General features: G+C 67.2%; 56 protein-coding genes (1 of these 56 cut by a window edge). 30 read left to right on the top strand and 26 right to left on the bottom strand.

Annotation, left to right across the window (positions count from 1 at the left end; all coding sequences use genetic code 11):
* A protein-coding gene (locus WU80_RS00275) for a carboxyl transferase domain-containing protein (RefSeq protein WP_055404145.1) crosses the window boundary here: on the bottom strand, positions 1-585 show its beginning. It extends 888 nt beyond the left edge of the window; only the first 585 of its 1,473 coding nucleotides appear in the window; it begins with the start codon at positions 583-585; its stop codon lies off the left edge, out of view.
* A gap of 27 nt (positions 586-612) precedes the next feature.
* Here WU80_RS00275 and WU80_RS00270 point away from each other — a divergent pair, with 27 nt between their 5' ends.
* Genes WU80_RS00270 through WU80_RS00240 form a run of 7 tightly spaced genes read left to right on the top strand, consistent with a single transcriptional unit; the run spans position 613 to position 7,639 of the window.
* Entirely contained in the window at positions 613-1,344 is a 732-nt protein-coding gene (locus tag WU80_RS00270; protein WP_055404146.1) for an enoyl-CoA hydratase, read from the top strand.
* A 5-nt stretch (positions 1,345-1,349) separates the two neighbouring features.
* Positions 1,350-2,459 (top strand): MBL fold metallo-hydrolase, encoded by a 1,110-nt coding sequence (locus WU80_RS00265; protein WP_156349629.1) that lies wholly within the window; start codon positions 1,350-1,352, stop codon positions 2,457-2,459.
* A 39-nt stretch (positions 2,460-2,498) separates the two neighbouring features.
* Positions 2,499-4,076, top strand: a complete 1,578-nt coding sequence (locus WU80_RS00260) for a serine hydrolase (RefSeq protein ID WP_055404147.1) — start codon at positions 2,499-2,501, stop codon at positions 4,074-4,076.
* Positions 4,073-6,445 (top strand): HAD-IC family P-type ATPase, encoded by a 2,373-nt coding sequence (locus tag WU80_RS00255; RefSeq protein ID WP_055404148.1) that lies wholly within the window; start codon positions 4,073-4,075, stop codon positions 6,443-6,445. Before WU80_RS00260 ends, WU80_RS00255 begins: the two co-directional genes overlap by 4 nt.
* A 60-nt stretch (positions 6,446-6,505) precedes the next feature.
* Positions 6,506-6,691, top strand: coding sequence for an antitoxin (locus tag WU80_RS00250; RefSeq protein ID WP_055404149.1), 186 nt, complete (start codon positions 6,506-6,508; stop codon positions 6,689-6,691).
* 4 nt (positions 6,692-6,695) lie between these two features.
* Positions 6,696-7,169, top strand: coding sequence for an SRPBCC family protein (locus tag WU80_RS00245; protein WP_055404150.1), 474 nt, complete (start codon positions 6,696-6,698; stop codon positions 7,167-7,169).
* Between the two features lie 41 nt (positions 7,170-7,210).
* The gene (locus WU80_RS00240; protein ID WP_055404151.1) at positions 7,211-7,639 is read left to right on the top strand and encodes a hypothetical protein; all 429 of its coding nucleotides are present in this window, start codon (positions 7,211-7,213) and stop codon (positions 7,637-7,639) included.
* Here WU80_RS00240 and WU80_RS00235 read toward each other — a convergent pair.
* The 4 genes from WU80_RS00235 to WU80_RS00220 form a co-directional block, all read right to left on the bottom strand.
* Positions 7,636-8,115, bottom strand: a complete 480-nt coding sequence (locus WU80_RS00235) for a VOC family protein (protein WP_055404152.1) — start codon at positions 8,113-8,115, stop codon at positions 7,636-7,638. The two genes, WU80_RS00240 and WU80_RS00235, sit on opposite strands and share 4 nt — an antisense overlap.
* Complete coding sequence (locus WU80_RS00230) at positions 8,115-9,629, bottom strand: carotenoid oxygenase family protein (RefSeq protein WP_055404153.1); 1,515 nt, start codon at positions 9,627-9,629, stop codon at positions 8,115-8,117. Before WU80_RS00230 ends, WU80_RS00235 begins: the two co-directional genes overlap by 1 nt.
* Before the next feature lies 1 nt (position 9,630).
* Positions 9,631-10,857: an acetyl-CoA acetyltransferase gene (locus WU80_RS00225; RefSeq protein WP_055404154.1), complete on the bottom strand. Its 1,227-nt coding sequence runs from the start codon at positions 10,855-10,857 to the stop codon at positions 9,631-9,633.
* Between the two features lie 220 nt (positions 10,858-11,077).
* Complete coding sequence (locus tag WU80_RS00220; RefSeq protein ID WP_055404155.1) at positions 11,078-12,463, bottom strand: MFS transporter; 1,386 nt, start codon at positions 12,461-12,463, stop codon at positions 11,078-11,080.
* A 414-nt stretch (positions 12,464-12,877) separates the two neighbouring features.
* Here WU80_RS00220 and WU80_RS00215 point away from each other — a divergent pair, with 414 nt between their 5' ends.
* The 3 genes from WU80_RS00215 to WU80_RS00210 all read left to right on the top strand — a co-directional run bounded on the left by WU80_RS00215 (position 12,878) and on the right by WU80_RS00210 (position 14,856).
* Positions 12,878-14,356, top strand: coding sequence for a DUF4185 domain-containing protein (locus WU80_RS00215; RefSeq protein ID WP_055404156.1), 1,479 nt, complete (start codon positions 12,878-12,880; stop codon positions 14,354-14,356).
* An 84-nt stretch (positions 14,357-14,440) separates the two neighbouring features.
* On the top strand, positions 14,441-14,581 hold the full coding sequence (locus WU80_RS25730; protein ID WP_156349630.1) for a hypothetical protein: 141 nt from the start codon (positions 14,441-14,443) through the stop codon (positions 14,579-14,581).
* Between the two features lie 41 nt (positions 14,582-14,622).
* Positions 14,623-14,856 (top strand): hypothetical protein, encoded by a 234-nt coding sequence (locus tag WU80_RS00210; protein WP_055404157.1) that lies wholly within the window; start codon positions 14,623-14,625, stop codon positions 14,854-14,856.
* 53 nt (positions 14,857-14,909) lie between these two features.
* Here the strand turns inward: WU80_RS00210 and WU80_RS00205 are convergent, their stop codons facing one another.
* The 3 genes from WU80_RS00205 to WU80_RS00195 all read right to left on the bottom strand — a co-directional run bounded on the left by WU80_RS00205 (position 14,910) and on the right by WU80_RS00195 (position 18,202).
* Positions 14,910-16,295: an aromatic ring-hydroxylating dioxygenase subunit alpha gene (locus WU80_RS00205; RefSeq protein ID WP_055404158.1), complete on the bottom strand. Its 1,386-nt coding sequence runs from the start codon at positions 16,293-16,295 to the stop codon at positions 14,910-14,912.
* Positions 16,296-16,315: 20 nt separating this feature from the next.
* Positions 16,316-17,221 (bottom strand): SDR family NAD(P)-dependent oxidoreductase, encoded by a 906-nt coding sequence (locus WU80_RS00200; RefSeq protein ID WP_055404159.1) that lies wholly within the window; start codon positions 17,219-17,221, stop codon positions 16,316-16,318.
* Positions 17,222-17,305: 84 nt separating this feature from the next.
* Entirely contained in the window at positions 17,306-18,202 is an 897-nt protein-coding gene (locus tag WU80_RS00195; RefSeq protein WP_055405710.1) for an enoyl-CoA hydratase/isomerase family protein, read from the bottom strand.
* Positions 18,203-18,277: 75 nt separating this feature from the next.
* Between WU80_RS00195 and WU80_RS00190 the strand changes: the two genes are divergently transcribed.
* The 7 genes from WU80_RS00190 to WU80_RS00160 all read left to right on the top strand — a co-directional run bounded on the left by WU80_RS00190 (position 18,278) and on the right by WU80_RS00160 (position 25,797).
* Positions 18,278-18,709, top strand: a complete 432-nt coding sequence (locus tag WU80_RS00190) for an SRPBCC family protein (RefSeq protein WP_055405578.1) — start codon at positions 18,278-18,280, stop codon at positions 18,707-18,709.
* A gap of 42 nt (positions 18,710-18,751) precedes the next feature.
* Entirely contained in the window at positions 18,752-20,062 is a 1,311-nt protein-coding gene (locus WU80_RS00185) for an amidohydrolase family protein (protein ID WP_055405579.1), read from the top strand.
* Complete coding sequence (locus tag WU80_RS00180; RefSeq protein ID WP_055405580.1) at positions 20,059-21,255, top strand: acyl-CoA dehydrogenase family protein; 1,197 nt, start codon at positions 20,059-20,061, stop codon at positions 21,253-21,255. The genes WU80_RS00185 and WU80_RS00180 overlap by 4 nt, the downstream gene beginning before the upstream one ends.
* A gap of 133 nt (positions 21,256-21,388) precedes the next feature.
* A complete protein-coding gene (locus tag WU80_RS00175; RefSeq protein ID WP_231633704.1) occupies positions 21,389-22,330 on the top strand; it encodes an acyl-CoA dehydrogenase family protein in 942 nt (313 codons plus the stop codon).
* Positions 22,279-24,462, top strand: coding sequence for a CoA transferase (locus tag WU80_RS00170; RefSeq protein ID WP_231633703.1), 2,184 nt, complete (start codon positions 22,279-22,281; stop codon positions 24,460-24,462). Before WU80_RS00175 ends, WU80_RS00170 begins: the two co-directional genes overlap by 52 nt.
* Positions 24,452-24,682 (top strand): hypothetical protein, encoded by a 231-nt coding sequence (locus WU80_RS00165; protein ID WP_055404263.1) that lies wholly within the window; start codon positions 24,452-24,454, stop codon positions 24,680-24,682. Before WU80_RS00170 ends, WU80_RS00165 begins: the two co-directional genes overlap by 11 nt.
* Positions 24,679-25,797: a thiolase family protein gene (locus WU80_RS00160; protein WP_055404266.1), complete on the top strand. Its 1,119-nt coding sequence runs from the start codon at positions 24,679-24,681 to the stop codon at positions 25,795-25,797. Before WU80_RS00165 ends, WU80_RS00160 begins: the two co-directional genes overlap by 4 nt.
* 8 nt (positions 25,798-25,805) lie before the next feature.
* Here the strand turns inward: WU80_RS00160 and WU80_RS00155 are convergent, their stop codons facing one another.
* Complete coding sequence (locus tag WU80_RS00155) at positions 25,806-26,357, bottom strand: TetR/AcrR family transcriptional regulator (RefSeq protein WP_055404299.1); 552 nt, start codon at positions 26,355-26,357, stop codon at positions 25,806-25,808.
* A 184-nt stretch (positions 26,358-26,541) separates the two neighbouring features.
* Here WU80_RS00155 and WU80_RS00150 point away from each other — a divergent pair, with 184 nt between their 5' ends.
* Positions 26,542-27,756, top strand: a complete 1,215-nt coding sequence (locus tag WU80_RS00150; RefSeq protein ID WP_055404268.1) for a cytochrome P450 — start codon at positions 26,542-26,544, stop codon at positions 27,754-27,756.
* An 18-nt stretch (positions 27,757-27,774) separates the two neighbouring features.
* On the opposite strand, the gene WU80_RS00145 is transcribed toward WU80_RS00150, so the two are convergent.
* The 4 genes from WU80_RS00145 to WU80_RS00130 form a co-directional block, all read right to left on the bottom strand.
* Positions 27,775-29,064, bottom strand: coding sequence for a phosphotransferase family protein (locus WU80_RS00145; RefSeq protein ID WP_197281285.1), 1,290 nt, complete (start codon positions 29,062-29,064; stop codon positions 27,775-27,777).
* Positions 29,065-29,126: 62 nt separating this feature from the next.
* Entirely contained in the window at positions 29,127-29,984 is an 858-nt protein-coding gene (locus tag WU80_RS00140) for a mycofactocin-coupled SDR family oxidoreductase (RefSeq protein ID WP_055404272.1), read from the bottom strand.
* 53 nt (positions 29,985-30,037) lie between these two features.
* Positions 30,038-31,258 (bottom strand): CaiB/BaiF CoA-transferase family protein, encoded by a 1,221-nt coding sequence (locus WU80_RS00135; RefSeq protein ID WP_055404273.1) that lies wholly within the window; start codon positions 31,256-31,258, stop codon positions 30,038-30,040.
* 11 nt (positions 31,259-31,269) lie between these two features.
* Positions 31,270-32,475 carry a cytochrome P450 gene (locus tag WU80_RS00130; protein WP_055404275.1) on the bottom strand — a complete coding sequence of 402 codons (1,206 nt, stop codon included), beginning with the start codon at positions 32,473-32,475 and terminating at the stop codon, positions 31,270-31,272.
* Positions 32,476-32,583: 108 nt separating this feature from the next.
* Here WU80_RS00130 and WU80_RS00125 point away from each other — a divergent pair, with 108 nt between their 5' ends.
* From WU80_RS00125 to WU80_RS00100, 6 genes are read left to right on the top strand one after another with little or no spacing between them, the layout of a single operon-like run.
* Complete coding sequence (locus tag WU80_RS00125) at positions 32,584-33,819, top strand: CaiB/BaiF CoA-transferase family protein (protein ID WP_055404301.1); 1,236 nt, start codon at positions 32,584-32,586, stop codon at positions 33,817-33,819.
* Complete coding sequence (locus tag WU80_RS00120) at positions 33,795-35,018, top strand: CoA transferase (protein ID WP_369808475.1); 1,224 nt, start codon at positions 33,795-33,797, stop codon at positions 35,016-35,018. The genes WU80_RS00125 and WU80_RS00120 overlap by 25 nt, the downstream gene beginning before the upstream one ends.
* Positions 35,015-35,464 (top strand): VOC family protein, encoded by a 450-nt coding sequence (locus WU80_RS00115; protein ID WP_055404277.1) that lies wholly within the window; start codon positions 35,015-35,017, stop codon positions 35,462-35,464. The genes WU80_RS00120 and WU80_RS00115 overlap by 4 nt, the downstream gene beginning before the upstream one ends.
* Before the next feature lie 52 nt (positions 35,465-35,516).
* Positions 35,517-36,710, top strand: coding sequence for a cytochrome P450 (locus tag WU80_RS00110; protein ID WP_055404279.1), 1,194 nt, complete (start codon positions 35,517-35,519; stop codon positions 36,708-36,710).
* A 2-nt stretch (positions 36,711-36,712) separates the two neighbouring features.
* The gene (locus WU80_RS00105; protein WP_055404281.1) at positions 36,713-37,756 is read left to right on the top strand and encodes an acyl-CoA dehydrogenase family protein; all 1,044 of its coding nucleotides are present in this window, start codon (positions 36,713-36,715) and stop codon (positions 37,754-37,756) included.
* A gap of 2 nt (positions 37,757-37,758) precedes the next feature.
* Positions 37,759-38,898, top strand: coding sequence for an acyl-CoA dehydrogenase family protein (locus WU80_RS00100; protein WP_055404283.1), 1,140 nt, complete (start codon positions 37,759-37,761; stop codon positions 38,896-38,898).
* 10 nt (positions 38,899-38,908) lie between these two features.
* Here WU80_RS00100 and WU80_RS00095 read toward each other — a convergent pair whose 3' ends face one another.
* Positions 38,909-39,127, bottom strand: coding sequence for a hypothetical protein (locus WU80_RS00095; RefSeq protein WP_055404285.1), 219 nt, complete (start codon positions 39,125-39,127; stop codon positions 38,909-38,911).
* A gap of 117 nt (positions 39,128-39,244) precedes the next feature.
* Here WU80_RS00095 and WU80_RS00090 point away from each other — a divergent pair, with 117 nt between their 5' ends.
* Positions 39,245-40,540 (top strand): amidohydrolase family protein, encoded by a 1,296-nt coding sequence (locus tag WU80_RS00090; protein WP_055404287.1) that lies wholly within the window; start codon positions 39,245-39,247, stop codon positions 40,538-40,540.
* 21 nt (positions 40,541-40,561) lie between these two features.
* Here WU80_RS00090 and WU80_RS00085 read toward each other — a convergent pair whose 3' ends face one another.
* The 6 genes from WU80_RS00085 to WU80_RS00060 are packed head-to-tail and all read right to left on the bottom strand — an operon-like array spanning position 40,562 to position 46,347.
* The gene (locus tag WU80_RS00085; RefSeq protein ID WP_082459924.1) at positions 40,562-42,058 is read right to left on the bottom strand and encodes an adenylate/guanylate cyclase domain-containing protein; all 1,497 of its coding nucleotides are present in this window, start codon (positions 42,056-42,058) and stop codon (positions 40,562-40,564) included.
* Entirely contained in the window at positions 42,055-43,002 is a 948-nt protein-coding gene (locus WU80_RS00080; protein WP_231633702.1) for an SMP-30/gluconolactonase/LRE family protein, read from the bottom strand. Before WU80_RS00080 ends, WU80_RS00085 begins: the two co-directional genes overlap by 4 nt.
* Positions 42,999-43,535 (bottom strand): nuclear transport factor 2 family protein, encoded by a 537-nt coding sequence (locus WU80_RS00075; RefSeq protein ID WP_055404289.1) that lies wholly within the window; start codon positions 43,533-43,535, stop codon positions 42,999-43,001. The genes WU80_RS00080 and WU80_RS00075 overlap by 4 nt, the downstream gene beginning before the upstream one ends.
* Positions 43,536-43,540: 5 nt before the next feature.
* Positions 43,541-44,356, bottom strand: a complete 816-nt coding sequence (locus WU80_RS00070; RefSeq protein ID WP_055404291.1) for an SDR family NAD(P)-dependent oxidoreductase — start codon at positions 44,354-44,356, stop codon at positions 43,541-43,543.
* Complete coding sequence (locus WU80_RS00065) at positions 44,357-45,154, bottom strand: enoyl-CoA hydratase/isomerase family protein (protein WP_055404293.1); 798 nt, start codon at positions 45,152-45,154, stop codon at positions 44,357-44,359.
* Positions 45,151-46,347, bottom strand: a complete 1,197-nt coding sequence (locus WU80_RS00060) for a cytochrome P450 (RefSeq protein ID WP_055404295.1) — start codon at positions 46,345-46,347, stop codon at positions 45,151-45,153. Before WU80_RS00060 ends, WU80_RS00065 begins: the two co-directional genes overlap by 4 nt.
* A 100-nt stretch (positions 46,348-46,447) precedes the next feature.
* Here WU80_RS00060 and WU80_RS00055 point away from each other — a divergent pair, with 100 nt between their 5' ends.
* The gene (locus WU80_RS00055; protein WP_055405708.1) at positions 46,448-47,260 is read left to right on the top strand and encodes an enoyl-CoA hydratase/isomerase family protein; all 813 of its coding nucleotides are present in this window, start codon (positions 46,448-46,450) and stop codon (positions 47,258-47,260) included.
* A gap of 2 nt (positions 47,261-47,262) precedes the next feature.
* Entirely contained in the window at positions 47,263-48,465 is a 1,203-nt protein-coding gene (locus WU80_RS00050) for an acyl-CoA dehydrogenase family protein (protein WP_055405438.1), read from the top strand.
* Positions 48,466-48,467: 2 nt separating this feature from the next.
* On the opposite strand, the gene WU80_RS00045 is transcribed toward WU80_RS00050, so the two are convergent.
* From WU80_RS00045 to WU80_RS00025, 5 genes are read right to left on the bottom strand one after another with little or no spacing between them, the layout of a single operon-like run.
* The gene (locus WU80_RS00045; RefSeq protein WP_231633701.1) at positions 48,468-49,280 is read right to left on the bottom strand and encodes an enoyl-CoA hydratase/isomerase family protein; all 813 of its coding nucleotides are present in this window, start codon (positions 49,278-49,280) and stop codon (positions 48,468-48,470) included.
* Positions 49,223-50,023 (bottom strand): enoyl-CoA hydratase/isomerase family protein, encoded by an 801-nt coding sequence (locus tag WU80_RS00040; protein WP_055405436.1) that lies wholly within the window; start codon positions 50,021-50,023, stop codon positions 49,223-49,225. The genes WU80_RS00045 and WU80_RS00040 overlap by 58 nt, the downstream gene beginning before the upstream one ends.
* Before the next feature lie 6 nt (positions 50,024-50,029).
* Entirely contained in the window at positions 50,030-50,881 is an 852-nt protein-coding gene (locus WU80_RS00035; RefSeq protein WP_055405435.1) for an enoyl-CoA hydratase/isomerase family protein, read from the bottom strand.
* Positions 50,878-51,096 carry a lipoyl domain-containing protein gene (locus WU80_RS00030; protein WP_231633700.1) on the bottom strand — a complete coding sequence of 73 codons (219 nt, stop codon included), beginning with the start codon at positions 51,094-51,096 and terminating at the stop codon, positions 50,878-50,880. Before WU80_RS00030 ends, WU80_RS00035 begins: the two co-directional genes overlap by 4 nt.
* Before the next feature lie 11 nt (positions 51,097-51,107).
* The gene (locus WU80_RS00025; RefSeq protein ID WP_055405439.1) at positions 51,108-53,126 is read right to left on the bottom strand and encodes a thiamine pyrophosphate-dependent enzyme; all 2,019 of its coding nucleotides are present in this window, start codon (positions 53,124-53,126) and stop codon (positions 51,108-51,110) included.
* 113 nt (positions 53,127-53,239) lie between these two features.
* On the opposite strand from WU80_RS00025, the gene WU80_RS00020 reads away from it, so the two are divergent.
* From WU80_RS00020 to WU80_RS00010, 3 genes are read left to right on the top strand one after another with little or no spacing between them, the layout of a single operon-like run.
* Positions 53,240-54,514: a serine hydrolase domain-containing protein gene (locus WU80_RS00020; protein ID WP_055405433.1), complete on the top strand. Its 1,275-nt coding sequence runs from the start codon at positions 53,240-53,242 to the stop codon at positions 54,512-54,514.
* A gap of 58 nt (positions 54,515-54,572) precedes the next feature.
* Complete coding sequence (locus WU80_RS00015; RefSeq protein ID WP_055405432.1) at positions 54,573-55,025, top strand: nuclear transport factor 2 family protein; 453 nt, start codon at positions 54,573-54,575, stop codon at positions 55,023-55,025.
* Between the two features lie 20 nt (positions 55,026-55,045).
* Entirely contained in the window at positions 55,046-55,957 is a 912-nt protein-coding gene (locus tag WU80_RS00010; protein WP_055405707.1) for a TIGR03619 family F420-dependent LLM class oxidoreductase, read from the top strand.
* On the opposite strand, the gene WU80_RS00005 is transcribed toward WU80_RS00010, so the two are convergent.
* Positions 55,954-56,413: nuclear transport factor 2 family protein (locus tag WU80_RS00005; protein ID WP_231633699.1), on the bottom strand; the 460-nt coding region annotated here is incomplete at its 5' end. The two genes, WU80_RS00010 and WU80_RS00005, sit on opposite strands and share 4 nt — an antisense overlap.

Here is a 56,413-nt window from a genome sequence, read left to right as displayed (position 1 = left end):
CAGGTTTTCCGCCGTCTGGACGCCCTCGGGGAAGGGTTCGCCGTAGAGCAGCTGGTACACCCGCGGCCCGAGGAACCCGATCAGCGCGCCCGGCTCGGCGACCGTGACGTGCCCCAGCGAACCCCACGACGCGAACACGCCGCCCGTGGTCGGGTTGCGCAGGTAGACCAGGTAGGGCAGGTGGGCGCGCGTGTGCAGGCGGACGGCGGCGGCGATCTTCACCATCTGCAGAAACGCGACCGTGCCCTCCTGCATGCGGGTGCCGCCGGAGCTCGGCGACGCCAGCAGCGGGAGCCCCTCGGCGGTCGCCCGTTGCACCGCGGCGGTGATCCCTTCGGCGGCCGCCACCCCGATCGAGCCGCCGAGAAAGCCGAACTCGCAGACCACGACCGCCACCCGGCGCCCGAAGATCCGGCCCTCGCCGGTCAGCACCGATTCGTCCAGGCCGCTGGCCGCCCGCGCGTCGGCCAGCTCTCGCGCGTACGCCTCGCTGACCGGGATGGCGAGCGGCTCGCTGTCCCAGCGGACGAAAGAGCCCTCATCCAGTACCGCGTCGCGCAGCTGAGCAGCCGTGATACGACTCACGAAACGAGGCTATATAGGGTGGCTGCCATGATCGGTGTTACCCAGGCCGAAGCCGTGCTGACCATTGAGCTGCAGCGGCCCGAACGCCGCAATGCCCTCAACTCCCAGCTGGTGGAGGAGCTGCGGGAGGCCTTCCAGAAGGCGAGCGACGGGACCGTCCGGGCCATCGTGCTGACCGGCCAGGGCACGGCGTTCTGCGCCGGCGCCGACCTGAGTGGCGACGCGTTCGCCGCCGACTATCCCGACCGGCTCATCGAGCTGCACAAGGTGATGGACACCACGCTGATCCCGGTGATCGCCGCCGTCAACGGCCCCGCGATCGGCGCGGGCCTGCAACTGGCCATGCAATGCGATCTGCGGGTCGTCGCGCCGGAAGCGTTCTTCCAATTCCCCACATCGAAATACGGCCTGGCCCTTGACAACTGGAGCATCCGGCGACTGTCATCGCTGGTCGGTCACGGCCGTGCCCGGGCCATGCTGCTGACCGCGGAGAAGCTCACCGCCGACGTTGCGCTGCAGACCGGGATGGCCAACCGCATCGGGACGCTGGCCGACGCCCAGGCCTGGGCCGCCGAGATCGCGGGCCTGGCGCCGTTGGCAATCCAGCACGCCAAGCGGGTCCTGAACGACGACGGCGCCATCGAGGAGGCCGCGCCGGAGCACAAGGAGCTCTTCGACCGGGCCTGGGGCAGCCAGGACGTCATCGAAGCCCAGGTCGCGCGCATCGAGAAGCGGCCGCCGAAGTTCCAGGGGGCCTGACGGTCATGCTGCGGGGGGCGCTGCGACTGGCCGCCGGTACGGCGTCGCTGGCGGCCGGTGGTTGGGTGGTGCGGGCGCTGCACGGCGCGCCGGCGGCCCTCGGCGCTCACCCCGCGTCGATCCGGGCGGTGACCGAGTCGTCACCGAACTACCGCGACGGTGTCTTCGTCAATCTCGAGCCCGCCTCCGAGTCCACGATGGACCGCGAGGAACTGCGGCTGGTGCTGTGGGAGTTGATCGCGAATCGCAGCGTGGGCAGGCCGGCGGCGCCGATCCCGTTGGCCGCGCCGGCGATCTTCGACGGTGATCCCGGCCGGCTCGCCGTCAGCTGGTTCGGTCACTCGACGGCGCTGCTGGAGATCGACGGCTACCGGGTGCTCACCGACCCGGTGTGGAGCGACCGATGCTCGCCCTCGGACATCGTCGGGCCGCAGCGGCTGCATCCGCCGCCGGTGCAGCTGGAGGGGCTGCCCGCCGTCGATGCGGTGGTGATCAGCCATGACCACTACGACCACCTGGACATCGACACGGTGGCCGCGCTGGCCCGCACCCAGCGGGCCCCGTTCTTCGTGCCGCTCGGCGTCGGTGCCCACCTGCGCGCGTGGGGCATCCCGGAGCACCGCATCGTCGAGCTCGACTGGCATCAGAGCCAGCAGGTCGACCAGTTGACCATCACTTGCATGCCGGCGCGGCATTTTTCGGGCCGCTTCCTGGACCGCAACACCACGCTGTGGGCGTCGTGGGCCTTCGCCGGGCCGAACCATCGGGCGTATTTCGGCGGGGACACCGGCTACACCAAGAGCTTCGCGCACATCGGCGAAGAGCACGGACCGTTCGACCTGACCCTGCTGCCCATCGGTGCCTACAACACGGCGTGGCCGGACGTGCACATGAACCCCGAGGAGGCGGTGCGGGCACACCTGGATCTCACCGACGCCGGCCTGCTGGTCCCGATCCACTGGGGCACCTTCCGGCTGGCCCCGCACCCGTGGGCCGAGCCGGTGGAACGCCTGCTCGTCGCCGCGGGAACGGAACAAGTCAATGTGGCCGTCCCCGCCCCCGGGCAACGCGTCGATCCCGCGGCGGTGAAATCGAATCCCTGGTGGCGGCTCTGATTCGGGGGTCCGGCGACCTCCCCAGGCTAAGGTTCGGCCATGACGAAACGCGCGGCCGCGGCCGCCGCCGCGGTGCTGCTCGGCGTGACCGGATGCGGGCCCGCGCAGCCGGCATCCAGCCCACCCGCGCTCTCTGACGCGCCGCCCAACGAGGTGTCCGGCCTGGCGATCCCCGCCGGCCGCATCGACGACGCCGTCGCAAAGGTCGACGGCCTGGTCGGCGACCTGATGAAGGCCACCGGCGTCCCCGGGATGGCCGTGGCGATCGTCCACGGCGGGAAAGTGCTATACGCCAAGGGTTTCGGACTCAGAGACGTCAGCAAGGGGCAGCGCCAGGACAACAAGGTGGACGCCGACACCGTCTTCCAGTTGGCCTCGGTCTCCAAATCGGTCGGCGCTACGGTGGTCGCGCACGAAGTCAGCGACCACGTCGTCGCATGGGACACCCCGGTCACGTCCAGGCTGCCGTGGTTCGCGCTGAGCGATCCGTACGTCACCGGCCACGTGACCGTCGGCGACCTGTACTCGCACCGTTCCGGGCTGCCCGATCACGCCGGTGACAAACTCGAAGACCTCGGCTACGACCGTCGCCAGACCCTCGAGCGGCTGAAGTACCTGCCGCTGGCCCCTTTTCGGGCCAGCTACGCCTACACCAACTACGGCGTGACCGCCGCGGCCGAGGCGGTGGCCGCCGCGGCGGGCAAATCGTGGGAGGACCTGTCGGACGAGGTGCTCTACCGCCCGCTGGGAATGACGTCGACCAGTTCGCGCTTCGCCGACTTCGTCGCGCGGCCCGACCGCGCGGTCAACCACATCAAGGTCGCCGACAAGTGGGAGCCCCGATTCCAGCGCGATCCCGACCCCCAGTCGCCGGCCGGGGGCGTGAGTTCGTCGGTGAACGACATGGCCCGTTGGCTGATGATGTTGCTGGGCAACGGAACCTACAACGGACAGCGGGTCGCGTCGGCGGAGGCCTTGCTGCCGGCCATCAGACCGCAGACGGTGTCGGCGCCCGCGTCGACGCCCAAGGGGCGCTCGGGTTTCTACGGATACGGCTTCAACGCGTCGGTGGACTCCTCGGGTCGCACCGAGTACAGCCATTCCGGCGCTTTCGATTTGGGCGCGGCGACCAACTTCGTGGTGCTGCCCTCCGAAGACCTGGGCATCGTCGCGCTGACGAACGGCGCCCCCTACGGCATCCCGGAAACCCTGACCGCCCAGTTCATGGACCTCGTGCAATACGGCCAGATCCGCGAGGATTGGGCCGCCCTCTACAAGAAGGCGATCGGCTGGCTGAACAATCCGGAGGGCTCGCTGGTGGGCAAGCAGCCACCCGCCAACCCCGGCCCGGCCAAACCGCTGGGCGACTACGTGGGCGTCTACGCCAGCGACTACTGGGGCCCGGCCATCGTCACCGAACGCGATGGCGCCCTGCAACTGGCGATGGGACCGAAGAACCGGACGGTCGCCCTGACGCACTGGGACGGCGACACCTTCACCTTCGGTCTGACCGACGAAAACGCCCCGCCCGGAACGATTTCCAAGGCCGTGTTCGCCGGGAACACCCTGAACCTGGAGTACTACGACTCGGACAAGTTGGGAACGTTCACCCGATGATCGCCGGCCTGACCGATGCCGAGGTGGCGCAGCGGGTCGCCGAGGGCAAGAGCAACGCGGTCCGCGAACGCGCCACCCGTAGCATCGCGGACATCGTGCGGGCCAACGTCTTCACCCGGATCAACGCGATCCTGGGGGTGTTGCTGCTGATCGTGCTGGCGACGGGTTCGCTGATCAACGGGATGTTCGGCCTGCTCATCGTCGCCAACAGCGTCGTCGGCATGGTCCAGGAAATCCGCGCCAAGCAGACGCTGGACGCCCTGGCGATCGTCGGGCAGGCGAAACCGTTGGTGCGCAGGCAATCCGGGACCAGCACCCGCTCGCCCGCCGAGGTGGTGCTCGACGACATCATCGAGCTCGGCCCGGGCGACCAGATCGTCGTCGACGGCCAGGTCGTCGAGGAGACGAACCTGGAGGTCGACGAGTCGCTGCTGACCGGCGAGGCGGACCCGATCGGCAAGGCCACCGGCGACCCCGTGATGTCGGGCAGCTTCGTCGTCGCCGGAACGGGTGCCTACCGCGCCACGAAGGTCGGGCCGGAGGCGTATGCCGCCAAGCTCGCCGAGGAGGCCAGCAAGTTCACCCTCGTCAAATCCGAACTGCGCAACGGCATCAACCGCATCCTGCAGTTCATCACCTACCTGTTGGTGCCCGCCGGTCTGCTGACGATCTACACCCAGTTGTTCACCACGCACACGGGCTGGCGGCAGTCCGTGCTGCGGACGGTGGGCGCCCTGGTGCCGATGGTGCCCGAAGGCCTGGTCCTACTGACGTCGGTCGCGTTCGCCGTCGGGGTGGTCCGGCTGGGCCAGCGCCGGTGCCTGGTCCAGGAGCTGCCCGCCATCGAGGGGCTGGCCCGGGTCGACGTGGTGTGCGCGGACAAGACGGGCACCCTGACCGAAAACGGCATGCGCGTGGCGGGCGTCGAGGAATTCGAAGCGGCACAGCGCAACCGCGTCGCCGACGCCCTCGCGGCGCTGGCCGCCGCCGACCCGCGCCCGAACGCCAGCATGCAGGCGATCGCCGAGACCTACCAGCGGCCACCCGGCTGGACCGCCACGGCGACAGCGCCGTTCAAGTCGTCCACCAAGTGGAGCGGGGTGTCCTACGCCGAGCACGGCAACTGGGTGATCGGGGCGCCCGACGTGCTGCTCGATCCGGCGTCGGCGGCCGCCGGGCAGGCCGAGCGGATCGGCGCGCAGGGGCTGCGGGTCCTGTTGCTCGGCACCGGCGACGTGCCCGTCGACCACCCGGACGCCCCGGGCAGCGTCACCCCCGCCGCGTTGGTGGTCCTCGAACAACGGGTGCGTCCGGACGCGGCGGAAACACTGGATTATTTTGCCGAGCAAGGGGTTTCGGTCAAGGTGATCTCCGGCGACAACGCGGTGTCGGTCGGTGCCGTCGCCGACAAGCTCGGGCTGCGCGGCGAGACGATGGACGCGCGCAACCTACCGTCGGAGCCCCCGCAACTGGCCGACGCGCTGGACGCCTACACCACCTTCGGCCGGGTGCGACCCGACCAGAAGCGCGCGATCGTGCATGCCCTGCAATCGCACGGGCATACCGTCGCGATGACCGGCGACGGCGTGAACGACGTGCTGGCCCTCAAGGACGCCGACATCGGCGTCGCGATGGGCGCCGGCAGCCCGGCGTCGCGTGCGGTCGCGCAGATCGTGTTGCTGGACAACAGGTTTGCCACCCTGCCGTACGTGGTCGCGGAGGGCAGGCGGGTGATCGGCAACATCGAGCGGGTCGCCAACCTGTTTCTGACCAAGACGGTCTACTCGGTGCTGCTGGCGCTGCTGGTGGGCATCGAATGCCTGTTTTCCAAGGTGATCAAGGCCGATCCCTTGCTCTACCCGTTCCAGCCGATCCACGTCACCATCGCGGCGTGGTTCACCATCGGGATCCCGTCGTTCATCTTGTCGCTCGCCCCCAACAACGAACGCGCCAACCCCGGCTTCGTGCGGCGGGTGCTGAGCTCGGCGCTGCCCTCGGGGCTGATCGTCGGCACCGCGACGTTCGCGTCGTACCTGTTGGCCTACCACGGCCGGCACGCGACGTTCCAGCAACAGGAGCAGGCGTCGACCGCGGCCCTGATCACGCTGCTGATGACCGCGCTGTGGGTGCTCGCGGTGGTGGCCCGCCCCTACCAGTGGTGGCGGGTCGCGTTGGTCATCGGTTCCGGGCTGGCCTACGTGGTGATCTTCAGCATCCCGCTGGCCCGCAAGGCGTTCCTGCTGGACCCCTCGAACATCGCGATGACGTCGACCGCCGTCGGGATCGGTGTGCTGGGCGCCGCCGCCGTGGAGGCGATGTGGTGGATCCGGGCCCGGATGCTGGGCGTACAGCCGCGGTTGTGGCGCTGACCACCGGCGAGCGCGGACCCGAAGGGTTAGTAGGATTTCGGCGGGGAAAGGACGGGGTACATGGGATTCCTGGACAAGGCCAAAGAGCTGCTGTCGCAGAACGCCGACAAGGTCGAGACGGTCATCGACAAGGCCGGCGAATTCGTCGACGACAAGACGCAGGGCAAGTACTCCGACACCATCCACAAAGTGCAAGACGAGGTCAAGAAGGCGGCCGAATCCGCAAAAGGCGACAACGAGAACTGAGCTCATGGCGAAACTCTCCGGATCCATCGACGTCCCGCTGCCCCCCGAGGTGGCCTGGAAGCATGCCTCGGACCTGTCCCGGTACAAGGACTGGCTGACCATTCACCGGGTGTGGCGCAGCAAACTGCCCGACGACATCGACAAGGGCACGGTCGTGGAGTCGATCGTCGAAGTCAAGGGCATGTACAACCGGATCAAGTGGACGGTGGTGCGGTACAAGCCGCCGGAGGGCATGACCCTCAACGGTGACGGCGTCGGTGGCGTCAAGGTCAAGCTGATGGCCAAAGTCCAGCCCGCGCAGGAGGGCTCCATCGTCAGCTTCGACGTGCACCTCGGCGGCCCGGCGCTGTTCGGGCCGATCGGCATGATCGTCGCGGCCGCGCTGCGCGGCGACATCGACGCGTCGCTGCAGAACTTCGTGACGGTGTTCACCAGGCCCGACCCGGGCATGAATGGACACGGCGGCGTTGGCCACTGATCGCCGCGATCGCCGCTCCCCGGTCGGCTAATCTCGCTTACATGACTCTGCGCCCGGGTTGGCTGGTGGCGCTGTTCGCGGTGGTGATCTCGGCCAGCGCGTGGCTGCCCTGGTTGACGACGGCGGTCAACGGCGGGGGCTGGGCCAACGCCATCGGGGGCGCGCACGGCAACCTCGAACTTCCCCGCGGGTTCGGCGCCGGCCAGCTGATCGTCTTGCTGTCCTCGGCGCTGCTGGTGACCGGGGCGATGGTCGGCCGTGGCCTGTCGGTGCGGCTCGCTTCGGTTGGCGCACTTCTGATTTCGCTGTTGATCGTCGCGCTCACGGTGTGGTACTACAAGCTCAACGTCAATCCGCCGGTCTCGGCGCAGTATGGCCTTTACGTGGGCGCGGTGGCGGAGGCCGGGGCGGTGGTGTGCTCGATCGCGGCGGTCGTCGCGGCCCTGGTGTCGGGTCGGTCCGGGCGCTAGTTCGACGGGAACTCGTGCGTGCCCGAGGCGGCGCTGTCGCTTGGCTCGTTGACGCCGAACACGAAGGGCGCGAACACGATTTCGCGGCCATCGGGGTCGCGGTAGGTGACCGCGCCCGTCGCCTCCCAGTACGGGTGCTGCTCGGTGGGTTCCAGGCCGGCCTCCTGCAGCCGCGCGATCGCCGCCTGCTGCGCCTGCCGGTCGGGGAAGTACAGGCACAGCTGTTCGTGATGGTCCACCGCGACGGGTTCGGTGGACTCCACGATCTCCAGCGTCAGGTTCCAGCTGGGCAGGCCGAAGATCGCGCCGTTGCTGCCGTAGCTTTCGCCGAACGTCTCGAACAGCGGCAGCCCCACGAGCTCACGGTAGAAGCGCACGGTCTCTTTGAAGTTGGCCGACCGGCGCGCGAAGCGGATGCCGCCGATCGAGGCCAGCTGCGCCGGCCAGTGCGTGCGGTGGCGCCGGTGCTCGTCCATCACAGCCCCACCGCGCTCGCCGCCGACTCCGCGGTATCCCAGCGCCGCAGCTGCGCGCCGGGCGCCCACGTCGAATGGGTTCCGCTGGAAATGCGTTCCGGCAGTTGGAGTTTGCACACCGGCCCGTCTTCGAGCCGGGCCGCGTCGAAGATCACGCAGTAGGAGGCGTCGGCGTTCATGTCGGTGGTGAGGGTGACCAGATAACCGTCATCCTCGCCGGTGGCGCCGACGCGTGGCGCCATCGCCGTTTCACTTCCGTAGACCCCGTCGCCGAAGGAGAACGCCTGCTGGCCTCCGGTGCGCAGGTCGTGTTTGACCAAACCGTCGAACAGGAACCAGCCCGGCTTGCCGGTGGCGGCATAGGCGTAGCGGTAGTCGCCGGCGGCGTAATCGGGGTTGATGGTGCCGAATTCGGTGATCGACTCCGACAACCGCTCTTCGCGCACGGCACCGGTGGCGAGGTTGAAACGCCACCGGTGCAGCCGCGACTGCAGGCGGTCCAACGCGAGGAAGCGAAACAGCCTGTCCCACTTCGATCCACCGGTGTCGGCGGGGGAGGGATCGTCCTCGAAGAAACCGTCGAGCACAATCTCGTCGCCCTCCTCGTAGGCGTTGACGAAGTGCAGCACGAACGTCGGGTCCGCCTCGAACCAACGGATCTCGTCGGTGCCGCCGCGGCGAGGCAGGATCGCGAAACGGGACGGGATGTCGGGGTAGAACCGCGGCGCGTGCACGTCCTGCTCGAGCAGCCTGGGGTCCCAGAACAGCGGAAAGTCGTTGAGAATCACGTAGTTTTCGGTGAACGCCATGTCGTGCGGTAGGCGGGGCCCGGGCAGCGGGATGTCGACGTAGTGGACCAGCTCGTTGTTCTGGTCGACGACGCCGTAGCGCATGTACGGGTCCCGCTTGCTGTAGTTGAAGAACAGCAATTCGCCGGTTTTGCCGTCGACCTTCGGGTGCGCGGACACCCCCCAATCGGTCGGGAAGCGCCCGTTCCAGCTCTCCTTGCCCAGGTTCTCGCCGGAGTATGGGTTGACGCGATACAGGTCGCCGCATTGGTAGAAGCTGGTCAGCGCGACGCCCCGGTGCACGATGACGTCGGTGCTCGACGCGTCCTTCATCAAGGTGCGGGCGCCCCAGCCCTCGTCACGCTTGGCCAGTTGCACCGGCTCGGCCAGCCCCGGCCACAGCGGTTCGCCGGCCTCGTTCTCCGCCAGAAACCCGTCCGTGCGGACAAAACGGTTGCGGTAGAGGGCTTTCCCGTCGCGGAAGCCGACCATGTGCAGCATGGCGTCGCCGTCGAACGGGTGATAGGTCTTCAGCGCCGGGTGCAGCGGGTTCTCGGTGTTGCGCAGATAGATGCCGTCCAGGTCGCGCGGGAGTTCGCCCTGCACGGCGGTGAGGTCGTCGGCGTCCCACTCGGTGGTCTGCGGGCGCCAGGGCCCGGTCCGGTACGGGTGGTCGTCGTCCTCGGGCAGCGTGGACAGGAACTTGCCGACGATCTCGACGTCCATGTCAGGCCCCCTCCGCCGCGCTGACAACAAAGCTCACGGTCGTTGCGGTGCTGCCGCCGAAATTGAGGGTGCCGAACGTGTTGGCCCCCTCCACCTGATAGTCGCCGGCCGCACCGCTGACCTGCTTGGCCGCATCGAGCAGCATGCGCACGCCCGAGGCCCCGACCGGGTGGCCGCCGCCGATCAGCCCGCCGCTGGGGTTGATGGGAAGCCGGCCGCCGATCTCGATCTCACCGTTTTCGATGGCCTTCCAGGACTCGCCGGGGCCGGTCAGCCCGATGTGGTCGATGGCCAGGTACTCGCTGGGGGTGAAGCAGTCGTGCACCTCGTACCCGTCGAGGTCCTCGAGGGTCAGCCGCGCGCGCCGCAACGCGTCGTGCGCCGCCGCCCGCACGTGCGGAAGGACGTATGGGTCGTCCGCCGCCCTGTCCAGTTTCTGTCGCAGTCCAAGCCCTACCGTGCGGTGCCCCCAGCCGTCGATGCGGCCGATGGGTCGCGCGTCGGGATGGTCGCGCAGGTAGGCATCGCCGACCAAGACCAATCCCGCTGCCCCGTCGGTCATTTGGCTGCAGTCGTAGCGTCGCAGTCGGCCCTCGGTGACGGGGTTCGTCGCGTCGTCGTCGGTGATGCGGTCGGGGACGGTCCACGCGCGGGTCTGGGCGTTGGGGTTGCGCCGGGCGTTGGCGAAGTTCAGCTGCGCGATGGCCCGCAGGTGCGCGTCGTCCAGGCCGTAGCGCCGGTCGTACTCGTCGGCGACCTCAGCGAACATCGACGGCCACAGGTACCGCGCGCCGGCTCCCTCGTGTCCCGTCCATGCGGCGGCACCCAGGTGTTGGGCGGCGGTGTCACCGGGCACGGTCTTCTCGAGTTCGATCCCCACCACCAGTGCCGTGCCATAGGCGCCCGACCGCAGATCGGCCATCGCCGCCAGCGTCGCGACGCTGCCCGACGCGCACGCCGCCTCGTGCCGGGACGCCGGCGTGTCCCAGAGGTCGGCGCACACCGTGGCCGGCATCGCCCCGAGGTGGCCCTGGCTTGCGAACATCTCGCCGAAGGCGTTCGCTACGTGCACCACCTCGATGTCGGCGGCGTTCACCTTCGCCGAGGCGAGCGTCCCCTCGACGACCTCGGCGGTCAGGGCGGCGAAGTCGCGGCCCTCCTTGGTGAGGTTGCGAGCGAAATCGGTTTGCCAACCGCCCAGGATCCACACGCTTGACGAGCCATCCATACGCCGCACGGTACTCCTGGATCGCCCCGTGGTTCAGGCGTATCCGCGAGCGGTCGAGGGGAAGGGTTCGCCAAAAAGAGGGCGGCCCCGTCGGCTCTCGGGCTGAACCGACGGGACCTAGGCGAACGCGAAGGCCGGCCGACGCGTGCGCCTCTCATGGAACATTGCCCCGTACGGCCGTACACAAACATGCGGACACAACCTCGTTCGGCGCCGGGGTTCAGGCGGCCCCCTCCACGAGTTCGGTGGGCTCCGGGCCCGCCTTCGGGTGGTGGGCGTCGGCGAGGTCGATCGCGGCCAGGTCGACGCCCTTCGTCTCGGCCGCGGCCAGGACGGCCAGCGCGCTGACCGCGGCGGTCGCCGCCAGATACCAGGCGATGGGCACCGCGGATCTGTAGGTCTCGAGCAGGCGAACCGCGATGATCGGCGCCAGCGAGCCCGCCACTATCGATGTCACCTGGTAGCCCAGCGATACCCCCGAATACCGCATCCGGGTCGGGAACATCTCGGCCATCGCCGCCGGCTGGACCGCGTACATGAGCCCATGAAACACGAGTCCAATTACGATCGCGGACAGGATGATCGCGTGGTGTCCGCTGTCCATCATCGGGAAGGCGAAGAAACCCCAGCTGCATGCTGCGAGGGCGCCGACGAAATAGATTGGGCGCCTACCGAATCGGTCGCTGAGGCTGCCGGCGAGCGGAATGACCACAAAGTGCACGGCGTGCGCGGCCAGCAGCCACCACAGGATGGCCTTGGTGTCGGCGTGCACGTGCACCTTGAGATAGGTGATGGAGAAGGTGACCACCAGGTAGTACATGGTGTTTTCGCCCAGCCGCATGCCCATGGCGGTGAAAACGCCGCGTGGGTAACGCTTCACCACCTCGACAACGCCGAACCGGTTGGCAACGAGGGCTTGGGGTTGTTCTTGCGCCTCGTAGAAGATCGGTGCGTCCGTCACTTTGGTGCGGATGTAGTAACCGATCAGAACGACGACCGCGGAAAGCCAGAAGCCGACGCGCCAACCCCAGCTCAGGAACGCCGCGTCGGGCAGCGTCGAGGTGAGCACCAGCAGCACCACGGTCGCCAGCATGTTGCCGCCCGGCACGCCGGCCTGCGGCCAGCTCGCGCAGAAACCGCGGCTGGCCCTGGGGCTGTGCTCGGCGACCAGGAGGACGGCCCCGCCCCATTCGCCGCCGACGGCGAAGCCCTGGACGAAGCGGAGCACCACCAGCAGCGTGGGGGCCCAGTAGCCGATCTGGGCGTAGGTGGGCAGGCAGCCCATGGCGAAGGTGGCGACGCCGACCAGCAGCAGGCTGAGCTGCAGCAGCTTCTTGCGCCCGAGGCGGTCACCGAGCTGGCCGAAGACGATGCCACCGAGCGGACGGGCGGCGAAGCCGACCGCATAGGTCACGAACGCGGCCAGGATCGCGTCGAGTTCGTTGCCGCCGCGCGGGAAGAACACCTTGCTGAAGACCAGGGTGGCCGCGGTCCCGTAGAGGAAGAATTCGTACCATTCCACGACCGTGCCGGCCATGGACGCGGCGACCACCCGGCGAAGATACGCCTGGCCTCCGAACGGCTTGTCCTGCACGGCATCACGCATCGGTCGCCCTCCTTGGCGGGCCGCGAGGCCTACGTCGGCGTTTGCCGAACCCGGCCAACGACGGGAGCGTACTCGGCCCCGGTGCTGACCGCACGGGGTCCCGACGGGCTTCGGGCCTTCGTTGCGGCGCCCGCCTTGCAGCGATAACGCGGGGGACCGGCGCGGGAAACCGGCTCGGCGCCCGCCTTGCAGCGATAACGCGGGGGACCGGCGCAGGAAACCGGCTCGGTGGGGGCTGTCTGCGCAAACAAGACTGGAGCAAACCAGCCGACGGCGGGATCGGCCTCGTTGCGACACGGTCACGGAAACGTACCTATCGTCGCATCACTAGTCACAACAGCCGCGCTGATCACTATCGTCACATGAGCCAACTGCGGACGTCAATGCGGTGTCCCGCCGCTCGAAAGGTGTTACATGTCGGCGATTCTTCGAAGTGTGTCGCTCTCGATGGCGTCGGCGGCCGCGGTCGGGCTCGTCTACGTGGTCGGCCCGGCGCCGTCGGCGAACGCCACCCCCTGCGGCGCCCCGGAAGCCAACATCGACCCACCGGCCGCGCAGCCCGCGGTGCCCGCACCGCAACCGGTGGTCCAGCCGCCGACCGGCCGCAGGCCGTCCCACACCAATGACCAGGCGCCCCTGCCCAGGCTGGGCCCGCTGATCTCCCAGTTCCTCAAACCGACGACTCCCGGTCGCCAGGTCGCCCCGATGCGGCCGCAGGCCGAGGTCCTGCCACCCGGACCGAACCCGCCCGCCCCCGGTCTGCCGCAGCCGCCGAACGCCGGTCAGCTGCAGCCCAACGCCGCCCCGGTCCCGCCGCCGCAGCCGGCGCCGGCGCCGCCGCCCTCCATCGCGGGGGCGCCGACGTCGCTCGTCGACTGGGTGACCGGCCCCGACGGCCCGAACAAGACCCTGCAACGCTTCAGCATCTCGGGTACCGACCTCGGGATCGCTTGGGACAACGGCGATCCCGCGAATCGCCAGGTCCTGATGGCCTTCGGCGACACCTTCGGCTATTGCAAGGTCAAGGGCCAGCAGTGGCGCTACAACACCCTGTTCCGCAGCTCGGACCATGACCTGTCGCACGGGATCCACATCGCCGACGGCATCCCCAACGACCGCTACTCCGGTTCGCCGGTGTGGGCGACGAGCCTGTCCAAGCAGGTGGTCAACACCATCCACAAGGCGGCGCACGAGACGGGGATCATCCCGACCGCCGGCATCTCGATCGGCCGGACGCAGTACATGAGCTACATGTCCATCCGGCAGTGGGGCCGTGACGGCGAATGGAGCACGAACTACTCGGCGATCGCCAGGTCCAACGACAACGGCCAGAACTGGGGGATCTTCCCCACCTCGATCCGTACGGCCTCCCCGGACGCCATCCCGGGAGCCGGGTACACCCCCGGCAACGAGAACTTCCAGATGGGCGCCTTCATGAAGGGCAACGACGGTTACCTGTATCAGTTCGGCACCCCGTCCGGGCGCGGCGGCGCGGCGTTCCTGTCGCGCGTGCCCCCGGGGCAGCTGCCCGACCTGACCAAGTACCAGTACTGGAACGGTGACAACGGCGGCCATTGGGTGCCCAACAACCCCGGGGCGGCGACGCCGATCTTCCCGGGTCCGGTGGGCGAGATGTCGGCCCAGTACAACAACTATCTGAAGCAGTACCTGGTGCTCTACACCAACGGCGGCAGCAATGACGTGGTGGCGCGGACCGCGCCGACGCCGGAGGGACCGTGGAGCCCCGAGCAGCCACTCGTGTCGTCGTTCTCGATGCCCGGCGGCATCTACGCGCCGATGATTCACCCCTGGTCGTCGGGTCGAGACCTGTACTTCAACCTGTCGTTGTGGTCGGCGTACGACGTGATGCTGATGCACACCGTCTTGCCCTAATCGTGACCGTGTCGCACCCCGAATAGTGGGTAAACCAAGCGCACCCTTGATGAAGCGGGGGCGCAGTGAGAGAGGAGATCGAGGATGATCACCTTCCAGAACCCGGCCGCCTCGACCGCCGGCAAGCCGCGGCGGCCGGACATCGAGGTGCGCATCGAGGGTGTGCACCGCAGGGACGGCGCCGTCCGCTTGGGCATCGTGCTCGACGGGCGGATTGCCACCTAGCCAATCGCGTCGCGACCGCCCCTCGGGGCAAGATGTAACGCGTGAGTTGGGCGAAGCGCGAAGGTAGGGCGCTCGCGGATACGACCCTGACGGGCGACGCGTTGCTCGCCGAGCTGGAAGACTATGTCCGCGCGAACAATCCGCTGTTGACCGACGTCCGGCTCGATCGCGCGACCCCCACCGACGAGTACGACACCGGCGCGCAGCCACCGCGACGTTGGTACGAGGTGACTTATCTGGCCGACGACGGTGAGGGTTACGGGATCAGGCCCTGAGTGCCGCCGGGAGGATGTGAACTTGCGACACCATCTGCAGCTGCCGGCACCGTCTACCTGTCACCGTCGGCACCGAAAAGAAACCTGTCGGCGATCGCATGCTCGTTGCGAATGGACATCTCCTGGGCGGTGTTGAGCCAAAGACCGTCGAACCCGGCCGAGTGCATGCCCGCGTGGATGGCGCCGATGTTCCTCAGGTCCTGTGAGGGCAGCTCGCCCCAGCCGTCGTGGTCCTGCCACCGCTCGATGACCTGCCATTGCGTCTCGGGCACCTCGCCGGGCGCGAAATGCTCCAGCGAGAACATCTCGAACGTGCACCGATTCGGGTCTTCGGCGTCGGGCAACATGCGGTATCCCAGCAGGCAGGACTTCTCGACCAGGATGACCATGGTGGGAAACACATGCCAGTCGCCGTTCCCCGCGAAGTATTGCTCCATCGACATCCGCGGGAAGTCAACGCCTTCGGCGCGGGCGAGTTCCTCGCACATCTGGTGGTACAGAACAAAGGGTGGGATGTCGCCGGGCTCCATCGCGGCCAGCTTTTGCGCGGCCCGGTAGTCACGCTCGGTGACCAGCGACCCGACCTCGAGGTATTGGTATTTCATCGAATTCGCGAACACCTCGGGTCGCGCCGCCTGCTCCTGGCGACCCTTGTCGCGGCCGGCATGCTCGGGACGCTGCGTGTAGACGAACCGCGAGTGGTTCTTATAGGTGATGGTCGGGGTGTAGGGAGCGTAGACGTATTCCTGGGGTGATGCGGGGTTCGCGGACGGCCGCGGCCCTTCGGCCGATCGCAGCGTCTGCGGATGGGTGCCGGGCGTGTGGTAGCCCTCGATAAAGGCGTCGATAACGGTCTTGTAGTTCGCCGGCAGGAACGTGCGCTTGCGCCAGCGGTAACGCATGTCCTGCAACCGAAATGGCGCCAGCGCGGTCGGCAGCGGATCCAGCCACTCGAGCAGATCCGGCGGGTCCTCGGCCATGCTCACGAACACCCAGCCACCCCACGTCCCCACCGCGACGGGACGCAGGCCCCACTGCTGGCGGGGGCGCGGTGCGAATTCGTCGCGACATGGGACGAAGGAGGACCGGCCGTCCAATTCATAACGCCAGCCATGGAATTCGCAGCGCAGCTCTTTGTTGGGCGAGCAACCGCTCCCGCGGACGACCTTCATGCCGCGGTGGGCGCAGGTGTTGTGGAATGCCTTGATGCTGCCGTCCTTCTGGCGCACCACGGCGATGGACTGCCGGCCGATCGTGTACTCGTAGAAGCAGCCGGCGTCCGGTACTTCTTCTTCGCGACACGCGGGCTGCCATACCTGGGTGAACAATCGCTCGAGCTCGAGGTTCAGGAATTCCGGGTCGATGTACCGGCTCTTGGGCACGAAAGTCTCACCGCAGGCGAACTTTTGGGGCACGCGTTCGGTGGCAAGCTCGGTCATTGTCAGGCTCTTCGGTCGGCTCAGCTGGACGGTGGCTTGTCAAAGATGTTCGGATATAGCACGGCTTCCTTGAACGACGTTTCGATCTCGGCGAAGGCGGTGGGGATATCCCAGGTTCCCGACGCCGAGACGATTTCGCGTTCGACGACCGGGTTGGACATCAGGCTGATCCGGCCGTTGCCGGCGAAGATCACCCGCCGATTGAGCCAGTCGGACTGCTCGCTGGCCAGATACACGACCGGCGGGACGCAATTCTTGGGCGAAAGGCGAACGTTCGAGTCCGAGTAATCCATGCTTCCGCCGCCCTTGATGCCCTGCGTCATCCGAGTGCCCGCGATCGGTGCGATCGCGTTGCAGCGCACTCCGTAGTTGCGCAGCGCGTTGGCGCACGAGAAGGTCAGGCCGACGATGCCCATCTTGGCCGCGGCGTAGTTCGGCTGGCTCGGCGCGCCCTGCAAGCCCGACATGGATGTGAAGGTGATCAGCCGGTACTGGCCGCCCCGGTTCTCCCGCCACCAGGCGGCCGCGTGACGCGTGACGTTGAACGTTCCCTTTAGGTGCACGGACACCACCGCGTCCCAGTCCTGCTCGCTCATTTTGAAGACCATGCCGTCCCGCAGGATGCCCGCCGCGTTCACCACGACGTCCAAGCCCCCGAGCGTCTCGGCGGCGCGGCCGATGAGATCCGCGCACGCAGCGAAGTCGGTGATGTCGGTGGTATCGGCGAAAGCCTTGCCGCCACGGCTCGTAATCGCCGCCGCGACGCTTTCGGCCGGACTGGAGTCGTGTCCGGTCCCGTCGACGCCGACGCCCGCATCGGACACCAGGACCGTCGCGCCCTCGGCCGCCAAGCCCTCGGCCACCGCGGCGCCGATTCCCCGCCCGGCCCCCGTCACCAACGCGGTCCGTCCGTCCAACACACCCATCGTCACCCAACTCCTCGTGGCCTCGCGTCAAAGACGAGCATACAGAACATACAAACAATATCTGTATAGCTGTTTAGCTATCGCTTACTCGAACCCCCACTCGGCATAGCGGCGTTCCAACTCGGCCATCGCCTCCCGGCCGCCGCGGGTACTGCGTTCCTTCATGAAGTTGAACTCGTCGTCGCGCCACACGAGGTTGCTGAACACCGTGTGGCCCATCGGGACCCAGTCCCCGAACTGCGCCATGCCGACGGCGTGCCAAAACGCGATCAGAGCGTGCTTTCCCACCATCAGGCCGTCGGCCGAGTGGTGAGCGATTGCGCGGGCATACCGCAACGCTTCGTCGCGGAGCCGCTCGGCGGGTACCACCGACGCGGCGACCCCCCACTCGCGTAGTTCGGTTGCGGTGACCTTGCGGCCGGTGATCATCGCCTCGTAGCCCCGGTTGGGTCCGAGCTTGAGCAGCGCGAGGGGCATGGCGGTGGAGAAGCCCGCGAACCCGATCCGGGCCTGGGGGCGGGCGAGGTACATGTCATCGGAGACGAGCAGAATGTCGGCGGCCAGGGCCAGATTCATCCCGGCACCCAGCGTGGCACCCTGGCAGCCGGCGATCACCGTCTTCGGAAACTCCAGCCAGTTGGTCAAGTGCCGGTGCAGGCGCCGGGCGTTGCCCAGGCGAGCGGTCTGCGGCAGTCGCTCGCCCTTGCGCAGTCCCGCCTCTTCCACCGGGAGCCGGCGCACGTCGTCGCCGCTACAGAAGTCCTTACCCTCGGCCAACAGCAGGACGACCTTGACCTGATCGTCGTCTTCCGCGCGGTCGAGTCGGTCCTTGAAGAGGCGATGCATTCCGGGCGACAGGATGGCGTTGCGCCGGTCGGGCCGGTTGATGGTGATCTGCGCGATGTGGGGTTCAACAACCTCATAGCGGACCCAGTCCTCATCGACCTCGAATTCGCCCTGAGCGGTGGCGTCGGTGCCCATACGCCCTCCTTCGCGATCGACGGTACATAAGTACACTAGTCGATCAACTGTCACATCTGGTGATACCGTCAGCGAATGCCAACATTCACGGTCACCAAGCGGCTCGCCGCGCCACCGGACACGGTTTGGGCCGTTCTCGCCGACTTCGGCAACGTCGACTGGATCCCTGGGCCCAGCGATGTCAGGGTCGAGGGCGAAGGGCCCGGCATGCGGCGGTTCATCGCCGCGAGCACCGAGAAGCCGGTCATCGAGACCCTCATCTGGATCAAGCCCGACGAGCGCGCGCTGTCGTATGAGATCACCAACAATCCAATGCCGGTCAGCCGCTTCGTGGCGGTGAACACCGTAACCGGGAGCGCGGATGCCGCCGGGGAATCAATCGTGGTCTGGGACATCGACTACGAGCCCACCGGTGACGATGCCGCCGCGCGCGACGCCATGGAGTCGGTGTACGGCTTGATGGCGGGCTGGGTTCAGGACTTCGCGTTATCCCGCGAACCCCGATAGAACACTTAGACAGAAAATGTATAATAGTTTAGGATTCTTCAAGTGATTGATCCTCTCGATCTGGTACTGATCAGCGTCGACGACCACACCGTGGAACCGCCGGACATGTTCGTCGGCCGGGTGCCCAGTCGCTTCGCCGAGGACGCCCCGCGCATCGTCGAGGACGCCGACGGCGTGTGTTTCTGGGTGTACGACGGTTTGCAGCTGCCGAACATCGGGCTCAACGCGGTCGCGGGTCGGCCCAACGACGAATGGGGATTCGAGCCGTCACGGTTCAGTGACATGCGGGCCGGGTGCTACGACGTGGACGCGCGGGTCAACGACATGGACGCGTCGGGTGTCCTTGCGTCACTGTGTTTCCCGTCGTTCCCCACCATCTCGGGCGCGCTGTTCACGTACCGCGGCGACCGCGACGTGTCCGAGGCGATGGTGCGCGCCTACAACGACTGGCACATCGAGGACTGGTGCGGGCGGCATCCCGACCGGTTCATCCCGATGGGAATCCTGCCCCTATGGGACCCCGCCCTGGCCGCCGGCGAGGTGCGCCGGTTGGCTGGGCGCGGCTGTCGAGCGGTGACGGCGCCTCAGCACATCGGCAATTACGGGCAGCCCCCCTGGCAGGATCCGCACTGGGACCCACTGTGGGAGGCGCTGTGCGAGGAAAACACCGTGGTGAACATCCACATCGGGACGGGCGGCGGGATGCCGGTGCCGTCCGACCTGACCACCTACCTCGCGTACAACGCGATGATCCCCCTGGACACCCAGCGGTTCACCGCCGATCTGTTGTTCTCTCCGGTGCTAACCAAGTTTCCGTCCATCAAGTTCTCGCTGTCCGAAGGCGGCATCGGCTGGATCCCATTCCTGTTGGAGCGCTTCGAGGACATCTACTCGCGCCAACGGGCGTGGACCGGCGACGACCTCGGCGCCGGGCTGACCCCGACGGACGTCTACCGTCGCAACTTCATGTCGTGCTTCATCCGCGACCGGGTCGGCATCGAGATGCGGGAGCGCATCGGGGTGGAGACCATCTGCTGGGAGATGGATTACCCGCATTCGGACAGCAGCTGGCCGGATGCCCCCGAGCAGCTCGCCGCCCAGCTGGAGGGCTGCACGCCCGACGAGGTCGAGGCGATCACCTGGCGTAATGCGGCTCGCGCCTTCGGCTACACCGGCGTCGAGCGACGCGGCAGGGAAAACTGCACCGTCGCGGCGCTGCGGGGAAGGATCGCCGGCCTTGATCTCTCGGCGCCGAAAGTCGATGCCGGACGCGCACCGAAAGCCGGCGCCACGGCAATCACCTACGGCGACATGAAGGTACGGATGGCGTCGATCCTTCGCGGTGGGGCGTGACCGAACCGGATTACGGGGTCGTCCTCACCGAGCCCGATCGGCAGTTCCGCGACGAGGTCCGCGCCTTCGTGGCATCGGCACTGACGGACGACGTTCGGGGCTCCAGCCGCGCCGAGGCTGACCGGCTGTACCGAATGCTGCTGTGGCAGAGCCGGCTTCACGACGCCGGCCTCGCCGCGATCTCCTGGCCCGTGCAGTTCGGCGGTCGCGCCGCCACCCCCGTGCAACAGCTCATCTTCAACGCCGAGATGGCCGCCGCGAACGCCCCGGAGCCCATCAACCGCAGCGCCGTCAATCAGCTAGGCCCCACCATCATTCAGTGGGGTACCGACGAGCAACGCCAACGCTACCTGCCCAAAATCCTTTCGGGCGAGGAAGTCTGGTGCCAGGGCTTCAGCGAGCCCGACGCGGGTAGTGATCTCGCCGCTCTGAAGACCAGGGCCGAGATTCACGGTGACGAGTTGGTCATCACCGGCCAAAAGATCTGGACGTCCAAGGCCCAGTACGCCGACTGGATCTACATCCTGGCGCGCACCGATCCGGCAGCGGACAAGCATCGAGGAATCAGTTACATCCTTGTGCCCCTTGACACGAGCGGCATCGAGGTGCGCCCGATCCGCCAGATCACCGGGCAGGCGGAGTTCAACGAGGTGTTCTTCGATTCGGTCCGGGTGCCGCTCGCGAATGTGCTCGGGCCACTGCACGGCGGTTGGCAGGTCGCCAAATCCACGCTGGGCTACGAGCGGGTGGGCCAGAGCCGCACCCACCGCATCGAACGGCGGCTGGCGATTCTCGTCCGGATGGCGCAGGAGCAGGGGGCGCTGGGACACGAGGGCCGGGGCGGCGACGGCTACGTGGCCGATCGGATCGTCGGGTTCGCCGCGCGAGTAGAGGCATTGCGTCAAATTGCCGCGCAGGCAACGGCCGCCGGCATCCGGGGTGTCAATCCCGGACCCGAAGCATCGGTGGCCAAGCTGATGACCTCGGAGGTCGACCAGGCGATGGCCGATTTCGGGCTGGAAATCGCCGGAGACGCCGGAACCCTGGAGCGCGGCTCGGTAGGGGCGACGAAGAATGGCAACGTCGCACAGAGCTACCTGCTGATGCGGGCCGCAACATTCGGCGCGGGCACATCGGAGATCCAGCGCAACGTGATCGCCGAGAAGCTGTTGGGGTTGCCGCGTGACCCCTGATGGCCCGTCGTCGCTGAGCGAACTCGCACGCAGCGCGGCCGAACTCGAGCAGTTGCGGGCGTCGGCCGATGGCGCCCTTCGAAAGGTGTGGTCTGCCAGCTCTTTTCGGAGTCTGCTTGATGGCCCCGGCCCGGTGTTCGACCCGAAGCTGTGGCAGACGATCGTCGAGGCCGGGTGGGCCGACGTCTTGGTTAGCCAGGCCGCCGAGGGCGGAGGGGGCGGGCTCCGTGATCTGTGCGTGCTGGCCGAGGCCGCCGGCGTGGCGTCGGCCCCAGTCCCGCTTGCGATGGCGGCGGCCGCGGGATGGTGCGAGAACCGCTGCGCCGACGGGATCGGTCTGCTGCTACCCGAGCGCGGAGAGCGCACCGCGGCGGGCGTCTCCGGAGTGTGGCCGCTCGTGCCGTTCGGTGCGGTCGCAACCAAGTTGTTGGTCTGCGCGGGCGATGGCGAGTCCGCCGTGCTCGGGGTTGTCGACCCTGCGGAGGCGGGCGTGGTGCGCGAGCCGGTGACGCCCCTGGATCACAATCCCGGCGCACGAATCACGCTGAGCGATACGCCGATTCAGATCCTCGAGACTGGGCCGGGTGCGGCCCGCCGCCACGGTGAAGCCGCGCTGCGCGGCCTGATCGGCCGGGTGGCCGAGTTGGTTGGCATTGCGGCGGCCGCCAACGAGGGAGCAACCGAGTACGCGAAGCTGCGCGTCGCGTTCGGCCGCCCGATCGGCGCATTCCAGGCGATCAAACACCGCCTGGTCGATCAGCGGTGCGCGATCGAGATCGGGCGGGCGCTCGTCAATCGAGCCGCCGACGCGTGCCAACATGGGCATCCCGAGGCCCCCGCACTGGGCTCCCTCGCCGCCTTCTGGGGCATCGACGCGCTGCGTGCCGTGCCCGAGGGCGCCACCCAGGTATTCGGCGGCATCGCGTACACGTGGGAGCACGATGCGCACATTTACCTCCGCCGCGCGGCGAGCGCGGCGGCGAACCTGGGCACCCGCGCCTACCACCGAGAGGTGGCCACGCGGTGGCTGACGGCGCGTCACCCGGGCGACCGAGACCGGGAGAGTGTGACGTGAATCGAGAGGGCGACACGCCTTTCCTATCGGGTGTGCGGGTGCTCCAACTCGGTGACGGAATCGCCGGTTCGGCCGCCACGGCACTGCTGGCCAGCCTCGGCGCGGAAACGACGAAGGTGGTTGGTGCCTGCCCGCCTCACCGGGCCGGGCCCGTGATCGATACCCCGGCCGGACCGGTCGCGGCGGTGGACCTCACCCTCGATCGCGGCAAGCGCATCGTCGACCCACCGACAAACCTCTCGGCATTCATCGACGAACACGACATCGTGATCGTCGACCACGGCGCCGCCGTCGCACCACCCGCCGCCGAGAACGCGGTTGTCGTGACGGTCAATCCGTTCGGCATTGACGGGCCGCGCTCGTCGCAGCCCGGCGGCGAGCTCGTCGCGCAGGCCGCCGGCGGCATGCTCGCCACGATCGAGGGGTCGGACGGAGCACCGGTCCCGGCGCCCGGTTATGTCGCGCTGAAGGCGGCGGGAGCCGTAACCGCGCTCGCGGCATTGCATGGCCTCGATCGGCGCAACGACAGCCACAGTTCGGTGCTGGTCGACGTGTCGGTGCAGGAGGCGGTCGCGTTCACCGCTGCGTTGCCGGAATGCGCCCACGCGCTGTACGGGTGTCCCGGGCGGGCGGGCAGCGGCCGTTATCTCGCGCCGTCGGGACTGTTCCCCTGTCGCGACGGAATGGTCCGCATCACGGCGGTCGAGAACCACCAGTGGCGGGGTCTGCTTGCGGCGCTGGGCCATCCGGCCTGGGCCACGGGACTCGACGAACGACAGTCGCGCATCGATCACGCCGATCTGATCAACCGACACATGGCGGCGTGGGCCGCGACGCGCGACAAAGAAGGCTGTGCGGCCCTACTTCAGGCCAACGGCGTGCCGTCCACACCGGTGAACACGCCTCAAGAAATTGTGACCTCGCCGCAGTTCGTGTTTCGCGACGCGGTGTCCGCGGCACATCTTGGCGGGGTCGCCCTGTGCCTGCTCGAACCGCCGTGGCTCACCTACGGCGGGGGAGTGGCGGATCGCCGCCGTACCGGTCGTCTGAGCGATTTACGGGTCGCCGAGCTGACTCACGTCCTGGCCGGGCCGATCATCGGGGCGCTGCTCGGCGCCATGGGAGCACGGGTCTTGCGGCTCGAAGATCCCGATCGCCTTGACATTTATCGGCGTACCGGCCCCTTCGCCGCGGGGCGGCCCGGCGTCGAACGGGGTGCGTATTTCGCCGTCGCCAACCATTCCAAGCAAAGCCTGTTGATCGATCCGGCTCGCGCGGTGAACGACGTCGCCGCGGCGCTGTCGGACGTTGATGTCCTCATCGAAAACGTCGGCAGCGCGCGACTTGCCAGGCTCAATGTGGAGCCCACCGCCGTGGCCGGTTCGGGCAGACTCGCCGTTCGGGTCTCCGGCTTCGGATCCGACGGGCCCATGGCCGGATATCGCGTCTACGCCAACAACGTTCAGGCTTACGGGGGGCTAGCGGGGCTGACCACGGGCGCGGACGGGTCACCGGCGCGGCTGGGCACGGTGATCGCGGACCCGCTGTCCTCGGTGGTGGCGGCGGCGGTGATCGCCGCGTGGGCGGTCGGGCCCGCGCGTGACACCGGCGCCGTCATCGATCTCTCCATGGCGGAGGTCGTCGCGTCGACCGTGGCCGAGTTCGTCACGGCGGCCTCCGCTTCCGGTAGCTCAGACATCGGCGATGCGGCGCATCGCGGCGTCTACCGCGCCGCCGACGGCCGTTGGGTCGCCGTTGAAATCGCCGAACCCGATGAGTGGAAACGGCTCGCAGAAATCACTGCGGTATCCGATGATTCGCGGCATCCCACGGTGGCCGAGAAGCTGGCGGACCTGGTTGCTGCCGCGTCGGCCGACAAGGTGGCCGCGCGCCTGAGCGGGTCGGGGGTGCGCGCCGCAGCGGTGCAGCGGGCGGAGGACCTGGTTGCCGACCCGCATCTGGCGGTTCGCGGATTCTTCCCCGAGATCGCGCACCCCGACCCGGACATCGGAACCGCCCGCCTAGTTGGTCTGCCATGGCGATTCGTCGGTCACGGCCCCATCCCGCTCAAGCCGCCGCCCGCCCTGGGCAACGCGAACGCGCACGAAGGAGGTATGACGAATGTCGGATGATCGCCGCGCGACCGTGTGGGCTTCGACCTTCGTTCCGGGAAAGTCACCGATCCCCGGGTACGGTCAGGACGGTTACAGCGTCGCCTGGGTCGACACCTCTGACGGGCGGCTACAAGTGTTGGTGTCCGGGCCGCGTCCGGCGCCGGGCACAGCCGGCCGGGTCGTCGAAAAGACGTTGGAGGACAACCGCATCACCCTGTTCGAGGCGCAATCAGAATGACAGGCACGCACGTCGCCGGTATCGGCCTCACACCGTTCGGTAAACAAGCCGATACCGCGCTGACAGCGCTGGGCGTGGCGGCCGCCGAGGCCGCCCTCGCCGATGCGGGTATCGGCTATGACGCTGTGGGCGAGGTGTTTACATCTTCCTCGATGGCGCCGCCCCAGACCGGCCTCAAGGTGGCACTTCGCCTGGGCCGCAGTGGTATTCCGGTGACCGCTATCGAGAGCGCCTCGGCGGGAGGCATGGTCGCCCTGCGGCACGCCGTGTGGGCGGTGGCCTCCGGTCGCTGTGACACCGCATTGGCCATCGGCTACGAGAAGACCACGGCGCTGGAACCCGGCGGCGTGGTGCCGGCGGCGGTCGACTTCTGGGATTCCTTTCCGCCCCAGATCCACTACGCCATCGAGGCGAATCGGTGGCTGTATGAGACAGGTTGCGGGCCCGAGGTTTTCGGAGGCGTCGCGGCAAAGTCGTACAACCAGGCTCGTTTCAATCCGCTGGCGGCGCGGCGCAACGACCACGAGGTGACCGTCGAGCAGGTGATGTCGGCCCGGATGGTGGCCGAGCCGCTCACCAAGATGATGTGTCACGCGTCGGTCGACGGCGGCGCGGCGATCGTCGTAACCGCCGGGCAGCGGCCCCGATCCGTGGGGATCAACGCGATTGAGCAGACGAGTTGGCCCCGCGACCCGGGCTGGCCACTGGCCGGTCCGTGCGTCGGTCCGCCTTCGCAAATCGCGCTGACCGCTCGGCGCGCGTTCAACGCGGCGCAGGCGGGGCCGCACGACGTCGGAGTGGTCTCCCTACATGACATGTGCGCCAGCGAAGAGGTCACCGCGCTGATCGCGCTCGGCCTCGTCGATGTCAAGGACGCCGCCGAACTCGTCCTGTCGGGCGGATTGGGATCCAAAGGCAGGCTGCCGACCAACACCGACGGCGGCTGCCTTGCCCGCGGGCATGCGTTCGGTGCGACGGGACTGGCCCAAGTCGCCGAGGTGGTGAGTCAGCTTCGCGGAGAGGCGAATTCGCGACAGGTCGCCGATCCCCGGGTCGGACTCGCCCAGGCGATGGGCGGCGGTGGGTCCTGCGTGGTGGCCGTGCTGGGTCGATGATTCGGCCCTCAGCTGGAGTCTCCGTAAGACCGGCCGAGAAAGCGTTCGACGAGGGCGCGTTCGTCGGCGGGGTCCCTCACCGGCCACCACCACAGCGCCAGGAAGGCCCGGATAAGCCATTGGGCGGCAAGGGGATCTGTATCGTCGGATCCGAGCATGTCGTAGGCGAGTGCGGTGACAGCGGGGGAGTTCGTGAGCCACTCGCTGCGCGGCATCGGCGCCGTCTGCATGAGCTGAGCCAATGGATCAGAGCGCATGCGCTGCAAAGCCAGGATGGTGGCCGTCACCACTCGTTCGCGGCCGGTCAGGTCTTTGATGGCCTCGCGCACGGTGTCGACGATGCGGCTCGCCTGGAGAGCAACCACTGCGTCTCTGATGGCCGCCTTTCCGCCGGCGTGCCGGTAGATCGTCGCCGGTGAGCAGTGGACCGCTTCGGCGAGGCTCTCGATGGTGAACTCGTCGTATCCCACGTGCGAGATGAGATCGGCGGCCGCTGCATATATCCGTTCGGCGGCTGCGCTGCGGCGATCCCGGCCCACCAGCCAGTCGTTCTGTGCCATGCAACCCTCCGTGTACAGCTCACAGGCGCTTCCCTCAGCCTGAGAATTTTCAGCAACAATTCTCAGGCTAACGCGCTGGTCCTCCCGCGCAAGGGGTTTGGGGTGCACGGATGGCGCGACGGGAGGCTTATCAACCTTTCCTCGCGCTATTGACCGCGCCGACGGTCACATTCAGCCTGGGTCTATGGCGGTCTTGAGCGACCCGGTCGATTTCTTCGGTGCCGAGGCTTTGCAGGATCCGTATCCGATGTATGACCGGATGCGCGCGACGGCTCCGGTGCATCGCGTCGCCGATTCCGACTTCTATGCCGTGTGTGGCTGGGACGCGGTGATCGAGGCCGTCAGTCGGGTCGATGACTTTTCGTCCAATCTCACGGCAACCATGATTTTCCGCGAGGACGGCAGCATCGCAGCGTTGCCGATGATGGAGGCGGGAAGCCCCGCCCACGCCCTGGCCACTGCCGATGATCCGGCGCACGCGCTGCACCGCAAGATCTTGCTCCCACACCTGTCCGCGCGCAGGGTGCGGATCATCGAGGAATTCGCCGCGAAGACCGCCGAGCGCCTGTGGGAGGAGAACCTGCGCCACGGACGCATCGAGTGGATGAGCGCGGTGGCGAACCGGCTTCCGATGATGGTGGTCGCCAAATTGCTGGGCCTGCCCCACGCCGATGTCGACAAGCTGATCCGGCTGGGTTACGCCACCACCACCCTTCTCGACGGGATTGTCACCGAGGCGCAGCTCGCGGAGGCCGGGGCTGCGGCGTTCGAACTGGCCGAGTACGTCATGGAGCATTTCGAGAAGGCTGATACCGCGGACAAATCCGGATTGATACCGGACATGGCCGCTCGCTACGCCTCCGGCGAGGTGGACCAGGCCGTGGCGATGAGCATCATGCTCACGCTGTTCAGTGCCGCCGGCGAGTCGACCGCCTCGTTGTTGGGCAGTGCGGCATGGATTCTCACCGACCGCCCCGAGGTCCAACAGCGGCTCCGTGAAAGTCCGGAATTATTGGGCGCTTTCATCGAAGAGGTTCTGCGCTACGAGCCGCCGTTCCGTGGGCACTACCGCCATGTGTGGCGCGACACCACACTCGGTGGGGTGGAAGTGCCAGCGAATGCGCATTTGCTTCTCTTATGGGGAGCGGCCAACCGCGATCCCGAGCACTTCGAGTCGGCCGACGAATTCCGTCTCGACCGCAGCAACGCGAAAGGGCATGTGACGTTCGGCAAGGGTGTGCACTTCTGCGTCGGGGCTGCCCTGGCAAGGTTGGAGGCCCAGATCGTGTTCAAGATGCTTTTGGACCGCACCACCTGGATCGACGCGTGTGACGTCGGAGATTGGCTGCCCAGCATCCTGGTTCGGCGTCGGAAGCGTTTGGAGCTGGCCGCCCGGTAGCCTCCTTCCACGCGGGCGTCAGCGGCCGAGTAAGCGGGCCAGGGGCGTCAGCGGGTACACGCCGCCTGCGCGGTTCAGAACCGGTTCCAGTAAACGCATTTGCCGCATGATGCGGCGGTGGAACAGCCGAATGAGTTCGGCATCCATGTTCTCGGGTGCGCGCAAGACGAATGCCTCCAGCGCCTCGTCCCCCGCGCGCCAGTCCGGGTAGCGGGAGCCGAGCAGGCGTTTGAGATCGTCGAGGTCTTCGGATTCGATTGCGGGGCCTTGCCGGCAGAGGTCGGCGACGTAGCGTGCGGTTTGCGCGGTTTGATGGCGGCGAAAGCGCTCAACTTCGGTCTCGGCGGGCAATTCCTCGATGATGGGCGCCAATGCGTCGATAAGGCCGCCGTGCCGGACATCTGCCGCCTGCGGAAGTCGGTAATCGCCGAGGGCGATGCCCTCGACTGCGGCCATTGCTTCGACGGCGTTGAGCGAGCATTGCTGAAACCACTCCTCATATTGCAGCAAGTCACTCATCGGAAAAGGGTTGTGCACGATCATCACCAACGAGAGAGGCGTGGTGAGCGCGAACTGCGCGGTGTGGAACTCGACCACCGGCAGGTCCAGTTCTACGCCAGAGACCTCCTCGTAGCGCCGAAACGCGCGCTCGAGGTCGCCGAAGGGCTCGGAGATGTCGCGCAGGCGCAGCCCTGCGAGGTCATGCGCGGTGTCGCCGAGGTAGGCCAGTTCGACGTCGAGCAGTCCGGTCACGCGCCCGTCGGCGAACATGAACTGTCCGGGATCGCCCAGGACAAAGCGAGGGTCGAATCGATGCGCGGGAACGTGGCGGCGGATCCAGCCGATGCCGAATTCCAGAAACGGTTCCGGGCGCTTTTTGGTAGACCGGTACCGCGCGACGGACTCTTCGAAGATCGACAACGCTTGCTGTTGAGGAGTTTTGGGTAGTTTGAGTCCGACGGCGGAGAATTCACCCGGATCCAGCCGATGGATCCGCGCAAGGATTTCCATGTATTCATCGATGACCGAGTTGCGCTCTGCTGCGCTCGGCGAGGTTGACAGATTGGTGGCGCCGGGCAGGCGATCCATCACGATGGCCGGTGGTGCGTCAATCCGGCCGTGAATGTGCGGAACTGGAATTCCTTGCTTCTCCAGGGCTTCAAGGACGGCCGCTTCCCGATAGGTGGACAAGGAGAAGTCCATGCCCGCGCGGTCGCCGCGCACATACAGCGGCATGATTGTGCCGTCACGTTCGACGTCGGCGAACCAGGCAGGACGCCAACGTGGTTGGCGCTCGAAGGCTCGCACGGGCCCGAGGTGACTCTCGAGCCAGCTTCGTACCGCCTCATCGGGTGTCATGTCAGGTGAGGTCAGAAACCCATTTTCAGCGCGGCGCCGGCGTCGATGAACATCTGCAGTCCGGTGACGTATCGCGATTCGTCGGAGGCAAGGTAGACCACGGCGTGCGAGATGTCCTCGGGCTGCACCCAGGGCACCGGCATCGCCTGCAGCATCGGGTAGATCACAAAGGCATCGTCGTGGGTCGGAGCCTCCAGGTCAGGCCGAAACGTCTTGTACATCATCGGGTTGTTCATCATCGCGGTGTTGACGTTCGTCGGATGCACGGCGTTGACGCGTATCTCGCGCGCCGCCAGCGTCATCGCCATGGATTTGACCCAGTCGCGGACGAACTTCTTGGCCAGACCGTAGCCGAGCCCGCCGGGACCCGCGTTGCCGCCACCGTTGAACATATCGTGTTGGGAGACCAGTCCGGCGATCGAGCCGGTGGCGATGATCGACGCGCCGGTGTCCAGATGGTCAAACGCGGCGTTGACGGTGTTGACCACGCCGAGAAAGTTCACGTCGAGCACGTCGCGGAACGCCGGATACCCCTTGTGTTCTCCGTGCGGGCAGATGCCGGCGTTGGCGACGACGACATGCAGCCCGCCCAGTTGGGCGACGCCGTCGTCGATCGCCTTCTTCAGGGCCGCCCGATCCCGCACGTCGGCCACCGCGGTGACGACGCGCCGGCCTGCCTTCTCCACCAACTTCGCCGTCTCGTCGAGGTCGCTCTTGCGTGCCATCGGGTAGTCGTTGGTCGCGATGTCGTCGCAGATGTCAACGGCGATGATGTCGGCACCCTCGTCGGCGAGATGGACTGCGTGACTGCGTCCTTGGCCGCGCGCGGCGCCCGTGACGACCGCTACTTTGCCGCTGACTCGATTCATCTGCTTCCTCCGTTGTTGGCTCTTTCGCCGTCAGGCCATGAAGGTCATCGGGGTCACGCGATGGTTCCGCTGTCCTTGAGGGCGATGATGTCGTCCCAGTCCTTGCCCACTTCGAGCAACAGCGCTTCGGTGTGTTCGGCGAACTCCGGTGTCGGGCCGAGGGTAAACGGTGTCTGATCGAAGAGCACGGGGCTCGAGACTAATTCGAGGACACCGTCGCTCCCTTGGATGGGCGCGATGACGCCGTTTGCCCTCACCTGCTCGTCTGCCGCGACATCCATCGTGTTCTGTACGGGCGCCCATTGCCCTTCGAAACCGGTCAGCGCTTTGCGCCAGTGCTCGAGGGTTTGGCTCCCAAGCACCTCGCGCAGGATCGCAGTTGCCTGCGCCGCGTTGCGGGTTAGCAGCTCGTGGCTGGCAAAGCGTTCGTCGGTGGCAAGCTCGGGGAGCCCGACCCGCGCACAGAAGTCCGCCCAATAGCGGAAACCTTGCATCATCGACAATCCCATATAACGCCCGTCGCCGGTGCGGTAGAAGCCCACCAGCGGATTGTGCGGGGCGACGTTGGCGCCGGCGGGGTTGGCCTGCCACGGCTCTCCAGAGATCAGCGCGGCGTTGACGGCCACCCCCATCGCCCATACCCCCACTCCGAGCAGCGACACATCCACGACCTTGGCCTCACCGGTCCGATCACGCGCGAACAGCGCCGCAGCGATTCCGCCGGCAATTGTCATGCCGCCCATGGAGTCTCCGTACGCCGGGCCGGGTTGTGCGACAACGCCAGCCATATCGGGCGGGGTGACGCTTGCCGCGCTACCGCCTCGGCTCCAGAAGCCCGTCATGTCGTAGCCACCGATGCCCGCCTCGTCGCCGAGCGGTCCGTATGCGCTGCCCCGCACATAGATGATGTCGGAATTCGCCGTCCGCATGTCGTCGACGTCGATCCGCAGTTTGGCACGGGCGTCGGGCAAGAAGTTCGTCAGGAACACGTCGCTCGTGCGGGCAATGTCCATCAGCAATTCATGGCCGGCCGGTGTCGAGATATCCAGGGCGACGGATCGTTTACCGCGGTTCGCGTGCTCCATGACGGGGTTGCGGTCGCCGGCGATCCGTACGTTGCCGAGCTGACGTAGGCCCCGCTGGGCATCGCCGGTGCGCGGATGTTCGATCTTCACTACGTCGGCGCCCCAGTCCGCCAGCACCGCTCCGGCGGCCGGCACGAAGGTCCACTGGGCAACCTCGAGGACGCGTACGCCCGCCATGGGTCCGCTCATGGGCACGCCCCTCAGCGGTAGTCGAGCACGACAGGCAGGTGGTCGTGCGTGTGCACCAATGTCGACACCCGGGGCACTCGGTCGCCGACCACGTGAATCCCCTTGGCGCGCCGCGCTACTTCCTCCAGCAGCAGACGGGCTTCGCGTCGAGCCAGGGCGGCGCCCATGCAGAAGTGCTCGCCGACTCCGAAGCCGAGGTGATTGGCGGCGTCGGGGCGGTGGATGTCGAACTGTTCGGCGGTCGGGCCCCAGTGGTCCTGGTCGCGGTTCGCGGACGCATAGGCGAGCAGCACCCCGTCGCCTTCCTTGACCTCCGCACCGCGTAGCCGAACGTCGTGGGCCGCCTGCCGGGCCATGCTCATCACCGGCGTCCAGTAACGCAGCACCTCCTCGACGGCGTTGCCGCTGAGGCCCGGATCGGCGAACAACACCGCCGATTGGTCGGGATGAGAGTCGAGACAATCGGCGATTCCCGCGATCAGGCTCTGTGTCGTCTCGCTGCCGGCGGCGAGCAAGGTGAGCGCGTAGATCATCACCTGCATGTCGTCGAAGGGCTCCCCGTCAACGGTCACCTGGGAGAGCATCGTGAGCAGATCGTCCTGCGGATGCTCCTTGCGTTGGGCCACGAGGCCCATCAGATAGGGCCCGATGTGTTCGAAGATGAACGCGTAGTCCTCATCGCTCGCGGCCCCCCCACCGACGTTGGCGATGGTGGTCGCCCAGCCCGCGACCTTGGGCCAGTCTTCTTCGGGCACTCCCAGCAGGTAGGCGAACACATACACGGGGATGGGCTCGGCGACCCGTTGAATCCAGTCGAATTCACCGTTCGGCAGGTCGTCGAGCACATCGTTGACGACCTGGCGTACCCGGGCCTCCATCTTGGCGACCGCGGCCGGTGTAAACCGCACGCCAACGGCCTTGCGGTGCACCCGGTGCACCGGCGGATCCATGAACATGATGCCGCGGTTGCCGTACCCCTGGGGGTCGCGGCCCTCCCGGTGCGCGATCAGGTCCATCATGATCCCGATGCGCTCCGACTTGAACTTCTCGGGTCGAGCCGAGATGTTCTTGATGTCATCGTATTTGGTGATCACCCAAAACTTGCCCTCGTCGTACCAGTGCACCGGATCGTGCTCGCGCAGCTGCGCGAACGTGGCGTTCGGGTCGCCGAGGTAGAACGCCGGTTCGTCGAACCGGGCGGCTGTGATCGTCACCATAAGACTGAACAATAGAACATCGACTGTTAATCTGCGAGCAGGGACCCTTCGGTTCGGAGCCATTCGTTCGCGTTGGCAGCAGAACAAATAATGTTCTATTGTTGCATGGTGACCGCTGGTTTGTCCCACCTTCGCGTGTGCGACCTGGGCGGTCAACTGGCCGGCGCCGGGGCGACGAAGATCCTCGCGGCGTTCGGCGCCGAGGTCATTCGCGTCGAAGATCCCGCAACGCGTGGGATGTGGGATGCGCTGCGCGGCGTCGGCCCGTTCGTCGATGAGCGCCGGGGCGTGAATCTGGGCGCCGGCTTCAACAACCACAACGTGGGCAAGCTCGGAGTGACCATCAACCTGCGTCTCGAGGCCGGCAAGGAGCTGCTGCGTGAGCTGATCGCCGTCTCCGACATCGTCTGCGAGAACTTCGCGGCCGGCGTGCTGGACAGGATGGGTTTCGGCTATGACGAGCTGCGCCGGATCAAGCCGGACATCATCTACGTCTCCAACTGCGGCTTCGGCCACAGCGGCCCGTACCGCGACTTCAAGACCTGGGGCCCGATCGTCCAGGCACTCAGCGGGCTGACCTTCACCGCCGGGCTGCCCGACCACGAGCCCGCGGGATGGGGCTACTCGTACATGGACCACATCGCCGCCTACTACATGACGGTCGCGATTCTGGCGGCCGTGCATCGGCGCGAACGCACCGGCGAGAGCGAGCACATCGACTTGGCCACGGTGCCGGCGGGTATCACGATGCTGCCCACCGAGGTGTTGGATTGGACCGTCAACAAGCGGCCCACGCGCCGGCCGGGGCTCCCGGGCGGTAACCACGCCGACTTCGGTGAGATGGCCCCGCATGGGATCTACCCGTGCCAGGGGGAGGACCGGTGGATAGCCATCGCCTGCCGCGACGACCGCGACGTCGCGCTGCTGTCCAAAGTCATCGACGAACCGCGTTTGACGGACGACCGGTTCGCGACCCTGGAGCAGCGGTTGCTCGGCGCCGACGCAATCGACGAACTCGTCAGCGCGTGCACCCGGACCCGCGAAGCGGCCAGGCTGGCAAGCGAACTCGTTGCGGCCGGGGTTCCGGCGAGCGTCGTCAAGTCTCCCCGGGAGCGGATCGACGAAGACCCGGACCTGGCCGAGTGGGGACTCTTTCCGCCCGTGACGCACCCCGAGATCGGGACGGTGCGCGTCGAGGGGCTTCCGCTGCGAATGTCGGCCTCGCCGTGGGGCATTTCGCGCGCCGCGCCGTGCCTGGGCGAACACAACCGGGACGTGCTGGGCGGGCTGCTCGGGCGCAGCGATCAGGAGTTGGACGAATTGACGAAGCAGGGTGTGATCTGAACGCGCTGAGCGGGCTCCGCGTCGTCGAGATCAGCGGCCAGTTCACCCCCGTCGGGGGGAGGTTGCTCGCCGAACTCGGCGCCGAGGTCGTCGTCGTCGAACCCCCCTCCGGATCCTCACATCGGTCGCGACCGCCGTTCGCGCACGACAACATTGGGCCGGACACAAGCCTGCGATGGTGGGGCGGCAACGTGGGCAAACGGTCGGTCGCCATCGATCTCGACGCCGCGCAGGGCGCCAGCGCACTGGGGCGGCTGATCGCCAGCGCCGACATCGTGATCTCCGGAGCCGGCCCCGTCGGCGATGCCCGGCATCCGTCGCTGATCTGGGTGGCGGTCACCCCCTACGGGCTCGACAGCGTGCGGGCCGACCAACCGGTCACCGACCTCACCATGCTCGCCGGCGGCGGTCCGGTCTGGAACTGCGGCTACGACAACCACTCATTGCCGCCAATTCGCGGCGCCGGAGAACAGTCGGCCAACATCGCCGGCCTGTATTGCGCCATCGGAGCGCTGGTGGCCCTGGCGCACCGCGACCAGACCGGCGAGGGTCAGCTCGTCGACGTCAGCGTCAACGCCGCCTGCAACGTCAGCTCCGAACAGACGACCTACCACTGGTTGGTCAACAACGAGACATGCGTCCGGCAGACCGGTCGTCACGCGTACTTCACGCCGAGCCAGCCGACCCAGGTCCGATGCGCGGACGGCGCCTACGCCACCACCGGCGTGCTGCCTCGCAAGCCACCCGAATTCGCGAACCTGCTGAACTGGCTCGCGGACCTCGGCCTGGCCGACGACCTTCCCGAGGCGGTGTTCTTGGAAATGGCCGCCGCTCGCGACGAGCCGGTCGACATCGCGATGATCGGCGCCGACGACGAGACCACCGCGATACTGACGGCGGCCCGCGACGCAATCACCTTGATCGCTTCCCGGATGCCGGCCAACGAGTACTTCCTGGAAAGCCAGCGACGCGGATTCCCCGCCGGAGCGGTGCTGTCGCCCGACGAGGCCTTCGAGAACGAACACATCGCCGCCCGCGGATTTCATGTGCCGGTCGAGCACCCGGAACTGGGGGAGACCTTCCGCTATCCGGGCACGCCATACCTCTTCGGCGCCAATGCGGCAGGCGGCCCCGCACGGCCACCCCTGCTCGGGGAACACAACGCGCTGCTCGACGAACTCGCCGACGACACCGCATGAGCTCCGGTGACCGCCTCACCCATATCGGGCTGTGCGTCAGCGATCTCGAAAGGTCTGTCCAGTTCTATTGCCTGGCATTGGGATTCGACGAATGTGGTCGGCTGCGCGTCGAGGGGCCCGAGACGGCGCGGCTGCTGGGTGTACCCGGGCTGGTGCTGGACCTCGTCTACCTGCAGCGCGACGGTTTTCGCCTCGAGTTGCTCAGTTATCCGGCGCCGGGCGTACGCGAGAAGCGCCGGCCGCGCCGGATGAACGCGGTGGGCTTCACGCACCTGTCGTTCCGCGTCGACGACCCGAACGCGTTCGTCGCAGGCATCGAGCGCATGGGTGGCCGTGCTCGACCGGAACGGACGGTGACTTTCGAGAGCGGCAATCGGGGACTGATGGCCACCGACCCCGACGGCAACTGGATCGAGTTGATCGAACGCACGCCGCAGAGCAACTGATCAATTAGTCACTCAGCGTCCGATTGTTCATCACGATGATAGAGTCGTGGCTGTGCCAGCGACCAGCGAGTTGATGTATTCGCCGTTCTCCAAGGCGATCTTCGACGATCCGTACCCGGTGTACCGGAGATTGCGCGACGAGGCGCCGGTCTACCGGGATCCCGAAAACCGCTGGTGGGTCCTGTCCAGGTTCGACGATGTGTCGCGGGCTCTGCGGGACTGGGAGACGTTCTCGTCCAAGAGTGGTCCGGCACCGGAGAACCCGGACAACGACGGACGCAAGTACTCGGTCATCTCGATGGACCCGCCTCGCCACGACCGCATTCGCGGGGTACTCAAGGGCTTCTTCACGCCAAAAGCGATCGCCGCCATGGAGTCTGCCCTGCGGGCGGTGGTCCACACGCACCTGGGCCGGCTGCAACCGGGTACCACCGTCGACGCGATGGAGGCCTTCGCGTTCTCGGTGCCCACGGACGTCATCGGTGATCTCCTCGGCGTGCCGCACAGCGACCGTGCGCAGCTGCGCGTCTGGTGGGAGGCCTTCCTCACCCGGGAGGAAGGGCAGGTCGCGATGCCGGCCAAAGCCATCGAGGCCAACCGCCTGATCAGCCAGTACATCGGTGATCTGATCGAACGGCGCCGCACCGACCCGGGTGACGACCTGATCAGCGTCGTGCTGCAAGCCACGTTCGACGACCCCGAAGCCGGCGGCCACCGCTCCCTGACCGCGCACGAGGTGCTGATGTTCTGCAATCTCCTGTCCGCCGCCGGCTCGGAAACCACGCAGAAGCTGATCTCCAATGGCCTCGTCGCGCTCGCCGAGCACCCCGAGGAGTGGCAGCGCATCGTGAAGGACCGCAGCCTCATTCCCGCCGCGGTGAACGAGGCGCTGCGCTACGACACGCCGAGCCACTGGGTGGCCCGCACCCTGACCCGGCCGATCGATCGTCATGGCGTCACCATGGACGCCGGCGACTGGGTGCTGCTGCTCCTGGGCAGCGCCAACCGCGACGAACGGCGCTATCACGATCCCGACCGCTTCATCATCGACCGGCCGCGCGGCACCGACGTGTATTTCGGGTGGGGAATCCACATCTGTCTCGGGCAATGGTTGGCGCGCCGGGAGGCGCAGCTGGTGTTCGAGTACATCGCCGACAGGTTCCCCGACTACGCCATCGGCGCGCGCGAACGCGTGCTCACCGCGACGGTGCGCGGATACACCAGCGTGGAGATGACCCTGCGCTGACCATGGAGATCGCTTTCACCGACGAGCAGCAACTGCTCCGCGACACCGCCGCGCAGCTGAGGGAGAGCGTGGGGGTTTCCAGTGCGGACGAGATCCCGACCGGCGAGGCGCTCGACGCCCAGTGGCGCCGCCTGGTGGATCTCGGTGTGCCGACGTTGCGTTCGCCGCGCCTGTGCGGGCTCGAGGCGAGCGGCGTCGAAACCGTCATCGTGATCGAAGAACTCGCGAGAACCCTCAGCGCCGTTCCGGTGACGGGCCAGGCGGTGCTGGCCACCGAGCTCCTGGAGGCGGCCGGAGCCGAGAAGGAACTGGAGCTCATCGCGGAAGGCAGCCTTCGGCTGGCGCCGGTACTGGGCCCCGACCTGATGGGTTTCGGCTCGGCTCACCGACCTGGGGTGGCATTCGACGCCGCGGGCGCCACCCACGGACTTCTGACCGCCCGCACGGACGGACAACGTCGGCTTGTGTGCGCACCACTGTGCGGCGCCGACCCTCGCGGACTGGACCTGACCCGTGAATTCCATTGTTTGCCAGCCGATTCGGTCGCATCGGGCGTGGTGACCGGCGAGGCCATCGATGACGAACGGTGGCGGCGGGTGGAGTCGTTGGCCATGACCGCCGTCGCCGCCGACCTGGTCGGCATCATGCAGGGTGCCCTGGACGACGCGGTCCGCTACGCGGGCGAGCGGGCTCAATTCGGCGTCAAGATCGGCTCGTTTCAGGCCGTGGGTCATCTGCTCGCCGATGCTCTGGTGCAAGTCGAAGGCGCCCGGAGTTGCCTCTGGCACGCCGCGTGGGCGATCGACCACGCGCCGGCCGACGAGGCGCGGCTGGCGGCGATGACGGCCAAGGCATACGCGTCGGCCGCGGGCCGGGAGGTGGTGGAGACCACGGTTCAGGTCTTCGGCGGCATCGCGATCACCTGGGAGCACGTTTCACACCTGCGGCTGCGTCGGGCGCTGTTGGACCGGCGGTTGTTCGGCGACGAGACGGTGCACTACGAGGCCATCGCCGCGCTGCGGCTGGCGAACCGGGAACTCGCCTAGCCATGGACTTCAACGACAGTGCACCCGAAGCGCAGTTCCGCGCCGAGCTCAGGCAGTGGCTGTCCGAGCACGCCGCCGACGCCGCGATTCCCGACGACCCGGCGGCGCGGGCTGACGCGCAAAACGCGTGGCACCAAACGCTTTACGAAGCCGGCTACATCGGGTTGTCCTTTCCCGTCGAGTATGGGGGGCATGGCAAGGCGCCGGTCTACGAGGCGATCCTCAACGACGAGCTCGGTCGGGCCGGCGCCGCGCCCATCGAGGGCGTCGGTCACCTCAGCAACGCGTTACGCCTGTTCGGAACCGACGAGCAGCGCGACACGATGCTGCCCGGGCTGTTGTCGGGCCGGGTGCGCTGGTGTCAAGGGTTCTCCGAACCCGAGGCCGGGTCCGACCTCGCCGGCCTCAAGACCCGGGCCGATTTCATCGACACCGACGGGCGTGAGATGTTTCGCGTCAACGGCCGCAAGATCTGGACGAGCTTCGGTGCGGTTGCCGACTGGTGCTTCCTGCTGTGCCGCACCGAGCCGAACGCACCGAAGCACGCCGGCATTTCCGTGTTGCTGGTGCCCATGTCGACGCCCGGCATCGAAGTGCGTCCCATCGTGAACGCCGCGCGCAACCGCGAGTTCACCGAGATCACTTTCGACGATGTGGACGTACCTGCGAGCAACCTGCTCGGCGGGCGGGGGGAGGGCTGGTCCATTGCCAACCAGCTGCTCGCCTACGAGCGCGGTCCCAGCGACATCAACTGGATCGGCCGGCTCAAGACGCAGCTACGGCGCCTCGAGGACGACGTTCGCGTCGGGTGGCTCGAAGACTCGCCGTCGGCCCGGGCCCGGCTCGGGCAGGCCTACGTGGAGCTGCGCGCGCTGCAGATCAAGGTTTTACGGTCGCTCACGGAGCGTCAAAACGGAAAGCTTCCCGGGCCCGAGGGGTCGGTCGACAAGCTGCTCATGACGCGTGCCGACCAGTTCTTCGCCCGCGCCATGATGGATCTGTCGGCCAGTGGCCCGCTGCTCACCGAAGGCCTGGAATGGGACATCTACGTGTGGTCGCGGGCCGCCGGCATCTATGGCGGAACGGCCCAGATCCAGCGCAACATCGTCGCCCAGCGGGTGCTCGGCTTGCCGCGGACCTGAGCGCGCCCACTCAGCCCTGCTGGTCGCCGGTCAGGTGCTTATAGGCCTCTTGGAGCCCCTTGAGTCGTCGCATCTGCGTCTCGTCCTTGCCGTCCGACGCGTCGAGTTTGGCAGTGACCTCGGCGATTTCGGCGGCGAGGCGTTCGGCCGCCTCGCCTTTGGTGAGCAGGTCCTGGTCCGCCCAATCGTCGTGTGGGATGCGCGACGGTGGGGTTTCGGGTTCTGTCATGGTCCTCCTCGATGCGCTCTGATCGTTTGAGCTCTGGCCAGGATCGGGGCTATAGTCAACTAGTCACAATCTGTTCACTTGTACCGTATCGCACGACTTCGAGAGACGACGCCCACAATGCCGCTGCAACCTTCGATGAAACTCCTGTCCGTCGACGACCACCTGATCGAGCCACCGCAGGTCTGGGCGGACAGGCTGCCGAAGAAATTCCTGGACGACGGTCCCCGCATCGTCGATTTTCCGCGCGAGGGTGCTCCGCCTGTGCAGCAGTGGGTTTACGAGGGCAGGCCGTATCCGAACATCGGACTGAATGCTGTCGCCGGTAAGTCACCGGAGGAGTTCGGCGTTGATCCGATCCGCTACGCCGACATGATCCCCGGGTGTTACGACCCGAAAGCCCGACTGGCGGACATGGACATCGACGGCGTGCACGCCATGCTGTGCTTTCCGTCCTTCCCGCGCTTCTGTGGCACCGTTTTCCTGGAAGGCGAGGACAAGGAACTCGCGCAGCTGTCCGTCCAGGCGTGGAACGACTTCTCACTCGACCAATGGTGCGCCACCGACCCGGCCCGGTTCATCCCGATGGCGATCACGCCGCTCTGGGATCAGGCGTTGATCGTCGCCGAGATCGAGCGGGTGGCGGCCAAAGGGGCGCGGGCGATCGGACTGCCGGATAACCCGACCAACCTGAAGCTGCCCAGCTACCACACCGCGTATTGGGAGCCGGTGTGGTCGGCGCTCGAAGAGACCAACCTGACCGCGGTGATGCATTTCGGCAGTGGCGGATTCCCACCCCAGACCGCACCCGAGGCACCCTTCGCGGTGATGATCACCTTGATGGGCACCACGTCCATGGCCGCGGCGACCGAGCTCATCTTCTCGCCGGTGTTTCACAAGCACCCGAACCTCAAAGTCGCGTTCTCCGAGGGCGGCGTCGGCTGGATGCCGTACCTCGTCGAGCGCGCGGATTACGTCTGGCGCAAGCACAAGTTCTACCAAAACATCCACCCCACGGTGGCACCGTCGGAGTTGTTCCGGCGCAACATCTCTGGATGCTTCATCGAGGACGAGGTGGGAATGTCGATGCGCCACCAGATTGGAATCGACAACATCACCTGGGAATGCGACTATCCGCACTCCGACTCGTTCTGGCCCAAGAGTCGGGCGCGCGCCGAGGAGATGCTCGCGGACGTGCCCGACGAGGAGGCCGCCAAGATCGTCGAACTCAACACGCGGCGCTGGTACGCCTTCCCCGAGGACGGCTTCAAATCCTGTACCGCGGATGCCGGGTGGCGCCCTAACGGCGGTAACGCGCCCGATTACGACTACGACGAGGTCATGGCCGACCACGGCGGCGTCGGCCTCGCGGCCTTCATGAACAAGATGGAGGAGCAGAAGGCCCGTAAGGTCTGAGCAGCTTCAGGCCCCTGAACGTCAGTCGACGGGGACGGCGATGTCGGTCGAATCGGCTCGGCCGCGTAGCACTTTGGAGTCGACGACTCGCCACCGCCGTGACTCCTCCTGGCCGGCCATGACCAGTGCCGCGGCCGACGCGGCGACGCCGACCGAGAGCTTGGCGACCTCGGTGAGCCTTGCCGCCTCGTTGACCGGGTCGCCAATCACCGTGTACTCGTAACGGCCCGGGTGGCCGACGTTGCCGGCCACCGCCATGCCGGCCGACACTCCGATGCCGGCACTGATCGGTGCCCCTGGCGGATTCAGGAACCTGTTGAGTTCACGCGCCGTCGCCAGTGCATGCGAGGCCCTGTCATCGTCGTCGAGGGGAGCGCCGAAGACCGCCAGCGCCGCGTCCCCCTCGAACTTGTTGACAAAGCCTCGATTCGCTTCGACCGCGTTCACGACCATCGTGAAGAAGTCGTTGAGCGTCGCCAGCAACTCGGCTGGCTCCAGTGTGGTGGCCAGTCGTGTCGAGCCGACCAGGTCCACGAACAACACCGCCACGTCGCGGTTGACTCCGCCCATCTCGATCTGGTCACCGGCGGCGGCCAGTTGCTCGGCCAACCGAGCCACGTCCTTGCCGACGTGGCGGCCGAACAAGTCGCGGAGCCGTTCTCGTTCACGCAGTCCGGTCGCCATCGTGTTGAAGCCCGCCTGTAACAGGCCGAGCTCGGAGGCGTCGAAAACGGCTACGGACACGTCGAATTCGCCGCGCTGCACCCGTTGCATGCCGTCCCTGACCTCGTCGATGGGATCGGCGATGGATGACGCGTTGAATGCGGCGACCACCAGGCCACAGGCCATTGTGCAGCCCCCAAGGACGAGGACAACCAGCGCCAGCCGATGCGCCGAGTACTCGACGAAGAGGGCGCTTGCGGCGACGAGCATGACCATCAGCGCCGGAACGCCCGTTCCGATCACCCAGGCGCTCACCGCGCGCAGCCGCAGACCGGGCCCCCGCGGCCGTGTCGGCGGGTCTTCGGTGAGCAGCCTGGCCGCAACCGGCCGCAGCGCAATCCTGCACATCCAATAGGACAGTGCGGTTGTCACGATGGCTCCGAGCAGAATCGACACTCCGAGGGTTGCGGCCAGCCAAGGTGTATCGAAATTCGTGAGCACGAAAACGACGGCCGCCGCAGACCATACGGTTCCATGGATCACGGCCATCCTCATCGGGATGGCCAGGACGACGCGGCGCGCGGTGGCATCGCTTGCCCCCGCCGGCAGGCTCAACAAGATGTACCCACATAGTCCGGCCAGCGGCAGGGCAATGCCCGAATAGCAAAGCCCTGCGACGATATTGACCAACATCACGTGGTGTTCGCGGAGCGCCGCACCGGTCGGCAGAGCCCAGGCGGTCAGTGCTGAGATCAGGGCTGAGCCAATGGCAGTCGGGACGATCGCCGCCGATATCACCAGTGATTTGCCGGTGGGAGCGAACGGCGAACGCAGCCGGCGCCGGACCAGCTTCACGGCGACGCCTGCGCGGCGCCCATGTGTTCGCGCCAGTTCTCCACCATGACCAGTCGTCCCGACGAGGCGAGCGTCATGAACAACGTCTCGCCATCGCGGCTTAGTGCGACGTTGGTCGTCATCGGGTCGTCGGCGGAGATCGTGCCCAAGAGTTCGCCGGTCGGGGAGATGACGGTGAGACCGCCGGTCCCGAGTGTCGCGACCAGGATCCTGCCGGCCGCGTCCACGCAGAGGCCATCGGCGCCTCCGATATTCAGCGGACCACCACTGGGCACCGTTGCCAGACCGCGCGCCCGGGACACCGCGCCGGGCCCGTCGAGCGTGAATTCCCAGATCCGGCGCGTGCGCGTCTCGGCCACGTAGAGCAACGTCCCATCCGGCGACAGGGCCACCCCGTTGGGCATCTCTAGTGGGTAGACGATCTCGCGCAGCATGCCGTCGACGGTGCCGTAGAGCAGCCCCGTCATGCTTCGATTGCGGTCGCGCGTGGCTCCGCCGTCGGTGACATAGAAGCCCCCGTCGCCGTCAACGCAGATGTCGCTGGGCCGCATCAGCGGCACCGTGCTGCCGGAGCGCGTGACGAATTCGGTGAACAGGGTGCTGACCTGACCATCGGCTTCGACCAGTTGCAGCGCGGGAACGACGGGGTGGTCGGGCGGCCCCACCGGCCGGAAAAGTGTTGCGCAGCCGGCGAAGTCGTACGGCCACGCGCCGAGGCCGAAAGTGGAACCGCCGTTCTGGCAGACCACCAGCCGACCGTCCGGAAGCCGCGCCACCCCGTTGGGGCCGCCGCCGGTTTCGGCCACCGTCTCGGTGACGCCGTCCGGGCGGACGCGGGTGATCCTGCCGGCCGCCATCTCCGAGACCACGACGGAACCGTCGTCGTAGACGACCGGGCTTTCGGGGAAGGACAGCCCCTCGGCTAAGCGGCGGTGGGCGCTCACGGACGCGTTTCCCCGTCGGCTTTGCTCTGCCACCAAGCCGTGAAGACCGGATCGGTCAGCGGCAGGTCACCGACGCCGGTCTGCTTTCGTGGCCAGGATGCGGCTTCTTGTGTCAGGGGCGACGACCGGCGGCTCACGCCGTAGAACAGGCGATGCCTCCGGTGCAGGAAAAGCCAACGCCCGTAGTGTCGCTCGTAGCGATCTTCGTACTTGATGAGCTGTTCGACAAACCCCTCGGCGTGGGTCTGCGCAAAGCACTGGGCCCAGACCTGCCCGTGAGCGCGGTCGTCGGCGTCCAGCTCGACGAGGTGGTTAGCGATAAGGATGACCGCGAACACGCTCGCGTCGACACTGGCCGACATCAGCCGGTGGAGCGCCTCGCGACCTTCACCGTGCTCGCCGAACCGGGCGTGCGGGACGAACAATTCGGCCATCGCACCGACGTCCCGCGTCTCGATCGCGGCGGCGTAACGGTAGGGCAGTTGACGAATCTCTTCTTTCGCCAACAGGTCCCGGACTTCGGCGTCGTGCATCGGGACTAGGGCACCGGGGTTGGCGGGCCGAGTATGTAGCGCCCCGATTGCGGATCGTGATACCAGCCGCCGGCCGCCGATGTGCCGCCATCGACGTGCAGCGTCTGCCCGGTCACGTAGGCGCTGAGGTCGCTAGCGAGGAATATTGCGGCGCCGGCCATTTCGTCGACGTGGCCGGCCCGACCCATCGGCACCATGAGTTTGGCGTTCTCCACGCCGTTCGGTGCCATCTTCTCCAGGCTTTCGGTGAGCGTGAAGTCGGGTGCGAGCCCATTGACGCGGATATTGTGGGGCGCCAGTTCCAGGGCCGCGGTCTTGGTGAAGTTGACCACGCCCGCTTTGGCCGCGGCGTAGGCGGCAAACCCGGGCGCGGCGCGTACCGCCTCGATGGTGCTGATGTTGATGACGCTGCCGCCTTGCCCCGCCTCGACCAAGGCCCGCGCTACGCGCTGCGTACAGAGCAGGACCTGGGTCAGATTGATCCGGATCAGGGCATCCCAGCCGTTGGGGGAGGTGTCCAGCAGGCCGGACCAGAAGACCCCGCCGGCATTGTTGACGAGGATGGTCGGAACCCCCAGCGCGTCGACGGTGGTGGTTAGGGCCGCATCGACCTGCTCGGCGTCGCGTACGTCGGCGACGCACGCGAGGCCGCCGATGCGCGCGGCCACCGCCGCCGCACTCTGCTGGTCCCTTTCCCAGATCGCCACTCGCGCGCCGAATTCGGTGAAGGCCGCGGCGATGGCGCTCCCGATTCCGCCGCCCCCGCCAGTGACGACGGCGACCCGGCCGTCCAGCGATGCGGCGTTCCGATGCAGCGTCATTCAGCGTCCACGAAAGTCCGGGTCGCGTCGCTCGGTGAAGGCCGCCATGCCCTCCGCGACGTCGTCGGTCGCCGCGACCTGCTCCACCAACAGCGCCTCGGTGCGGAAAGCGGCATCGCGGTCGACGTCGAACGCCTGATTCAGCATCGCCTTGGCCGCCGCCAGCGCCCGGGTCGGCCCGCGGGCGAGCCGTTGGGCCCACGCGGCCGTCTCGGCCTCCAGGTCGTCGGCGGCGACGACCTTGTTGATCAAACCGAGGCGCTCGGCCTCCGCTGCGGACAGCTCCTCGCCGAAGAACAGCAGCTGCTTTGCGACGTTGAACGGGACCTTGCGCGCCAGCAGATAGGCGGCCCCCCCGTCCGGCGCGAGCCCGCGCCGCGCGAAAAGCTCGATGATGCGGGCACTTTCGGAGGCCACGATTAGGTCGCAGGCCAGCACCATGCTGGCGCCCACCCCGGCGGCGATCCCGTTGAGCGCACACAACACCGGCTTTTCGCAGTCCAGCAACGCGGACACCACCGCCTGGGACCCGGTGCGCAGGATGCGGGCGGCGTCGCCCGCGACCCGGTCTTTCTTGGGCTGCATTCCGGGATCCCGAAGATTCGGCCCCGTACAGAAATGCTTGTCACCGCGGCCGGTGAGCACCACCGCCCTGACGCCCGCGTCGTCGGACGCGGAACGCAGGTTTTCGATGAGGGCCTGCTGCACCGCCCGCGTCACCGAATTGCCGGTCTCGGGGCGGTCCAAGACCAACCAGAGCACCGCGCCTTCGGTGCGGACGGCGAGGTCGGGTGTCACAGCCGCATCGGCACGCTGGCGGGGCCGCGCACGGAATTGGTGTGCACGTACGTCACGGCATCACGGTCGACGTCCCAGGTCGGGAAACGCTTGAGAGTCTCCTCGAGCGCAACCCGGGCCTCCAGGCGGGCCAGCGCCGCACCCAGGCAGAAGTGCGAGCCGTGGCCGAAGCTGATGTGCCGGATCCCCGTGCGCTCGACGTCGAGGACGTCGGGGTTCTCGTATTGGCGTTCGTCGCGGCCCGCCGACCCGGTCAGCAGGGCAACGCGCGAGCCCGCCGGTATGAGCATGTCGTTATAGGTGGTATCGCGTTTCGTGTAGCGGCCCTGTACGGGCGACGGCGCGTCGTATCGCAGCAGTTCCTCGACGGCGTTGCCGATGAGGTCCGGGCGGTCGACCAGCTTGGCCCGCTGGTCGGGATACTGTGCCAGCGTCAGCGCGGCCCATCCCAGCAGACGCGCAACGGTCTCATTGCCGGCGACGTTGATCATCGCGATGAACATCAACACTTCGCCATCGTCCAGGCGACGGGTCTCGAGGCCCGCCTGGACCAGGTCGGAGGTCATCAGGTTGCCGACGATGTCGTCGGTCGGTGCGGCTCGCCGTCGCTGAATCTGATCGGCGTAGTAGCCCAGCAGTTTCGCGTTGGCTTGCTGGCCCTCCTCATTCAGCTCGGTCGTGCCCTCGTCGCGGTGGAGCTGGGCATCCGACCACTCGCGCAGGTTGTCGTGGTCTTCCTCGGGGAAACCCAGCAGCGAGCTGATAACCATCACCGGAAGCTTCATCGAGAAGTCGCGCACGTAGTCAAAGCCCTCGGTGCCGACGAACGCATCCAGGTAGGCGCAGCACAGTGAGCGTACCCGGTCCTCGAGCTGGGCGATCTGGGTGCGGAAGAAGGTGCGATTGACCATCTTTCGCAGTGCGGTGTGGTCGGGCGGATCCATCATGATCATCGCCCGGGGCGGCGGCCAGGGCTCGTCGGTGATCGCGTCGAGGGTGATCCCGTGCGACGAGGAAAACGTCTCGGTATCCAGCGACGCTTCCATCACGTCGGCGAACCGGCTCAAAGCGTAGAAGCCGTACTGGTCGTTGTAGTAAGTTGGCGCTTCGTCGCGCAGCCGTTTCCAGACCCCGTACGGATTCTGGTGCAACGCGCGGTCGAACGGATCCCAACGTAACTCCATCGTTGTCATCGGCACCGTCCCTTCCCGGAGAACACTAATACATTATCTGTATAGTTGCACCATGCTGACGGCGTGGTGATCGTCTGCCCGGTGTTGAGGAGGACGAACGATGGAAACGCGGGAACTCGAGCACGTGATCTACCAGAAGGACGGCCCGATCGCGCGGATCATCCTCAACAACCCGGACGCCGCCAATGCCCAGAGCTCGGAAATGGTCCACAGCGTCAACCAGTCGCTTGACGACGCGCAGTACGACTATGACATCAAGGTCGTCATCATCAAGGCCAACGGCAAGGGGTTCTGCTCCGGTCACATCCCCACAGGCGCGTATCCGGAGTTCATGGCCGAACTGCAAGCGTCCGGAAAGGTGTGGCGCTCCGCCGCGCAGTTGTTCCTGTGGCCGGTGCTGAAGTTGTGGGAATTCCCGAAGCCGGTGATCGCCCAGGTGCACGGGTACGCGATCGGCGGGGGCACGACCTGGGCGCTGATCCCCGAGATCACTGTCTGCTCCGAGGACGCGTGGTTTCAGATGCCTCTTGTGCCGGGGTTCGGTCTGCCGGGTGCCGAGACCATGTTCGAGCCGTGGGTTTTCATGAACTACAAGCGGGCCGCCGAATACCTTTACACCGCGCAGCGATTGAGCGCGGCGGAAGCGCTCGAGTTCGGTCTCGTAAACCGGGTGGTCCCGGCCGATGAGCTCGAGGCCACCGTCGAGGAACTGGCCGCACAGATCGCGAAGGCGCCGCTGATCACGTTGCAGGCCGTCAAGTCCGGCGTCATCCGCGCGTGGGAGACCATGGGGTTCCGCACCCACCAACAGGCCACCAACGACCTGCAGGCGATGGTGACCGGCAGCAAGGAGTTCCAGGAGTTCATGGCGGAGCTGATGAAGAAGGGCTCCAAACCGACCGAGCGCATCTAGCCATGCCGTTAAAGCCGATCATTCGCTTCGGTGGTGATGAGAGCACCGAGTCACTGCGGGCCTCCGTCCGCCGGTGGTTGGCAGCCAACCTCCCGGACGAATTCCGCCGCACCGCCGCGAATCCCGACTACCTCCCGCGCGACGCTCACGAGCGTGCGGTCGCGTTCTGCAAGGCGCTGCACGAGCAGGGATGGTTCGTGCCGCATTGGCCCGCCGAGTACGAAGGTGGCGGACGCGGGATCGTTGAACAGGTGGTCATCCGTGAGGAACTCGCTTATGCGGGCGCGCCGCTGGTGAACACCAACGGCGTCAACATGTTGGCGCCGGTGCTATTCAAATACGGCACGCCCGAACAAAAAGCGGAGCATCTGCCGGCCATTGCGCGCTCGGAACGCATGTGGGCACAAGGCTATTCGGAACCTGAGGCCGGCTCGGACCTGGCGTCGCTGCGCATGACGGCCCGGCGAGACGGCGACGACTACGTCCTGGACGGGCAGAAGACCTGGACGAGCAATGGCGTGCTGGCCGACTGGATCTTCGTCCTGGCCCGCACCTCGCCCGTGGCGGACAAGCGCCAGGCCGGCATCTCGTTCTTCCTCGTGGACCTGGAAAGTCCGGGCATCACGCGCCGGCCCATCCGATCCATGACCGGCTATCCGACGTTCGCCGAGGAATTCTTCGACGGTGTGCGCGTGCCCGCCGCCAACCTCGTCGGGGCGGAGGGCGAGGGCTGGACGGTCGGGAAGGCGCTGCTGGACGCCGAGCGGTCGAATATCACCAGGGCTGCCCAGGCGCAACGCTATCTTGATGAGCTCATCGACTGGTGTCACGCGCAGAAAGGTTCCGCGCACGACCCCCTTTCCGATCCCGCCAACCGCATCGCATTGGCCCGCGCCGTCGAACGCGTCGAGGTGGGCCGCGCCATCTCGTATCGGGTAGCGCACGAACAGGCTGCCGGCGCGCTGGATCCCGCGCTGCCGTCGTTGTCGAAGCTGTATCACTCCGAACTGACCGCCGAACTGCGCGGCCTTGGGGCCCAGATCCTGGGTCCGGCAGGCGAACTCATGCCAGATGACCCCGGCGCGGTGCTCGACGGGCACTTCTCCGAAGGCCTCTTGCTGTCCTTGCTCCACACGATCGGCGGCGGCACCAGCGAGATTCAACGCGACCTGATCTCGACTGTTGGCCTCGGGATGCCGCGCTGACGTCAGGAGTACCCGGCCCGCCCCTCGGCGGCCGCCGAACGTTGTTGCGCCACGGTCGCCATCGCCAGTTCAAGCGGATGGAAGGCGGCGAGCTGGGCAGCCTCGGCGGAATTGATCAGCCGCTTCGTCATCTCCACCGCCCCCGCATCGGCTCGGGAGAGCTCGTCGGCGATGGACAGGGCGCGGCTGACGGCGGATCCGGGTTCGACGATCTCGGTCACCAGCCCGAGCTGCTCCGCCTCACCGGCCGGCAGTTGTGTTCCTCGTAGCAGCAACGACGCAGCGCGGTTGCGGCCCAGCTGCTGCGTTAAGCGCCAAGCCAATCCGCCGTCGGGCACCACCGCACGCGCGACGAACGGGGCGGCAAAAAATGCGTCGGAAGCGCACACGACGAGGTCGCACGCCAGCGCCAAGCTCCAACCGAGGCCGACGGCCGCACCCTCGACCGCTGCGATCGTCGGTACCGGCACAGCTTTGAGTTGTTCCATTACGCGTTGGGCGTGCTCGACGCGGCCGGCAGGACCCAATGGACCGTCGCCGCGTGCCGGCCCCGTCTTCAAATCCCCACCGGCGCAGAAGAAGTCTCCGGCGCCGGCTAATACCAACGCGCGGTCGCCGTACGCAACCACCCCGCCGAGCGCGATCGACAGCTCGGTCCAGGTTTCGTAACAGAGGGCGTTGCGCCGGCGTGGCCGATTGAGCAAGAGGACGGCGATGCCGCCACGGTCCTCGCGGCGAATGAGTGGATCGCTGTCTGTCACTGTCGGCCGAGGAACTTGTCGATGGCGGACCGATGTTCGGGCGTGGTGAAACACTCGGTCTCGGCGGAGATCCCGTATTCGAGGATGCCGGTGATCGCGCGCTGGGCGTGCAGGTTCAGCGTTCGTTTGGTGTCCTGCACTGCCCTCGGTGGCAACGCGGCCAGCCGCTGGGCCACCTTGAGCCCCTCCTGCTTGATCTCCGCGTGCGGTACGACCCGATTGGCCAAGCCCAGCTCGACGGCCTTGTCGGCCTTGATGCGTTCGCCGAGCATCAAATACTCCTTGGCCTTCAACAGGCTCATCAGCAGCGGCCACAAGACAGACCCACCATCACCGGCGACCAGTCCGCTCGCGACATGAGTGTCGGCGAAAAAGGCGCGGTCGGACATCAGGACGATGTCACACAACACTGCGATGCTGCACCCGAAGCCGACCGCGGGCCCGTTGACCGCCGCGACCACGGGCAGCGGAAAGTCGATCATGTCGCGCACGATGCGCCGGGCATCCCGCATTCCCGCGCGGCGTGTCACCGGGTTGTTGACGTGAGTTTCCAGCCACTCCACCAGGTTCCCACCGGCGGAGAAGTAGTCACCCGTGCCGGTGATGAGCACCGCGCGTGCTTCGGGATCCTCAGCGAGATCCGCCCACACCCGCGTGAAGGCGGTGTGCATTCTGTTGTTGACCGCGTTGGCGTCGTCAGGGTTGTTCAGCGTCACGATCCGGACGGGACCGTCGGCGGCCACGAGGATCTCGTCGCACCCGGTCAACTCCGACGTGCCCTGCGGTAGCTCGGTCATGGGCGGTCAGCCATCCTCGCGCGGCGCCAGCCACGCCGACCGTCGGGTTTGAACGAACGCGTCGCGGTCATGGCTGACCGCCCAATCCGGCGATCGCTTCTGCAGGAACGCCGTAAAGGCCTCGATTTGTTCGGCGGTTCCGATCGACGACCAGTAACCGGTCACGTCGACGGGCGGCAGCGCGCGTGCCATCTCGCGTTTGACGGCCGCGCGGGCGACGGGGCCAGTCTTTCGGACTCGCTCGAGCAACGCATCGACCTGAGACCCCAGGCTGTCGTGCGCCACGACATTGCCGACCAGCCCGAGACGCTCGGCCTCGGCCGCATCGATCCAATCATTGCCGTAGATCAGGTGATTGGCCCTCAGCGTGCCCAGTCGTTGCGGCAGGCGGGCGGCGACGAACGCCTCGTACACGCCGCGGGTCAGGTCCGGGACCCGGAACCGGGCACGGTCGGACGCGACGACGAGATCGGCAAACAACGTCATCACCAAGCCGCCACCCATGGCGATGCCGTTGACGGCGCAGACGACGAGTTTCGGTATCTTACCGAGCGTTTCGAATGGCGTGCCGTCGTAGGACTCGGTAAACGCATCCCAGGTGCGATCCGGATTCTCCACGGCGTTCATATCGCCGCCCGCGCAGAAGACATCGCCGGTCCCGGTGATCACCAGGAAATTCAGGTCCGGTTCGTCGGCGACGATCATCGCGGCCCGTTTGATCCCGTGATAGCCGTCGGCGGTGACGGCGTTCTTCTTCTCCGGCCGGTTGATGGTGACGGTCAGGGTGTCGCCGTCGATGCGCCCCTCGAGCTCGGCGGCACCGAGGTCGACGTCGACGGAAGCCGGTAGCGCGCTCACCGCGCCTCGATCACGGCGAGCAGTTCGCCGACGTCATAGGTCGTCCCGGCGCTGACCTTCCAGTTGACGATGCCACTGGCCGGCGCCTCGACGTCCATCTCGACCTTGTCGGTGGCGATCTGGTACAGCGGGTCTCCCTCGGAGACGTGGCCGCCGTCCGCGACGTAGATCTCGGTGACCTCCGCTTCGGTGATCGCGTCGCCCGGCTTCGGCATCCGCACCTCCGTCACACGACCCTCCTGACGGCTTCGACGAGGCGTGCGGCGTCCGGGCGGCAGGCGGCTTCCAATGTCGCCGCCCGCGGCACGGGCGTGTACGTTCCGGCCACGCGCTGAATGGGGCTGGCCAGCACGCCGAAGAGCTCCGTCCCGACGGCTGCGGCGATTTCGGCTCCCGGGCCGCAGAACCCGACGGATTCGTGGGCGACGACCAGGCGACGGGTTTTGCGGACGGATTCGAGGACGGTTCCCAGATCCAACGGCACCAGGGTGCGCAGGTCGACCACCTCCACCGAAACACCCTCGGCGGCAAGCTGTTCGGCGGCGGCCAGAGCGGCATGTACCAGGCTGCCGTAGGTACAGATCGTGACGTCGGTGCCGGCGCGTTTGACGTCGGCCTGGCCGAGCGGGATCAGGTAGTCGGCCGTCGGCACGGGTCCCTTGCCGCCGCCGTAGTAGAGCTTCATCGACTCGATGAATAAACAGGGATCGTCTTCTCCGAGGCAGGCGTTGAGCAGCCCGACGGCGTCGGCGGCGGTGCTGGGCCACACGACCTTGATGCCCGGTGTGTGCATCGCCCACGCCTCGAACGCTTGCGAGTGCTGCGGGCCGGCCGCCGTGCCCACCATGGCGCGGATGACCATCGGTGCGCCCTGCCGGCCGCCGGACATGTACCGGATCTTGGCGGCGTGATTGGCGATCTGGTCCATGGCCACGCCCAGGAAGTCCACGAACATCAGCTCCGCAACCGGCCGCAGCCCGCCCAGCGCCGCACCCACGGCGGCGCCGATGATCGAGGACTCGGCGATCGGGGTGTCGCGCACTCGGCTGGCGCCGTATTTCGTCGACAACCCGGCGGTGATCTTGAACATGCCGCCGGACGGGTCGGCAATGTCCTCCCCGAGGAGCACGATCGAATCGTCGGCCGCCATAGCGCGGTCCAGCGTGCGGTGGATCGCCTGCACGAGGCCGAGGGTCTCGGTTTCACCCTGGGGAATCGCGGCCCGCTCTGTCACCGGTGGCGCGAGCTCGATGCCGTGCCCGGCGAAGACGTCGCGGGTCAATTCATCGGCATCGGGGGGGTCGGCGTCGCGGGCGGCGGCGAAGGCCGCGTCAATCTCGGCGACCAGCTCCACATCAATGCGGTCCAGGTCGGCCTCGAGCGCCAGCCCCTCGTCGATGAGCCGCCGCCGATACCGGGCAAAGGGCGGGTCGGCGCGTTTGGCGGCCAGTTCGTCCGGGTCGGCGTAGGGCATCTGGTCGCCGAAGTAGTGCCCCTGCAGGCGGTAGGCGACGGCTTCGACGAACGACGGGCCGCCGCCCGAGCGCGCGCGCTCGGCCGCCCCGGCCACGGCCTCATACACCGCATGTGGGTCCGTGCCGTCGACCGTGACGCCCGGCATCGCGTAACCCGCGGCGCGGTCGGACAATCGCACCGTGCGGGTGTAGCCGGCCACCGGGGTGCATTCGGCCCACGCGTTGTTCTGGCAGAAAAACACCACCGGAAGCGCCCACAGGGCCGCCATGTTCATGGCCTCGTGGACGTAGCCGATGCTGGTCGCCCCGTCGCCGAAGCTCACCAGCACCACGCGGGCACTGCCCTTGAGGGCCTCCGCCAGCGCGATCCCGTTCGCGATCAGGGGGCCGGCACCGACGATGCCGGTGGTCCAGGCGATGCCGTGGTCGGGGTCGTAGATCCCCATGGCGCCGGCCTTGCCCTTCGACAGGCCGGTGCCGCGGCCCAGGATTTCGGCGAAGTAGCCGGGCAGGTCGATGCCCTTGGCCACCACGTCGCCGAGGCCGCGATAGGTCGTCACGAGTTGGTCGGTGCTTGACAGGGCGAGCGCGGCCCCGGCGGACATCGCTTCCTGGCCGTCCACCGGCCAGTAGCTCATCGCGATTTCGCCGGAAGACAGCCCTTTTCGGACGCGCTGGTCGGCGTGGTGCACCTTGCTCATGAGGCGGTATAACTCGACGGCCCGTTCGCTGTTCAAAGCCTGGGTTCGGCTGTCTACCTGCGTGGCCATCACCCCTCCTTCGCATGCGGACTCCGCCGACGAGCATACAATACAATATGACGATATCTGTTCAGTCGTCCGATGGGCGACTCGCTTGACTATCGAGGGGAACTCCAACTGCCATGCCCGAGCGACCAGCCCTGCGGGCCGGTGACGGTCTGCCCGCCCATGTCCACGGTGCCGCCGACCCCCGATTTGCCTGCGCGGTAAGAACGTTTGCCAAGCTGTTTCCCGGCCCACGCTATGGCGGTGGGGCGTTGTCCGTGTATGTCGATGGGGAACCCGTCGTCGACGTGTGGACCGGCTGGTCCGATCGCAAGGGGCGGCTGCCCTGGTCTGCGGACACCGGCGCGATGGTCTTCTCCGCCGGTAAGGGGGTGGCATCGACGGTGTTGCACCGGCTCGTCGACCGTGGGTTGCTGTCGTACGACGCCCCGATCGCGCAGTACTGGCCCGAGTTCGGCGCCAACGGTAAGTCCGACATCACGGTGCGCGACATGATGCGGCACACGACGGGCCTGTCCCGGCTCGGGACCATTACCACCGAGCAGTTGCTCGATCACCGGTTCATGGAAGAGCGGCTCGCCGCGGCGCCTGTCGACCGCCTCGCCGGCCGCGCGGCGTATCACGCGTTCACCTTCGGCTGGTTGGCATCCGGATTGGCCCGCGCGCTCACCGGCAAGGGCATGCGGGAGCTGTTCCGCACGGAGATCGCGGGACCCCTGGACACGGACGGTATCCACCTGGGGCGGCCGCCCGCCGACGGGCCCACGAAGGCGGCGCAGACGATGTTCCCGCAACGGTTCTCGGGCGGGGCGGTGCTGGGCCGGCTGATCTCGCTGATGGCCAGATTGCCGGTTCCGGGCCCGCTCGGCGCGACCTACGTACCCGGCATCACCTCGCTGGTGCAGGGCGACATGGCGCTGCTGGACAGCGAGATTCCCGCCGTGAACGCGGTGGTGACCGCGCGGGGGCTGGCCAAAATGTACGGAGCGCTCACCAACGGGGGAAATATCGATGGGCAGCGGTTCCTCTCAGAGGAATTGGTCGCGTCGCTTACGGGCAGGCGCAGCTTGCGGCCGGACCTGAACGTCTTCTTCCCGATGTCCTTTCACCTGGGCTACCACGGTTCACCAGTGCCGGGCCTGCTGCGGGGTTTTGGGCATGCCGGTCTGGGCGGGACCATCGGCTGGGCCGACCCGGTTACCAAGAGCTCATTCGGCTTCGTACACAACCGGCTGCTGACGCCGATGGTCGCCGACCAACTCCTGTTCGTGCCGTTGCTGGTACCGCTGCAGCGTGCCGTCAACCAGGCACACGGCAGTGGGCTCGTCACCGTGCCCCGCTTCGGTGCACGACCCTCCGACGAGGCGCGCACCGAAACCGCCGGCCGCTGACCCGACTACCTCTGGGGGTATCGTCGACGGGTCTCTGTCCGGCCGGCACGGGAAGCAGATGGATATCTCGCGGGCGGTTCCCCATGCGGAACTCGAAGCGCTGTCCCGCAGGTACGCGGCGGCGGTCGATCGCCGAGATCGCGACGCGCTCCTGGCGGTGTTCACGCCCGACGCTTCGATGCTCGTCGAAAGACCGGGGCGCGAACCCGGAACGCTGACCGGTCACGACGAGATCGAACGAGTCATCGGCATCGTCGCGCGCTGGCCGCGCACGGCGCACCTCATCGCCCAGGGCCTGTACGTCGTCGAGGGGGGATCGGCGGTCGGCGAAATCTACTGCACTGCCAATCACTTTCGTGGTGGTGAGCCAGACGGGCAGAACCACGTCATGCACATCCGCTACCTGGACAAGTATTCGCTCGACGGTGAGGATCGGTGGCGGATCGCGCACCGAAGGGTCGTCGTCGATGCCACCGAGGACCGGGTCGCGTCGATCGGAGGAGTCAGTTGACAGCATCGATCCAGCTTTCCATGGGGATTCCGTCGTACTCGGCGGCGGCGCCGTCCAATTGGAATCACCTCACCGAATGGGCGCAGCTGTTGGAGGGCGCTGGATTCGACCGCTTGCTGGTATCGGAACACATAGCGTTCGGCATGAACATGGACGCGTACGCGGATCCGCGGACGGGCGGAACGGTAGGCGGTCGCCAACCGACCGGGCCGGACGGGCACTGGCTGGAACCGCTCACGACGCTGACGTACCTGGCGGCGAGGACGGAGCGAATCCGGCTGGGCACAAACGTTCTGCTCGCCGCGCTGCGCCCGGGGGCGGTCCTTGCGAAAACCCTTGCGACGATGGACGTTCTGTCCGGTGGCCGCCTCGATGTCGGAGTGGGCGTCGGCTGGCAGCGTGAGGAATACGACGCAGCCGGGGTGGACTTCGACCGGCGCGGGCCGATGCTGGACCAGACGCTCGAGGTATGCCAGCGGTTGTGGCGGGAGAACGAGGTGAGCTACCACTCCGCCGATTTGAGTTTCGAGCGGATACACCAGATGCCCAAACCCGTTCAGCCCGGCGGGGTGCCGGTCTGGGTGAGCGGGACGGTGAACCGAGCCGTCGCGCGCCGGCTCGCTCGTTTTGGACGGGGCTGGATCCCGTGGGGTCCGGACGCGAGGGATGTCGCGGGGGGAATACGTCGAATGCGCGCCGCGGTCGAGCGCGCCGGCGGCGACCCGGACGGGTTCGGTGTTGCCGGGACGCTGCGCATCCAGACGAGTGCCGATGACCGGCCCGACCTGTCGGCGGCCGCCGCGGAAGCGGCCTCGCTGGCGAACGCCGGCGTGACCGACCTGCGGATGACGCACTGGCCCTTGCCCTCCGCCCACCGGGACCGTGACATCCCCGCACTCGTCCGCGCGGTCCGTGACGCTGTCGACTCCTAGGGGGTGCGGATCGACTCGAGTTGCGCAGCGAGCAGCATCCGGTCGAAGTAACAACGTTCCAGAACGAGATCGGGCCCCCGGAACCCGAAGATGTTGACGCTCGACATGTCAAGCGGTGTGCCGGGCGCGGTCGTTCGGGTTTCCACGACCAAACCGTTGTCGCCGTGGTAGATCGCCTCCGCGGCATATCGCAGCATGGGGAGATCCGCCCACTGCCGCAACAGCATCGCGCGGACCGCCTCGTCCCCGTCGAAAACGGTTCCAGCCGGGATGATCTCGTAGCGCGGATGGGTAAAGGTGGCCATCGCCCCCTCCAGGTCGCGCGCATTTTCGGCTGCGACGTGCCGGAGCACGAGCTCTTCGCGGGCGCGCCGGAGCGCGCTATCGGGGCTCATTTCGGTTCGAACACAACGAGGTTGCGGCCGTCCTCGAGCGGCACCCACGCCAGCCTGACGC

Source organism: Mycobacterium sp. UM_11 (genome assembly GCF_001414075.1).
Taxonomy (GTDB): Bacteria; Actinomycetota; Actinomycetes; order Mycobacteriales; family Mycobacteriaceae; genus Mycobacterium.
This window is presented reverse-complemented; position numbering and strand designations above follow the sequence as displayed.

Bases quoted from the DNA above. Each gene is read 5' to 3' on its own strand.
- WU80_RS00270 (WP_055404146.1), top strand. From the start codon at position 613: ATGATCGGTGTTACCCAGGCCGAAGCCGTGCTGACCATTGAGCTGCAG.
- WU80_RS00265 (WP_156349629.1), top strand. From the start codon at position 1,350: ATGCTGCGGGGGGCGCTGCGACTGGCCGCCGGTACGGCGTCGCTGGCG.
- WU80_RS00260 (WP_055404147.1), top strand. From the start codon at position 2,499: ATGACGAAACGCGCGGCCGCGGCCGCCGCCGCGGTGCTGCTCGGCGTG.
- WU80_RS00255 (WP_055404148.1), top strand. From the start codon at position 4,073: ATGATCGCCGGCCTGACCGATGCCGAGGTGGCGCAGCGGGTCGCCGAG.
- WU80_RS00250 (WP_055404149.1), top strand. From the start codon at position 6,506: ATGGGATTCCTGGACAAGGCCAAAGAGCTGCTGTCGCAGAACGCCGAC.
- WU80_RS00245 (WP_055404150.1), top strand. From the start codon at position 6,696: ATGGCGAAACTCTCCGGATCCATCGACGTCCCGCTGCCCCCCGAGGTG.
- WU80_RS00240 (WP_055404151.1), top strand. From the start codon at position 7,211: ATGACTCTGCGCCCGGGTTGGCTGGTGGCGCTGTTCGCGGTGGTGATC.
- WU80_RS00235 (WP_055404152.1), bottom strand. From the start codon at position 8,115: ATGGACGAGCACCGGCGCCACCGCACGCACTGGCCGGCGCAGCTGGCC.
- WU80_RS00230 (WP_055404153.1), bottom strand. From the start codon at position 9,629: ATGGACGTCGAGATCGTCGGCAAGTTCCTGTCCACGCTGCCCGAGGAC.
- WU80_RS00225 (WP_055404154.1), bottom strand. From the start codon at position 10,857: ATGGATGGCTCGTCAAGCGTGTGGATCCTGGGCGGTTGGCAAACCGAT.
- WU80_RS00220 (WP_055404155.1), bottom strand. From the start codon at position 12,463: ATGCGTGATGCCGTGCAGGACAAGCCGTTCGGAGGCCAGGCGTATCTT.
- WU80_RS00215 (WP_055404156.1), top strand. From the start codon at position 12,878: ATGTCGGCGATTCTTCGAAGTGTGTCGCTCTCGATGGCGTCGGCGGCC.
- WU80_RS25730 (WP_156349630.1), top strand. From the start codon at position 14,441: ATGATCACCTTCCAGAACCCGGCCGCCTCGACCGCCGGCAAGCCGCGG.
- WU80_RS00205 (WP_055404158.1), bottom strand. From the start codon at position 16,295: ATGACCGAGCTTGCCACCGAACGCGTGCCCCAAAAGTTCGCCTGCGGT.
- WU80_RS00200 (WP_055404159.1), bottom strand. From the start codon at position 17,221: ATGGGTGTGTTGGACGGACGGACCGCGTTGGTGACGGGGGCCGGGCGG.
- WU80_RS00195 (WP_055405710.1), bottom strand. From the start codon at position 18,202: ATGGGCACCGACGCCACCGCTCAGGGCGAATTCGAGGTCGATGAGGAC.
- WU80_RS00190 (WP_055405578.1), top strand. From the start codon at position 18,278: ATGCCAACATTCACGGTCACCAAGCGGCTCGCCGCGCCACCGGACACG.
- WU80_RS00165 (WP_055404263.1), top strand. From the start codon at position 24,452: ATGTCGGATGATCGCCGCGCGACCGTGTGGGCTTCGACCTTCGTTCCG.
- WU80_RS00160 (WP_055404266.1), top strand. From the start codon at position 24,679: ATGACAGGCACGCACGTCGCCGGTATCGGCCTCACACCGTTCGGTAAA.
- WU80_RS00155 (WP_055404299.1), bottom strand. From the start codon at position 26,357: ATGGCACAGAACGACTGGCTGGTGGGCCGGGATCGCCGCAGCGCAGCC.
- WU80_RS00150 (WP_055404268.1), top strand. From the start codon at position 26,542: ATGGCGGTCTTGAGCGACCCGGTCGATTTCTTCGGTGCCGAGGCTTTG.
- WU80_RS00140 (WP_055404272.1), bottom strand. From the start codon at position 29,984: ATGAATCGAGTCAGCGGCAAAGTAGCGGTCGTCACGGGCGCCGCGCGC.
- WU80_RS00135 (WP_055404273.1), bottom strand. From the start codon at position 31,258: ATGAGCGGACCCATGGCGGGCGTACGCGTCCTCGAGGTTGCCCAGTGG.
- WU80_RS00130 (WP_055404275.1), bottom strand. From the start codon at position 32,475: ATGGTGACGATCACAGCCGCCCGGTTCGACGAACCGGCGTTCTACCTC.
- WU80_RS00115 (WP_055404277.1), top strand. From the start codon at position 35,015: ATGAGCTCCGGTGACCGCCTCACCCATATCGGGCTGTGCGTCAGCGAT.
- WU80_RS00105 (WP_055404281.1), top strand. From the start codon at position 36,713: ATGGAGATCGCTTTCACCGACGAGCAGCAACTGCTCCGCGACACCGCC.
- WU80_RS00100 (WP_055404283.1), top strand. From the start codon at position 37,759: ATGGACTTCAACGACAGTGCACCCGAAGCGCAGTTCCGCGCCGAGCTC.
- WU80_RS00095 (WP_055404285.1), bottom strand. From the start codon at position 39,127: ATGACAGAACCCGAAACCCCACCGTCGCGCATCCCACACGACGATTGG.
- WU80_RS00090 (WP_055404287.1), top strand. From the start codon at position 39,245: ATGCCGCTGCAACCTTCGATGAAACTCCTGTCCGTCGACGACCACCTG.
- WU80_RS00075 (WP_055404289.1), bottom strand. From the start codon at position 43,535: ATGCACGACGCCGAAGTCCGGGACCTGTTGGCGAAAGAAGAGATTCGT.
- WU80_RS00070 (WP_055404291.1), bottom strand. From the start codon at position 44,356: ATGACGCTGCATCGGAACGCCGCATCGCTGGACGGCCGGGTCGCCGTC.
- WU80_RS00060 (WP_055404295.1), bottom strand. From the start codon at position 46,347: ATGACAACGATGGAGTTACGTTGGGATCCGTTCGACCGCGCGTTGCAC.
- WU80_RS00055 (WP_055405708.1), top strand. From the start codon at position 46,448: ATGGAAACGCGGGAACTCGAGCACGTGATCTACCAGAAGGACGGCCCG.
- WU80_RS00050 (WP_055405438.1), top strand. From the start codon at position 47,263: ATGCCGTTAAAGCCGATCATTCGCTTCGGTGGTGATGAGAGCACCGAG.
- WU80_RS00040 (WP_055405436.1), bottom strand. From the start codon at position 50,023: ATGACCGAGCTACCGCAGGGCACGTCGGAGTTGACCGGGTGCGACGAG.
- WU80_RS00030 (WP_231633700.1), bottom strand. From the start codon at position 51,096: ATGCCGAAGCCGGGCGACGCGATCACCGAAGCGGAGGTCACCGAGATC.
- WU80_RS00025 (WP_055405439.1), bottom strand. From the start codon at position 53,126: ATGGCCACGCAGGTAGACAGCCGAACCCAGGCTTTGAACAGCGAACGG.
- WU80_RS00020 (WP_055405433.1), top strand. From the start codon at position 53,240: ATGCCCGAGCGACCAGCCCTGCGGGCCGGTGACGGTCTGCCCGCCCAT.
- WU80_RS00015 (WP_055405432.1), top strand. From the start codon at position 54,573: ATGGATATCTCGCGGGCGGTTCCCCATGCGGAACTCGAAGCGCTGTCC.
- WU80_RS00010 (WP_055405707.1), top strand. From the start codon at position 55,046: ATGGGGATTCCGTCGTACTCGGCGGCGGCGCCGTCCAATTGGAATCAC.